Below are 55229 nucleotides of genomic sequence, written 5' to 3' on the forward strand. Positions count from 1 at the left end.
CCAGGTAGAGCGCCGCGGCCTCCGGCTGGCGTGGGCCGGTGGTCAGGTACAGCCGCTCGTAGCCGGCCTCGACGGCGCGGGTCTCGAGCTCCGCGAGCACCCGGCGGGACAGACCGCGCCGGCGGTGCGCCGAGTGGGTCCAGATCCGCTTGTACTCGGCGGTCCGGACGGTCGGCAGCCCGTCGAAGTCCCGCGTCCCGGGCCGGGTCAGCCGCGCGGCGTCCCCCAGCTCGGGTTCGGCGCGCAGGCGGAAGGCACCGCCGGCGACCGCCACGTCGTCCTCGAGCAGCAGGATCAGCGCGCCGTCCGGCGCCGCGAACTGGTGGGCCGGGTAGCGCTCGAGCTCCTCGCGCAGCGCGTCGACGCCGAACCGGTCGCCGTACCGCGACGAGTACTCGTGCGCGAGCTCGTCGAGCATCGGGCGCACGGCCTCGTCGAGCAGGCCGAACGAGGCGACGGTGAGCTGCGCGCTGGTCGTGGTCGTCGTCATGTCAGGCCGTCGCGGCGTAGCGGGCGGCGGCGATCGGGAGGCCCAGCGTGTCGCGCAGCGAGCTGCCGGGGTAGCCGGCGCGGAACCGGTCGGCGGCGCGGAGCAGCGGGACGATGCCGTCGACGAGGGCGGGCAGGTCCGTGTGCACCGACGCGGGCCGCACGACGAACCCGTCGGCGATCTCGTCGTCCACCCAGGTGGAGACGAGCTCGGCGAAGCCGGCTGTGGTGCCGACGAACGACAGGGTGCCGGTGTCGACGCCCTCGAGCTCGGCAAGCATCTCGTGCCGGGCCACAGCGCTCGCCCGGTCCGGTCCGGCGACGAGGTGCACGTCGACCAGGACTCGCACGTCGCGGGGGTCGCGACCCGCCGCCGCGACCGCGGCCAGCACGCGGAGCCGGGCTCGCGCGGCGTCGTCCGGACCCGTCGCCCGGACGCGCACGACGTCGGCGTGGCGTCCCGCGAGGTCGAGGGCGGCGGCGGAGTCGGCGCGCACGACGACCGGCGGCCGGCCCTGCGGGGGGCGTCCGGCGGCGGTCGACGGCTTCGACGCGAAGTGCACGCCGTCGTGCGCAACGAACCGGGGACGGACCGGCGCGCTGTCGTCCCACCGGTCCCAGTGGCGCTCGACGACCCCGACGGCCTCCGCCGCGCTCGCCACGGCCGCCTGCTCGACCGACGTCGAGCGCGGGCCGGCCGTCGGCACGTCGTCGATCCGGGTGTCCCAGCCGACCTGCCAGCCGGCGCGGCCGTGGCTCGCGTGGTCGATGGTCGCGATGGCCTTGGCGACGTGCGCCGGCGCGGTGTGCGTGGTGCCGACGGTCGAGACGAGCCCGATCCCCGAGGTGCGCGGGGCCAGCCGGGCGGCGACGAGGGCGGCGTCGAGCCGGCCCTGCAGGGCGGTGTTCCGGCTCGGGTGCAGCGCGAAGCCGTCGTCGAAGACCACGAAGTCGAGGGCGCCGCGCTGCGCGACGGCGACCAGCTCGAGCAGGCGGGCGGCGTCGAACAGCCGCTGGCCCTGGGAACCGTGGTCGCGCCAGGCGGCGGCGTGAGCGCCGGTGTCGCTGAGATCGATGCCGAGGTGGGCGTGGCGGGGCGAGGCAGGCACGGGTGTTCCGTTCGTCCAGGCGGGAAGAGGGCGCGCGCTCCTCGCCGAGCGCAGCGGCGCTTCGGGGGTACGCGTCGCACGCCCCGGTCGCGGGGCGTGCGGAGGGTGGGTCAGCGCGTCAGCGGCGACAGAGGGCCGGACAGGAACGCGTCAGCATCGAACGGGTGGTGGCCCCGGTCGCGTCCATGGTCCGTCCCTTCGTCCCGGCGGTTGCCGGGGCTCGCATGTTGTCGACGGCGGACAGATCCCGCCGTGACCAGGTCCTCACCCGGGGCACCCCACCATGCGGAGGGTTGCCATCCAGCTAGCCGGGGCTTCGCACTGGAAATCTTGACCTTATTGGTAGGGAATTTAGACAGGGACCGCGAGGGCGTCAAACACCCGACCACATCGTGAGATGGAATGTCCGACAGTCGGTCGCTTTGCCGGATCGTGCGTGGCAGGCGCACGATGACTTCTCGGGACGTCGTCGGCTGTCCTCGGGCGGAGGTGGGGCGTGGCACGCACGAAGGTCGGCGCCCTCGTCGCGACCGCGGTTCTCGTGCTGACCGGGGCGTGCTCGGGCCAGACAGACGTGGCGCCACCGGCACCCGTGGTGGTCGCCGCCCCGGTCGCCGTGGCCAAGGCCGTCGCTCCTGCGGTCCCAACGCCGCCGCCGGCCGACCTCGCCGCGCTGCCGGTCACCGACCCCCTGCACGTCGTCGCCGGCCTGCCCGGCACGGACGGGCTCACGCAGCGCGCCAACGACGACCCGGCGCTGGGCCGCTGGCAGACCGTCGTCGTCGTGCGCGACACCGCCGCACGCGTGGCACCCGCGGGCGCCGCCGTCGGCGTCGTGCCCGCGCTGACGCTCCAGGTCCGCACCACGCTGCCGGTGATCGACCAGCGCGGCCGGTGGCTGCGCGTCATGCTCGCCACCCGCGGCGCGCTTCCCAGCCAGGACACCACCCAGGTCAACGACCGCAGCGCGTGGATCGACGCCGCCGACACCGAGGCGGCCGGCACCAGCTGGACCGTCCAGGTCGACACCGCCGCGCAGACGATCACGGTCGACGACGGCGCGGCCGCGCGCGTCTTCCCCGTCAAGGCGACCGGCAGCCCGGACAAGCCGACCCCGCACGTGCCCGGGTTCCTCGTCGGCACCCGATGGCTGGAGCCCGGCACCACCACGCCGCGCGTCCTGCTGCTCTCGACGCAGAGCGAGACGATGGACGACTACGACAAGGTGACGGGCACCTCGGCGACCGCGATCCACACGACCACGCTGCGCGGCACGGGGGCAGTCTCCAACGGCTGTGTCCGGGTGGCGGACGACGTGCTCGACCTGCTGTGGCAGGCACCCGCCGGGACGGTCGTCACCATCGTCGGCTGAGCGGCTCGCCGCGCGCGGCGACGCCGACGCACTTACCGTTCCGGCATGCGTCCCCTGCCGCTCCGTCGCCGCGCGCTGCTGCGCGCCGGGGCCTTCGCGATCGCGTTCACGGTGCCCGTCGCCGTGCTCGCCTACGTCGTGCGGGCCGAGGTGGAGGACGTCCTGCGCCTGGACCGCCAGGCCATCGAGGGCGCCACGTCGTTCACGCGCGCGCACCCGGACCTCGAGCAGGCGCTGGTCGTGTGGCAGCAGCTCTTCCAGGCGAAGTGGGTGAACCTCGCGGCCACCCTGGTCTGCGTCTGGGTGTGGCGCCGCCACGGCCTGACCACCCGGGCGCTATGGGCGTTCCTCACCATCATGGCCGCGTGGGCCGTGCAGCTCGGCGCCAAGGGCGTGGTGCAGCGGGCGCGACCGGTGGTGCAGGACGCCCTCGAGCACGCACCCGGCTCCAGCTTCCCGTCGGGCCATGCGACGAACACGGCCGCGGTGGCGCTGACCCTGACCCTGCTGCTCTGGCCGCTGCTCGGGCGCCGCGGACGGATCATCGTCCCGGTCGTCGCGGCCACCGTCACCCTGCTCACCGGGCTCGACCGCGTGCTGCTCGGCGTGCACTACCCCTCCGACGTCGTCGCGGGGTTCGCGCTCGGCACCGCCCTCGTGGGCGCGTCCTACCTGGGCTACAGCGGCTGGTCCGCGACTGCTCCCGAAACGGAGGAATGATGCACACCTTCCTGCACCGCTATGAGCTCGACACGACGGCGCCCACGCGCAAGGAGGCCTGGAGGGACTTCGCGGTCCGGATGCTCGTGCCCGCCGTCGGGCTGTGGGTCGTCGTCGTCGGGGTCGGGTTCCTCATCACCGGACCGCTCGGCGGCCTGCCGGGGGAGGCGGCGGTCAACCGGTGGTTCGTCTCCGTGCGGACGCCGGCCCTGAACTCCGTCACGGCCGCCCTGTCGGCGATCGGCACCACCGAGTTCATCATCGGCGCCTGCCTGCTGTTCGTCGGGTTGTTCTGGTGGCGCACCAAGCAGTGGTGGCTCGCGATCGTGCCCGCGATGGCGATCGCCGTGCAGGCGGCCGTCTTCATGACCGCGGCCCTGGTGGTGGGCCGCGAGCGCCCCGACGTCGAGCACCTGGACGACTCCCCGCCCACCTCCGCGTACCCGAGCGGGCACACCGGCGCCTCGACCGCGTTCTACGTCACGCTCGCGATGGTCGCCCAGCGGATCGGCAACCCGGTCGCCCGGGTGGTCGTCACCATCCTGTGCCTGCTGGTGCCCGTCGGCGTGGGCACCGCCCGGCTCTACCGCGGGATGCACAGCCCGTCCGACGTGCTCATGGGCGCCCTGAACGGGCTGGTCTGCGCGTTCCTCGCCTGGAACTACCTGCGCCGCGACGTCTCCGGCGCGACCACCGGAACCGCGAAGGAGCGCGTCGGCGTCAGCCGCTGAGGCCCGTGGCATCATCGCGAGGTGCTCCAGAACCCGAAGTTCGCCACCCAGGACGCGGCCGCGCTGCGCGCACTCGTGGACGGCTACCCGTGGGCGACGCTCGTCTCCGCGACGGACGACGGGCTGGCTGCCAGCCACTACCCGATGCTCTGGGAGGAGCGTGCCGACGACGCGATGTCGCTGGTCACGCATCTCGGCCGCCCCGACGAGCTGAACCACCGGCTCGACGGGTCCGACGTCTTGGTCGTCGTGCAGGGGCCGCACGCCTACATCTCGACCAGCTGGTACCCCGAGGGTCAGTTCGTGCCCACCTGGAACCACGTCAGCGCCCACCTCACCTGCCGGCCCGAGGTGCTGTCGGCCGAGGAGAACTACGCCGTGCTCGGCCGCCTCGTCGAGCACTTCGAGGGGACCGGTGCGGGTGCGCGGCTCCTGCCGGCGTACGACGGTCCCGCCCGCGCGATGGCTCGCGGGACGGTCGGCGTGCGGCTGCACGTCCGGAGCTTCCGCATGGTCGAGAAGCTGAGCCAGAACAAGCCGCCGGAGGTCGTCGAGAAGGTGGTCGAGGAGCTCGAGCGGAGACCGTACGACCTGCACGCCGCGCTCGCGGCCGAGATGCGCCGGGCGAACCTGACCTGACCGGGCCGCCGTCCGTATCTCCCTCCCCGGCCTCCGCTCCTCCTCGGTGAGCGACCCCACCGGGGCCGCCGGGCCCGGCGCCGACCGGCGCGGGCAACCTGGGAGGGGTAACCATGGGGTTCTACGTGAAAGACCTGTACGTCCAGCGCGTGCCGAAGTTCCCGTGGCACGACAAGCTGACCAACCCGCCGACGGTCCCCGAGACGTCGCCGATCATCCGCGTCGCGGCACTGTCGCCGCAGATCGCCCAGGTGCAGGCACGCGGCGGCGGCAGCGTCTTCCTGCCTGCCGACGACACCACGCTCTACACGATCCCGACGTCGATCACCCCGATCGTCACGCCGGTCGGTCGGCTCCAGGAGGCCGACCTGCAGCAGGTGCGCGAGACGCTCACGGTGACGCTGAAGGCCGTCGAGCAGCAGATCGAGGCCATGAAGCCGTCCGCGGAGGACCTCTCCTACGCGACGTCCGTCCTCAAGGGCTGACCGATGTCGACCCCGCCCGGCGGGCGCCTCGCCCGGATGACCCGCACCGCGGTCGTCCGGGCGGCGGCGCTCGCCGGGTGGGTCGGTCCGGACGAGCTCACCGCCGTCCTCTACCGGTCCGGCGGCACGGCGCTCGACCCGCGCGAGGACCCCCGGCTGCCGCGCTTCCTCGTCGACCGCGCCGAGCGGTCCGTGGGGGGCGCGCTGGAGCACTACGACAGGTCCCGGACCGAGCACTGGAACGGGTGGACCGCGCCRGGCACCGACACGTCGACGCAGGTGCACAAGGTCTACGTCAGCCCCGCGCTCCCCTGCCTGCCCGCGGCGTTGCCCGTCCTCTTCGCCACCGCCGTCGCGCTCGGGGTGCCGTCGTGGAAGGTCGGCGCCGACGCCGCCGGGCTGCACCGAGCGGACAAGATCGTGCTCTACCTCCCGTCGGCGCGGCGGGCCGACGAGTGCGCCGCCGTCCTCGCGGGCGCGCTCGACGGGCTCGAGGCGCAGGGCGTGCCGTTCACGGGCCAGGTCGGCGCCACCGGCATCGTCTCCCGCGGCCGCGACCAGGGCCGGCAGAGCTGGCGCGCGGTCGTGTGCCGCACCGTCGCCGAGTCGCTGGTCGACCGGCGCGCGGCCCTCGGACCCGACGCCCCGCATGCCCAGGTCGCCGACGACGCGCTGGCTTCGCTCGCCGACTCCGTCGACGTCGCGACCTGGCAGCCCGACAACCGGGTGCCGGCATGACCGCCGCCGAGCTCCGTTACGTCCTGCACGGCGACGTCGAGTCCGTGCCGATGCCCGACCAGGGCGAGGTGCTCGTCGCCCGGCGCGGCAGCCGCGTCCCGCCGCAGCTCCTGTCCGGCGACGCGATGGCCCTGCTCGAGCACTTCCGGCAGCCGTCGACGCTGGTCGAGGCCGTCCTCGCGTACGCCGCCGAGGTGGGCGGGGACCCGATGAGCACGCTGGACGAGTCGTTCGGCGTCCTCGTCGCGCTCACCCGCAGCGACATCCTCGTGGCCGACGGCACGGCGCCCGCCGAGTTCCTGCACGACCGGCACCGGGTCGGCGAGCGGGTCGGACCGGCCACGATCACGTCCCGCATCCGCGTGCTGCGCGACAGCGAGATCTGGCGGGCCGCGCTGGCGGACGGCACGCGGGTGGTGGTCAAGGTCGTCGACGACGAGGTGCACGGACCCGGCCTCGTCAGCCGCGAGCTCGAGGCGCTCGGCGTGCTCGGCGGCTCGGTCGCCCCTCGGCTCGTGTGGCACGCGCTCTCGCCCACGGGCGGCACGCTGGTGCTCGACGAGATCGACGGCGACGCGGCGGACCTGGCGGTCCTGATGGCCGACGACGAGGGACGCCGACGGGTCGCCACCGCGGTGCTCGACGCCTACGTCGACCTGCACGAGCGCGGCGTCCTGCACGGCGACGTCCACCCCGGCAACGTGCTGGTCGGTCCCGACGGCCGCGTGACGCTGGTCGACTTCGGGCTCGCGGGCACGGGCGTCGCGCCCCCGCCCCGGCCGGGCGGCGGCGAGTATCTCGACCCGGCGGCCGCTGCCGCTCTTCGCGCCGGCACCCCGACGCCCCCGCTCGACGCCGCCGCCGAGCAGTACGCGGTGGCGGCTATGGTCTTCCGCCTGGTGGCCGGCGCCGCGGCGCTCGACCTCGCGTGCGAGCGGGACGAGGCCCTGCGCCGGCTCGTGGAGGACCGGCCGCGCCCGTTCGTCGCGGTCGGTGCTCTGCCCCAGCCCGCGCTCGAGCGCGTGCTGCGCCGGGCGCTGTCGACCGATCCGACACGCCGGTACGCCTCGCTGCGGACGTTCCGCGACGCGTTCGTCGCGGCGCGGACCGCGCCGGCCCCTCGGCTGCCCGACCTCCGCACCGTCCTGATCACGCTCGACGTCGACGGCCCGGCGTGGTCGTCGGCCGACGACGCCCGCGCCGCCCACGTCGCCTGGTTCCTCGACCGCGTGGCCACGCTCACCGGCGACCCGCTCGCCTTCGACCTCGCGCTGCTCTGGTCGGCCCGCAGCGGCCACGCCTTCCCGCCCATCCCGTCGGCGCGCAGCCCGCTGGGACGAGCACACCGGGCGCTCGCCGCCCACGCCCGGACCGGTCGGAGATCGTCGTTGGCAGCCGCCCGCGGTGTCGCCGCGCGGCTGGGGTCCGACGTGGCGCAGCCTGTCGACGTGCTGACCGGCGGCTGGGCCGGGCTGCTGCTCACGCTCGAGTGCGACCGCCCGGGGCTGGCCCTAGCGCCTGGGACTTCCGAGTGAGCGCGTCGTCCCCGGACATGCGAAACCCCTGTCGGGTCAGGACCCGACAGGGGTTTCGATCGGCGGTAGCGGTGGGATTTGAACCCACGGTGGACTTTCACCCACACACGCTTTCGAGGCGTGCTCCTTAGGCCGCTCGGACACGCTACCTCGGCGAGAAGGGTACCTGGTCGAGGGCCCTGCCTCCGAATCGGCGTCGTACGGTGGACCGGTGAGCACCACCCCGGACGCCGTCCCGATGACCGCCGGCTCCCTCGCCGACGTCGTCGAGGTGCTCGCCGGCCACCGCCTGGCTGCGCTCACGGGCGCGGGGGTCTCGACGGACTCCGGCATCCCCGACTACCGCGGCCCGGACTCCCCGCCGCGCACGCCGATGACGTTCCAGCAGTTCACGGGCGACGAGGCCTTCCGCCGGCACTACTGGGCCCGCAACCACGTCGGGTGGCGGCACGTGCACCGGACGATGCCGAATGCGGGCCACCGGGCGCTCGCAGCCCTGGAGGCCCGAGGTGTCGTGACGGGCCTGATCACGCAGAACGTCGACCTGCTGCACGAGGCCGCGGGATCCCGTCACGTGATCGACCTGCACGGCCGGTACGACCGGGTCCGCTGCCTGGCCTGCGGCACGGCGATCTCCCGCGCCGAGCTGGCCACCCGGCTCGACACGCTCAACCCCGGCCTCGCCGCGGCGGTCGCGGACATCGAGATCGCGCCCGACGCCGACGCCGTCATCGAGCAGACCAGCGGCTTCGTCGTCGCCGCCTGCAGCGCGTGCGGCGGGATGCTCAAGCCCGACATCGTGTACTTCGGCGAGAACGTCCCGCGCGAGCGGGTGGAGCGGGCGTACGCGATGGTCGACGCCGCCGACGCGCTGCTGGTCGCCGGCTCGTCGTTGACCGTGCAGTCCGGCCTGCGGTTCGTGCGGCACGCCGCGCAGACGGGCAAGCCCGTGGTGGTCGTGAACCGGGGCGCCACCCGCGGAGACAAGTACGCGGCCGTGACGCTCGACGCGGGGACGTCGGAGACCCTGACGGACCTGGCCGAGACGCTGCCGACGCCGCGCTGAGTCAGGGCCGGTGGGCCTCGAAGAACCGCTGCAGCAGCAGCCCGCACTCCTGCGCCCGCACCCCGCCCACCACCTCGACCCGATGGTTGAGCCGCCGGTCGCGCACCACGTCCCACTGCGACCCGCACGCTCCGGCCTTCGGGTCCCACGCGCCGAGCACCAGCCGAGGGATCCGGGCCAGCACCGTGGCACCCGCGCACATGAGGCACGGCTCCAGGGTCACGACGAGGGTGCAGTCGTCCAGCCGCCAGCGACCGAGGGTGTCCGCGGCGGAGCGCAGCGCGAGGATCTCCGCGTGCCCGGTCGGGTCGGCGTGCGCCTCGCGCGTGTTGCGGCCTCGTCCGACGACCTGACCCTGGGGTCCGACGACGACCGCGCCGACGGGGACGTCGTCCGTGAGCACGGCACGACGGGCCTCGTCGAGCGCGAGCCCCATCGCCCACGCGTCGGCCGGCTGCTCCGGACGGCGCGGCTCGGTCACGGGCGAGGTCATGGGGGCATCATCGCGCAGGCCGCAGCCCAGCGGCGGGAGGCCGGTAGGTTGAGCACATGCGCCTGCACGTCGCGGACCACCCCCTGGTCGCCCACAAGCTCACCGTCCTGCGCGACGTCAACACGGCGTCCCCCACCTTCCGGCTCCTGGTCGACGAGCTGGTCACCCTGCTCGCCTACGAGGCGACGCGCGAGGTGCACGTCGAGGCCGTCGACATCGTCACGCCGGTCACCGCGACCACGGGCGTCAAGCTGGCCGACCCGCGCCCGATCGTGGTGCCCATCCTGCGCGCCGGGCTCGGCATGCTCGACGGGATGACCCGCCTGCTGCCCACCGCCGAGGTGGGCTTCCTCGGCATGCAGCGCGACGAGGAGACGCTCGAGGCCATCACGTACGCGAACCGGCTCCCGGACGACCTCTCGGGTCGCCAGTGCTTCCTCCTCGACCCCATGCTCGCCACCGGCGGCACGCTCGTCGCCGCGATCGACTACCTGCTGAAGCGCGGCGCGCGCGACGTGACGGCCGTCTGCCTCCTCGCCGCGCCCGAGGGGCTCGCGGTCGTCGAGAAGTTCGTGGGCGACCGGGCCGACGTGTCCGTCGTCGTCGCGGCCGTGGACGAGCGGCTCAACGACAAGGCGTACATCGTGCCGGGCCTCGGTGACGCGGGCGACCGGCTGTACGGGGTCGTCTAGCTCGTCCCACCCCCTGGGACACCGACGAATCTCCCTTGGTGTCGGCGAGCGATCGTGCGACAGTCCGGTCATGACCACGTCTGCGCAGCGCCCCGTCGCCGCGTATCCGTGCGCGTGTCATCGGTCCTGATCCACCAGGCCCTCGACCACACCGCCGCCCGTCCACGGGCCCGCGGACCGCGCACCCCGGAGACACCCCATGGCACTGCCAGCCTCGCTGCCCACCCCGTTGCCCCGCCCGCAACCAGGGCTCGTCCTGTACGTGAGCCTGCCGCCTGGCACCGCCCACGCGCCGGGTGACCTGGCCGAGGTGGCCGAGGTGCTGCGCGAGTTCGCGACCGAGATGATCCCCGGCGCGGACACGTACACCGCGCTGTCGTTGGCCCCGGCCGGGTCCGACGACGTGCACCGCCTGGGCGACCGACTGAGCCACCTGCGGCTCCTCGACGTCCTCGCCGACCCGGGGGATGTCGGCTGAGGACCAGCGTTGCCGGGCCCGTTGGGGGCTGCGGAGCCCGGCAGCGCGCCCCCGGTCGCCGGTCCCCGTCCGCATCCCTACCGTGGAGCACATGCGCATCGCGATCGCGGGGGGCCACGGGCAGGTCGCCCGCCACCTGTCCCGTGCCCTGAGCGCGCGGGGGGACGTTCCCGTCGCACTCGTGCGTCAGCTCGGTCACGTCGACGACGTCGTCGCGGACGGCGCAGAGGCGGTCGTGCTCGATCTCGAACGGGCCAACGCGCGGGACGTCGCCGAGGCGATCGCAGGTGCCGATGCCGTCGTGTTCGCCGCCGGGGCAGGGCCGGGCAGCGGCATCGCCCGCAAGGACTCCGTCGACCGCGCCGCAGCGGCCCTGCTGGCCGACGGCGCCCAGCAGGCGGGCGTCCGCCGCTACGTGCTCGTCTCGTCGATGGGCGCCGGTGCGCCGCCGCCGCCGGGCACCGACGAGGTGTTCGCCGCGTACCTCGTCGCCAAGCGGGCGGCCGAGCAGGACCTGCAAGCGCGCGAGCTCGCCTGGACGATCCTGCGGCCCGGGGCCCTCACCGACGAGCCCGCCGCCGGGACCGTGGCGCTCGAGCCGTCGGTCCCGCGCGGCTCGGTGCCACGCGCCGACGTCGCGGCCGTGCTGGAGGCGCTGCTCCACGAGCCGCGGTCCGCGCAGCTGGTGCTCGAGCTGGTCGGCGGGGACGTGCCGGTGACCGAGGCGGTCACCGCCGCCCTCGTCTGATCAGCCGGCCGCGGGCGCCCCGACGTCGCCGGCCGGCGTCGACCGGAGCCCCGACGAGGTACCGGTCGCCGGCGGTCGTCGCGGTCAGCGAGCCCGCGTCGCACGCGAGCGTGACCTGCTGGAACGCCTTGGCGTCCGTGCCCAGGGAGTTGCCCGCCCGCCACCCGGTCGCGGGGAGTCGAAGGCGGCCTCGCCGTCTTCCCGGTCGTACGACTCGTCGATCGAGACCCGCAGCAGCCGCCACACACCGTCCAGCGTCACGCCAGCGGGCAGCGACGAGATCGGTCGCCACGGCCTGGCCGCTGTTGTGCCGGCCGAACGACAGCTCCCGGGCAGCGGCCCCGCCTGGAGCGACGGCCCGCCCGGGAGAGCTCGACCGTCACGGCCTGCGGGGTACGTCGGGTCTTCCGGTTCCGTCGGGTCGACCGGGCGGGTCGCCTCGACCGGGTGGGTCGGGGCGACCGGGTTGGTCGGGGCGACCGGGTCGGTCGGGTCTACCGGGTCGGTCGGGTGTAACAGGGGTCGTCGGGACGACCGGGTCCGTCGGGACGACCGGGTCCGTCGGGACGACCGCGTCCGTCGGCGCGACCGGGGTCGTCGGGGCGGCCGGGTCCGTCGGCGCGACCGGGTCCGTCGGGACCACCGCGTCCGTCGGCGCGACCGGGTCCGTCGTCTGCGTGATCGGCGGGTCGGCGGTCACGGTTTCGGCGGGTGCGTCGTCCAGCGCGGTGCCGTCGGCGTTCTCGAGATCCGTCGGCTCCGGGATGGGCACGATGGCGGTCGAGTCCATGGTCGGGATGTCGGTGGGCTGCGGGCCCACGAGCGCCCCCGCGGCCGACGACGGGTCGGGAGCGTCCGAGCTCGGCGTCTCGCTCGAGGACGGCGTCGGAGTGGCATCGGCCGAGTCGCCGGGGGCGCCGAGCAGCTGGACCACGCTGACCGCGGCGACCGCTGCCAGCGCGACGCTGCCCACGGCGACCGCGGCCGCGCCCGTGGGGATCGCCGCGAGGAACGCCGCCGCGCCGCTAGCCGCGGCTACACCACCAGCCGCCCCGGCGCCGACGACAACCCCGATCGTCCCGGTACCGGCCGCTCCGGCGCTCGCAGCGGCGACACCGGTGGCAGCAGCCGCCCCGGCGCTCGCCGCGCCGACAGGGGTGGCAGCAGCCGCTCCGGCGCTCGCCGCGGCGACAGGGGTGGCAGCAGCCGCTCCGGCGCTCCCAGCGGCGACAGGGGTGGCAGCAGCCGCTCCGGCACTCCCAGCGGCGACAGGGGTGGCAGCAGCCGCTCCGGCACTCCCAGCGGCGACAGGGGTGGCGGCCGCTCCGCCTGCGGCCGCCGCGCCACCGCCAGCCCCGACACCGCCCGTGCCCAYACCGCCGGCACCCGCGGCCGCGGCTCCCACCGCGGTCCCACCGCCGAACGGCAGCAGCACGCCCAGCGCAGCGAGCCCCGCGAACCCGAGCACCAGAGGCGCGATGACCGCGCGCATGCCGTGGTTGACGTCCCCGAGCTCGAGCACCAGGCCACGGCATATCCCGCAGGTCTCCAGATGCGCGTCGACCTGGGCCGTCTCGCGCGTGCCCAGCCCACCGCGCACGTATGCCCCGAGCTTGCCCGCGACCGACCGGCAGCCCTCGGTGAGCGGATCCTGCAGGTGCTCCTGGAGGTACGCCTGTCGCAGGCCCTCCCGCGCGCGATACGCCAGGGCAGCCACACCGTTGGCGGTCAGCCCCAGGGTCGGGGCGATCTCCGCCGGGCTGAGTCCCTCGACTTCCGTGTGCCACAGCACGGCCTGCCACCGTTCGGGCAGCGAATGGAAGGCGCGCGCGACGACCCCCCGCTCGAAGCCCGCGAGCGCCGGCTCCTCGGCCGTCCCGGCGAGCGCCGTCCCGGCCTCCAGGACGGCGATATCGTCCGTCGGCTGGACGCGACGTGCCTTCTCGCGCCGCAGCCCCGCCACCCGGCGCACGACCGTGAAGAGATAGGCGCGGAACGCGGACTCGGGCCCGCTGCCGCGCTGGAGCGCCCCGAACACGGCGGCGAACGAGTCGGCGACGACGTCGTCGGCGTCGGCCGGGGAGTCGGTGTACTGCCGTGCGACCACCCACGCGGCCCCGGAGTGTCGTTCGTAGAGCGCGCCAAGCGCGGCGGCGTCGCCGGAACGGGCAGACGCGATGAGCTCCGCATCGCCCACGACCCCGCTGTCGAGCTCCGCGCTTGCTGACACGAACACTCCCGTCGACTTCCCTGTACGGATGCACAGCCTGCCATATGCGGCGTTTCGACATAAGCAGGGTGAAATTCACCGGGTGAAAAGAGGCAGACCGGCGTCATGGCCGACATCTGTCGGCCTCTCATCCGGCGTGACGATGAACCCAGGGTCGAAAAACGCTGCCCTGCCCGCGCTGCCGGGCCCGGACGGGGTGCTGCCAGCAGCGCTGCGGGACCGCTGGCGCCACGAGAGCGTCGGCTCCGTCTGGCTGCGCCCGGCCGACTGGTACCACCCCGCCGTGGACGCACTCGCGACCGCGCTGCTCGCCGCCGGCGATCCCGACCTCGCGGCCGCCGAGCTCGGCCGGGCGCGCGGGTACGACGGCGTCGGCATCGGCGAGACCATGGACGACCTCTCCTGCCTGTACCGCACCCTCGGCGCCGCGGAGCCGCCGATGACCGTCCTGCGCTCCCTCTGCGAGGGCTGGGCGGACGCCCAGGCCGGCACGATGGCGTTCGGCACCGCGCTCGACCCCGAGTCGGGACTGCCCACCCGGCAGTACCTCGCCATCCGCCTCGCGGAGACCTACCGCGACGCCTCGCTCCCGACGCAACGCGCGCGGACGGTCGCGGATCTCGGCCACCACCTCGTGCTCGTCGACGTGGCCGTCGGCACCGTCGACCCCTTCACGCGCGCCGCGCGGTCCGCCGCGGTGGGCGCCGCGTTGACCCACACCTACGGCGAGGGTCACCCGATGGCGACCCTGGGCGGCGGGGTGTTTGCGATCCTGGCGCGCGCCGACGAGGACCCGCACCCGCCCCTCGAGAAGCTCCACCTCGAGATCGCCCGGCGGTGCGAGCTGCTGGAGGTCCGGGCCTCCGCACGCCAGCCGGTCCGCGTCTGGGTCGAGCCGCTCCCGGCCACCCACGAGCAGGCGCTGCAGACGCTCGAGCGGGTCTCCCGGCCCTGATCCACCGCATGGCCGACAGGTGTCCGGGAGGTCAAGCGCAGGTCAGGGACTTCTTGGTAGTCGATGGGGGACATCTCGGGCGAATGCGTCTACCGTCGATCCATGAACTCCGCCGGACTTGCTCCGAGCGATCCCGCGACGCCTTCGGAACAGAGGGCGGCCGGGGCCGCTGAGAACCACCCGCACGACGTGGCACCCGACCTCCCGACGCAGCCGGACCGTCGCTCGACCGTCCCCGTCGACCACCCCCTCCCGACCGTCGATGCCGCGCTGGCCGCGTCCGACGAGCCCGGCCCGCTGATCGCCTCCGGCGAGACCGCCGACGTCTTCGCGCTCGACGAGCAGCACGTCCTGCGCCGCTACCGCTCGGGGCGCGACGCCTCGCCCGAGGTGGAGCTTCTGCGCCACGTCGTCGCGCACGGCTTCCCCGCTCCCGCCGTCCACCAGGCGAGCGGACCCGACCTCGTCATGGAGCGCCTGCACGGACCGACCCTGCTCCAGGCGCTCGCGGCCGGTGAGGTCTCGATCCCCGACGCTGCCGCGATCCTCACGGACCTGCATGCCCGCCTGCACGCCATCGCCCCGCCCCACAACTGGGGGCCGGACGAGCCCGACTCGTGGCCACTCGTCAGCTCCGGGCCGGCGATCATGCACCTCGACCTGCACCCCGGGAACGTGATCCTCACCGAGAGCCACGGCCCCGCGCTGGTCGACTGGGCGAACGCACGCACCGGAACCGCCGAGCTCGACGTCTCGCTCACCGCGCTGATCGTCGCCGAGGTGGCCGTCGACGCCGGCGGCGTCTACTCGCAGGCGGCCCGCGCCCTGCTCGCCGCGTTCCTGCAGGCGACGGACGTCGACCCGCTGGTGGCGCTGGACGACGCAGCCGCGCTGCGGGCCAAGGACCCGTCCCTGGTGCCCGGCGAGCGCGAGCTGGTGCCCGCGGCCGCCGTGCTCATCCGCGACCTCGTCGAGGTCGCGTCGCACCCCTGACGCCGGGCACGACGACGGCCGCCCCGGACCTTCGGGGCGGCCGTCGTGACGCTCGGGGGATCAGCGCGGAGCGAAGGTGAGGCAGTCGGCCTCTTCGTGGCCCGCCCCGACGCGGATGGACTCGGCGGCGCACTCGAGCGCCGAGTTGTGCACGCACTCGGCGCGCTGGCAGGCGCCCACGTGGGTGATGACCTTGTCGAGGCCGCCCTTGGTGCTGAGCGGGAAGAACGTGGTGCACTGCGCGTCCCCGCCGACGCCGCCGATGTTCACGGCGGCCGCGTGGCAGTGCGAGTGGTCGTTGTACGAACAACCGGCGACCGAACACTCGGCAACGGCGGGCATGTCCATCAGGGTGCTCATGACGACCTCCGTGGGGGACGGCGTGCGTGTTCTTCTCGACGCTAGACCCGTCGCACCCACCCTGCATAGCCAGGAAGGGCTGGCTTACCCGCAGGTCAGAGGCCTATTCAGGTGAGGCTTGCCTCATCTGGCCAACACGACCCCGCCACAGGGATCAGCCCTGAACGCCCGCCATCGACGTCGCGGAGCTTGTGTCGGGCGTTCTCCCGTCGAACCTCTCAGGCGTCGCCTCGCGAGAGCGATCGATGACCGCGGCCGCCCGGGCGCGCGCGAGGTCCTGGCACGTGAGGACTGCATCGGTGAGCATCGCGACGAGCGCATCGTCAGCGTCGGATGCCGCCGAGACGATCGTGATCGAGGCGTCGACCATCCCGCGCGTCAGGCCGCGGACGTGCCGCGGCGCGCCCATCGCCCGCGTGAACTCCTCGGCCCACGCGGCGGCCGTCGGGACGGTCGCGAGCGCCTCGGTGGTCGTCGCGCGCATCTCGGCCGGTGCCCGCCCGTCCGTCGCCGCGAGCAGCCGGTCGAGCGTCAACAGGGCGACAGCGAGCTCGCGCCCGTCCTGCGCGCCCGCCCGCCGGAGGGCGTGCCGCACGGTGACCGCGGCGATCTCCAGGGACCACGACCGGTCGTCGCTGCGAGCACCGGTGAGCATCGGCAGCAGGTGCATGAGCGCCGGCCGGGACGCGTCGCTCACGCGGTCGTTGACCGAGCGAGCGAGGTGGGCCAGCAGGGGATGGGTGCACGCGGGGTGGTCGCTCCAGCGCTCGCCCGCGAGCAGGCTCACCCACTCCATGAGACAGCCCCCGTCGACAGGGTCCCGATGGTGCCCGGCGGCAAGCACCGGAAGAGCATCGGGGAACGTGGAGTCGTTGCGCACGTCGAACACCTCCGACCGGAAGGGTCCGCTCAGTGTCCGTCGCCCGGCCGTCCGTGGCAAGAGTGGGAGTGCGCAACCAGGTCGTCGTGCGGCATCGGCCTGCTGGTGCGGAGCACGGCGCTGGCGCCGTTCATCGGGCAGACGATCGTCGTGCTCCGGACGGAGCCGGGCGCCGTGCACCTCGACGCGCTGCGGGAGCTCGCGGAGGCGCCAGGTCGGGGCCGCCTCAGCGAGGCCGCGCTCAACCTTCACAGTCGAAATGCAAGGCCGAGAGTCGGCCTACAGCCGAGAAGGCCGAACGGCCGACCCCCGAGAGGGTCGGCCGTTCGTGTGTTGCTGAGCGACGGGGTCAGAAGTCMCAGTCGTCGTCCTCGGTGTTGACGGCCTTGCCGATGACGTACGACGAGCCGGACCCGGAGAAGAAGTCGTGGTTCTCGTCGGCGTTCGGGGACAGGGCCGACAGGATCGCCGGGTTCACGTCGGTCTCGTCGCGCGGGAACAGCGACTCGTAGCCGAGGTTCATCAGCGCCTTGTTGGCGTTGTAGCGCAGGAACTTCTTGACGTCCTCGGTCAGGCCGACGCCGTCGTAGAGGTCCTGCGTGTACTCGACCTCGTTGTCGTACAGCTCGAAGAGGAGCTCGAACGTGTAGTCCTTGAGCTCGGCCTTCTCGGCCGCCGACAGCTTCTCCAGGCCCTTCTGGTACTTGTAGCCGATGTAGTACCCGTGCACGGCCTCGTCGCGGATGATCAGGCGGATGAGGTCGGCCGTGTTGGTGAGCTTGGCGCGGCTGGACCAGTACATCGGCAGGTAGAAGCCCGAGTAGAACAGGAACGACTCGAGCAGCGTGCTGGCCACCTTGCGCTTGAGGGGCGAGTCGCCGCGGTAGTACTCCATGACGATCTCGGCCTTGCGCTGCAGGTTCGGGTTCTCCTCCGACCAGCGGAACGCCTCGTCGATCTCCTTGGTGGAGCACAGCGTCGAGAAGATCGAGCTGTACGACTTGGCGTGCACCGACTCCATGAACGCGATGTTCGTGTAGACGGCCTCCTCGTGCGGCGTGATCGCGTCCGGGATGAGCGAGACGGCGCCGACCGTGCCCTGGATGGTGTCCAGGAGCGTGAGGCCGGTGAAGACGCGCATGGTGAGCGTCTTCTCCTGCTCCGTCAGCGTGGCCCACGACTGCACGTCGTTGGACACCGGGACCTTCTCCGGCAGCCAGAAGTTGCCGACCAGGCGGTCCCAGACGTCGGCGTCCTTGTCGTCGTCGAGCCGGTTCCAGTTGATCGCCGAGACGCGGCTGACGAGCTTGAGCTTCTCGCTCATCGGGTTGCTTCCTTCGTGTCGAACAGATCGGGGGTCAGAGCATGCACGAGACGCAGCCCTCGACCTCGGTGCCCTCCAGCGCGAGCTGGCGCAGGCGGATGTAGTAGATCGTCTTGATGCCCTTGCGCCAGGCGTAGATCTGCGCCTTGTTCAGGTCACGGGTGGTCGCCGTGTCCTTGAAGAAGAGGGTCAGCGACAGGCCCTGGTCGACGTGCTGCGTCGCCTCGGCGTAGGTGTCGATGACCTTCTCGTAGCCGATCTCGTACGCGTCCTGGTAGTACTCCAGGTTGTCGTTCGTCATGAACGGCGCCGGGTAGTAGACGCGGCCGATCTTGCCTTCCTTGCGGATCTCGATCTTCGACGCGATCGGGTGGATCGAGCTCGTCGAGTGGTTGATGTACGAGATCGACCCGGTGGGCGGGACGGCCTGGAGGTTCTGGTTGTAGATGCCGTGCTCCTTGACGAGCTCGGCCAGCGCGCGCCAGTCGTCCTGCGTCGGGATGTGCACGCCGGCCTCGGCGAACAGCGCCTCGATGCGGGCCGTCTTCGGCTTCCACTCCTTCTCGATGTACTTCTCGAAGTATTCGCCGGTCGCGTACTTGGAGTCCTCGAAGCCGTAGAACTTCTGCTTCCGCTCCTGCGCGAGCAGGTTCGAGGCGCGGATCGCGTGGTACGCCACCGTGTAGAAGTAGATGTTCGTGAAGTCGAGGCCCTCGTCCGACCCGTAGAAGATGCGCTCGCGGGCCAGGTAGCCGTGCAGGTTCATCTGGCCGAGGCCGATGGCGTGGCCGCCGGCGTTCGCCTTCTTGATGGACGGGACCGACTCGATGTCTGTCTGGTCGGAGACGCCGGTGAGGGCGCGGATGGCCACCTCGACCGACTTGCCGAAGTCGGGCGAGTCCATCGACAGCGCGATGTTCATCGAGCCGAGGTTGCAGGAGATGTCGCGGCCGACCGTCTTGTACGAGAGGTCCTCGTTGTACTCCGAGGGGGTCGAGACCTGCAGGATCTCCGAGCACAGGTTGGAGTGCGTGATCTTGCCGGCGATCGGGTTGGCCCGGTTCACCGTGTCCTCGAACATCACGTACGGGTAGCCGGACTCGAACTGCAGCTCCGCCAGCGTCTGGAAGAACTCGCGGGCGCTGATCTTGGTCTTCTTGATCCGCGCGTCGTCGACCATCTCGTAGTACTTCTCGGTGACGTTGATGTCCGCGAACGGCACCCCGTACACACGCTCGACGTCGTACGGCGAGAAGAGGTACATCGGCTCGTTCTTCTTGGCCAGCTCGAACGTGATGTCCGGGATGACGACGCCGAGCGAGAGCGTCTTGATGCGAATCTTCTCGTCGGCGTTCTCGCGCTTGGTGTCGAGGAACCGGTAGATGTCCGGGTGGTGCGCGTGCAGGTACACGGCACCGGCGCCCTGGCGGGCACCCAGCTGGTTGGCGTACGAGAACGAGTCCTCGAGCAGCTTCATCACGGGGATGACGCCGGAGCTCTGGTTCTCGATGTGCTTGATGGGCGCGCCGTGCTCGCGGATGTTGCTGAGCAGGAGGGCCACGCCGCCGCCGCGCTTGGACAGCTGCAGGGCGGAGTTGATGCCGCGCGCGATCGACTCCATGTTGTCCTCGATGCGCAGCAGGAAGCAGGAGACGGGCTCGCCGCGCTGCGCCTTGCCGAGGTTGAGGAACGTGGGCGTCGCCGGCTGGAAGCGGCCGGAGACGATCTCGTCGACCAGGGAGATCGCGAAGTCCTGGTTTCCCTCCGCCAGCGCGAGGGCGACCATGCAGACCCGGTCCTCGAAGCGCTCGAGGTACCGCTTCCCGTCGAACGTCTTCAGCGTGTACGACGTGTAGTACTTGAACGCGCCGAGGAACGTCTGGAAGCGGAACTTCTTGGAGTAGGCGTACTCGAACAAGGTCTTGATGAACGCGCGGTCGTACTGCGCGAGGACCTCGGGGTCGTAGTACTTGTTCTCCACGAGATAGTCGAGCTTCTCGTTGAGGTCGTGGAAGAAGACCGTGTTCTGGTTGACGTGCTGCAGGAAGTACGCCCGCGCCGCCTCACGGTCCTTGTCGAACTGGATCTCGCCGTTCGCGCCATACAGGTTCAGCATGGCGTTGAGGGCGTGGTAATCCAGTCCCGACGTCTCTACGCGGGTATCTGCGACTGTCGCTGCCAAAATCTTCCCAATCCCTCACGGACGGCTGTGACGTCCTCGTTCGTTCCCATGAGCTCGAACCCGTACAGGTAGGGGACGCGGCACTTGGCCGCGATGATGTCCCCTGCGATGCAGTAGGCCTCGCCGAAGTTCGTGTTGCCGGCCGCGATGACTCCGCGGATCAGCGCACGGTTGTCCTCGTCGTTGAGGAACTTGATGACCTGCTTGGGTACTGCGCCACCTTCGTTGCCTCCGCCGTACGTCGGCAGGATCAGCACGTACGGCTCGGAGGCGTGCAGGAACGGGTCTGTCGGCCGCAACGGGATGCGCTGGGCTGCCAGACCGAGCTTCTGCACGAATCGGTGGGTGTTGTCCGAGGCGGAGGAGAAGTAGACCAGGGAGCTCATCGGTCGGATCCCCTCGCTCGGGTCGTGCTGTCGCTGCGGCGAGCCCGCCGAGCCGGCGCGGCATTCACCAGCGCCGGCCCGGGGAGTCTGTGCAGGGCGATCGCCCTGCGACGTCAGGCGACCGCGGTGGCCAGGCGGTCGGCGAGCGCCTTGATGCGGTCCGGGCGGTAGCCCGACCAGTGCTCGCCGTCGACGATCACGACGGGAGCCTGCAGGTGACCGAGCGACATGACGTAGTCACGCGCGTCGGCGTCCTCGCTGATGTCCACGACCGTGTACTCGGCGTCGAGCTTGTCGAGCGCGCGGTAGGTCGCGTTGCACTGCACGCACGCCGGCTTGCTGTAGACCGTGATCGTCATCGTGGGCTCCCCATGTCCTGTCCGCTCGTCCTGCCTGCGGAAGCTCCCCCGGAGCGTTCGCGAAGCGTTCTTCCTGATGCTGGTGGGCCCGTCTCCGGGCCGGATGCGAGGGATGAACCGAGCCCGAATCGGACATAAAGCCTAGGAGCCGGTTCCMCCACTGCGTCGTGACTAGACACTACACCTAGGGGTCCCACACGCAATGGACCACTAGGGGTTGTAGTGACAAGCGTGTCATTCTTCACCCTGTGGAGAAGTTCCAGGCTACCGCCGACCACTGACACGGCCCCCCGACCAGCGTCGACGCGGGGCCGTGCACAGGCATCCACAGGCGCTCGCAGTAATCCACGGGTTGCCCACAGGCCACTCCACATCGCAGTCCACACCCGCGGCGCCCGGTTCGTCCGGAACGCCCCGCCGCGACACGCCGGAGAGCCGCCGCACGAGCGTCGGGACATGCACCCGAACGGTCCAGAGGCCGACGTGCGCACCCCGGGCGCACCCCGTGTCGTCCCCGTGCGCGATGCTGTCCCCGTGCAGATCACGACGCTCGGGGCGCTCGCCGTCGACGGCCGCCCCGTCCGCGGCGACCGCCTGGTCGCGCTGGTCGGGGCACTCCTCGACGCCCGCGGCCGGGCCGTGTCCTCCGCGGCGCTCGTCGAGGACGTCTGGGAGGGCGTCCCGCCCGACGACGCCGCCGGCGCGGTGCAGGCGCTCGTCTCGCGCTCCCGGCGCCTCGGGTTCGCCGTCGAGGCGGCGCCGGGCGGCTACCGGCTGCCGACCGAGGGCCTGCGCATCGACGTCGTCGACGCCGAGGAGCTGCTCGCCCGCGGCCGGGACGCCCTCCGCCACGGCGACGCGGCACGCGCCCGGGACCTCGGCCGGGAAGCCCGCGACCTCGTGCCGGCGGTCCCGGACCTGGATGACTTTGCCACGGCACACCTGCTCGCCGACGTCGTGACGCTGCGGGCGCAGGCGGGCCTGGCGCTCGGCCAGGTCGACGACATGGTCGAGGACCTGCGCCGGTGCGCGTTGCGGACCCCGCCCGACGAGCCGCTCGTCGCCCTCCTGGTGCGCGTGCTGGCGGCGCAGGGGCGCGACGCCGAGGCCCTCGCCGTGGTCGAGCAGGTGCGGGACGAGCTCGCCGACCGCTACGGCACCGACCCGTCGCCCGTCGTCGCGCAGGCGCACCTCGCCCTGCTGCGTGGAGAGCTCGCGCCGGGACCCGCGCGACCGCCGGCGCCGGCCCGCCGACGCGCGGTCCTCGCGCTGCCGGCCGCCTGGCGACGCCCCGCGACGGCGCTGGTCGGCCGCGACGACGACGTCGCGCAGGTCGAGGCCGCGCTCGGGTCGTCGGCGCTGGTCACGGTCGTCGCGACCGGCGGGGCTGGCAAGACCCGGCTGGCGGGCGAGGTCGCGCGGCGCGCCGTCGCCGCGGGCGGGTCCGTCCGCGTGATCGAGCTCGCCGGCCTGCGCGCGGCGGCCGAGGTGCTGCCGACGGTGCTCGCTGCGCTCGGCGGGTCCGACACGACCGCGGCACGCGCGGACCTGACCATCGACCGGCGCCTGCTGACCCCCGAGGACCGCCTGCGGCTGGCCGCCCAGGACCTCGACGGGTTGGTGGTGCTGGACAACTGCGAGCACGTGCTCGACGCGGCCGCGGTGGTCGTCGGCGACCTGCTCGCCGTCGCCTCCCCCGACGTGGTGGTGCTGGCGACGAGCCGGGCACCGCTGGGCCTCGTCGGCGAGTCCGTGCATCGGCTGCGGATGCTGCCCGACGCCGACGCGCTCGAGCTGCTGGAGACGCGCGCGCGGGCCGGTCGAGAGAGCGTCGGGTGGGACCCCGAGCGCGCGCTCCAGCTGTGCCACCGCCTGGACAACCTGCCGCTCGCGCTCGAGCTGGCCGCGGCCCGGCTGCGGTCGATGACCGTCGACGACGTGCTGGAGGCGCTGACCGACCGGTTCGCGCTGCTGGACGACGCCCTGCGCGGTCTGCCGGAGCGGCACGCGAGCCTGTGGGCGATGGTCGACTGGAGCCGCGAGCTGCTGGACCCGCCCGACCGGGAGCTGTTCCAGCGGCTCGCCGTCATCCCCGCGCCGTTCACGGCAGAGACCGCCGTCGCCGTCGACGGCACCGGAACGGCGCCCGCCGTCCGCCGCCGGTTGGCCACGCTGGTCGAGCAGTCGCTGCTCACTCTCGACGAGCAGGACGGCGGGCAGGCGCGCTACAGGATGCTGGAGACCGTCCGGGAGTACGGCGAGGCACGGCTCGACGCGGCCGGGCACCGGGTGGACGCCATGTTCGGCCTGGTCCGGTGGTCGGGGGCCGAGGCCGTCCGGCTGGCCGCGGGGTTTGTCGGCTCCGGGCAGGTGCAGTCCTTCGACCGGTGCGCGGCCGAGCAAGAGACGTTCCTCGCGGCGCTGCGCTGGGCCGTCGCGCACGGCGACACGGCCGGTGCGGTCGACATCACCGCGGCGCTGTTCCACCTGTGGAGCGTGCGGGGCATGCACGCCGAGGTGATCGACTGGGCCAAGCGCGTGCTCCTGGTCGACGACCACGCCGCACGCCGGGTGTCGCCGCTCTATGTCGGCGCGACGTCCGGCCGCCCCTTGCCCGACGCCGACCGCCTCGCCGCGACGTGCCTGTTCGCCGAGGTCAACGCCGGCGTCTCCGAGTCGATGCGGCTCGCGGCCCTGGCGTGGCGGGCGCTGCGGCTGGTGCTCGCCGACCGGCCCGGCGGCGTCTCGGCCCGGATCGCCGCCCTCGCCGCCGTGATGCCCGCGATCGGCTCCAACGACGTCGACACCAGCATCGTCGCGGCGTCCAGGCTCATCACCAGCGGCGATCCGTTCCTGCACGGGCTCGGCCTGTTCATGCGCGCCGCGGTCCAGGAGAACGCCGGCGACTCGACGCGCTCCAGCGGCGACGCGCGCGAGGCCTACCAGCAGTTCGAGTCGATCGGCGACCACTGGGGCATGGGGATGGCAGCTCAGGGCGTCGGCCAGTGGGAGAGCATGCACGGGGGTGCGGACGCGCAGGAGTGGCTGGTGCGCGGCCTGCGGCACCTCGAGGTGGTCGGGGCGATGCAGGACGTCCGGAGCATCCGCGTGATGCTCGACGTCCAGCGCGCGCTCGACGGCGACGACGACGCGTTCCGGCGACTCCGCGAGGTGACCTCGTCGTCGCAGGTCGACGACACCGACGCCGCGCAGGCCCTGCTCGGGCTGGCGCACGTCGCGTGGCGGGCCGGCCGCGTGGACGAGGCGCTGCAGGACGCCGAGGCCGCGTCCGCCCTGGTGGAGTCGATGTCGATCCAGCTCCCCCAGGCGCGGATCTCCTTCCGGGTCGCCGCCGCCGTCGTCCACCTGCGTGTCGCCGGCATGCAGGTCGGGCAGCGCACCGCGGCCATGGCGCGCGCCGTCGACCTGCTCTCCTCCGCCGCCCCCGAGGCGCTGGTCACCCAGGACATGCCCGTGCTCGGCGGGTTCGCCCTCGGCATCGCCGAGCTCGCGGCGCGCCGCGGGGACGACGACCTCGCCCGGAGCCTGTGGTCGCTCGGCGTGCGGCTGGGCGCCAACCTCGTGATGCTCTTCCAGCTCGGGATCGACGGACCGCTGGCCACCGTTCTCGGCGACGACGACGACCGGGAGCGCCTGCTCGCGGTGTGGCGGGACCAGCCCTCGACCGCAGCGGCCGCCCGGATCCGCGAGCTGACGGCGGACTTCGCCTGATCGTCAGGCGGCGGCCCGGCGGCCGGCGCTCGTCCGCGCGAGGTCACCGAGGAACCGGGCGACGGCGGCTGTGGCCGGCACGGCGACCTCCGCCTCGACGTCGGGGCTGTAGTTGGTGTTCGTGTTGACGTCGTAGGGCACCACGCGCCCGTCGATGGTCTCGAAGAACTCGACGCCCGCGATCTCGACGCCCTGGTCCGCGAGGAACCGGCCCAGCCGGACCACCAGCGGGTGGTCGGCCGCGACGTCCTCGCGGACGGAGAACAGCGGCGGCGGCACGGCACCGTCGACCGGCACGGCGCACGCCTCGGCCGGGCACAGCTCGAAGCCCGTGGAGGTGTCGACGCGCACCGCATAGTGGAAGACCCCGCCGACGAACTCCGCGCGCGTGATGAACGGCTCCGGCGCGACGAGCAGCTCCTGGAGCAGCGTGATGCCGTCGATCGGCTGCTCCAGCCCGCCGGCCGACACCGCCTGCGCGAGCTCGTCGACCGAGTCGAAACGCCGCACCCCGAGGCCCTTGCCGCCCCGGTTGTGCTTGGTGATGAACGGCCCGTCGAACACCCGCGCCGCCGCCACGAGCCGCTCCTCGCCGACGACCGCCACGGTCCGCGGCACGTCGAACCCCGCGGCCCGAAGCAGCGAGTACTGGCGCACCTTGCTCACCTCGAGAGCCGCGACCCGGCTGCCGTTGACCACGCGCCGGCCGGCCCCCTCGGCCCAGCTCAGGACAGCCGCCGCCGCGTCGTACGCGTGCGGCACGCCGCGCGTGTGCGCGGACGCGCTGAGCCGCGACCAGAACACGGCATCGTCGGGCGCCTCGCTCAGGTCGAGGGTCCGCGAGCCGAGGTGCCAGGGCTCGAGCCGCACGCCCTCGTCGGCGAAGGCGCGCTCGAAGGGCGGCAACCAGTCGGGGTTGTCGTGCAGGACGACGACGGTCGGGGTGCTCACAGACGGAGCCTACGAACCGCGGCCCCCCGGGAAAGGGGCAGAGGAAGACTTCTCATGCCATGAGACACGGTGACGCACGAAGGGGCGACCCGGCGCGGTGCCGGGTCGCCCCTCGGTCGTGACGGTCGGTCAGACCTTGCGGCGGTACGCCCGCAGGGCCAGCGGCATGAACACCGCGACGAGCCCGACGCACCAGGCGAGCGTGTAGTAGACGCTGTTGCCCATCGGAGCTCCGAGGAAGAACCCACGCATCGCGGCGACCAGGTGGGTCAGCGGGTTCCACTGCACGAAGGTCTGCATCCAGCTGGGCAGGGTCGCCGCCGGCACGAACACGTTCGACGCGAAGCTCAGCGGCATGATGATGAGGAACATGATCCCCTGCACGGCGCCGGAGGTCCGGACCTTCATGCCCACGAAGACGGAGACCCAGGACAGGGACAGGGCGAACACGATGGCCAGCAGGCAGCCGGCGATCGCGCTGAGCGGGTCCGTGAGGATCCGGAAGCCCATGAGGTAGCCGACGACGAACGTCGAGACGATGACGATGACGTACCGGACGACGTCGCCGATCACGGCGCCGACCAGGGGCGCCGGTCGCGGGATGGGCAGCGACTTGAAGCGGTCGAAGATGCCCTTCTCCAGGTCGGTGTTCAGGTTCACGCCGATGGCGATGGATCCCTGCGCGATCGTCTGGGCGAGGATGCCCGGGAGCAGGAACTGCAGGTACGTCGTCGTGTCACCCGCGACGGCCCCGCCGAAGATGTAGACGAAGATCACGAGGAAGATCGCCGGCTGCAGGGTGACGTCGATGAGCGCCTCGGGCGTCCGCCACGTCTTGATGAGGCTGCGCTTGGCCAGCGACAGCGAGTGCCGGACCAGCGGGAACGGCTTGCGCGCGACGGTGGCGGCCGACGTGGGCACGGCGCGCGGGGATCGGTGCTCGGTGACCGTGGTCATCAGGCCACCTCCTTCGTCTCGGTCGTGTCGGCCGTGTCGTCGTCGGACGCGGTCCTCCCCGTGAGGGTGAAGAACACCTCGTCCAGGCTGGGCAGGTGCAGGGAGAGCTCAGTCACGCCGATGCCGGCGCTCGCCAGCCGCGACACCGTGGCGGTCATCGCGGAGTCGTCCTGCACCGGCACGGCGAGGACGCCCTTGCGGATCTCCTCGGCGGGCGTGCCGGAGGACACCTGACCGAGGATGGTCGCGGCCTCCTCCATGCGGCCCAGGTCGGCCGGGCGGATCTCGAGGGTCTGGCCGCCGACGATGCGCTTCAGGCCCTCGGGGGTGTCGTGCGCGATGACGCGACCGTGGTCGATGACCGTGATCTCGTCAGCGAGCGCGTCCGCCTCCTCGAGGTACTGGGTGGTCAGCAGGACGGTCGAGCCGTCCGTGACCAGCGAGCGCACGACGTCCCACATGTCCTCGCGCTTGGAGGGGTCCAGGCCGGTGGTCGGCTCGTCGAGGAAGATGACGTCGGGGCGGCCGACGAGGCTCGCCGCGAGGTCGAGGCGGCGGCGCATGCCACCGGAGTAGGTCTTGGCGGGCCGGTCGGCCGCAGCGGTCAGGTCGAACCACTCCAGCAGCTCGGTGGCGCGGGCGCGGGCGCCGGCACGGCCGAGGTCGAGCAGCGTGCCGAAGAGCACGAGGTTCTGGCGCCCGGACAGGTCCTCGTCGACGGACGCGTACTGGCCCGTGAGGCCGATCGACTGGCGAACGCGCTCGGCGTCCTTGACCACGTCGTAGCCGGCGATGCGGGCGTGTCCCGCGTCGGGGACGAGGAGGGTGGACAGGATGCGGACGGCCGTCGTCTTGCCGGCGCCGTTGGGGCCGAGCACACCGAGGACGGTGCCGCGAGAGACGGCGAGGTCGACGCCCTGGAGCGCCTTCGTCTCGCCGAAATGCTTGACGAGGCCTTCGGCCTCGATCACCAGGTCAGCTGTTGTCATGGCGCCAGCGTGCCGGGCGTCGCTGACAGGCCACCGACACGTCGCTGACACGCGGATGTCGGCCGACCGACAGCGGCCGGGACGGCCCGGGGGATCGCTCCCCCGGGCGGCGGGGCTCAGCCGGCGGCCGGGAGGGCGATGCTCGGGTCGAGGAACTCGTTGGTGAACAGGTCCTTGGCCGTCAGACCCTCCGCCGGAGCGGTGCCGTCCTTGGTGAGGATCGGCGACGCGATGTCGAGGATCGTCTGCACCCGGGCCTCCTCGAAGCTGCCGAGCGTCCCGTCGGGGCCGTTGGCCACGATGCCGAGGTCGATCTGCTGCGTGGTGCCGTCGGCAGCCTGGCCGGCGTCGTAGACCCAGCCGGTGTTGAACTTCTCGACGGCCTCGACGACGAGCGCGTTCGCCGTCGTCGGGTCGGCGAAGTAGTCCACCGTCGCCTGCTGCACGACCGGGATGAGCTTCTTGAGGCAGTCGGCCTGCGCGGCGACGTCCTCCGTGCGGACGGAGAGGGCCACCGCGTACAGCGGGTAGCCGGTGTCGGCGATGAGCTGGTAGTCGACCGGCTTGCCCCAGGACGGGAGCTCGTTCTGGTAGACGTACGGCTCGTCGGTGGCGAAGCCCTGCTGCGCGTCCTTGCCCTGGGCGGCGACGAAGTTGGCCGGGGTGCCGTCGTACGACCCGTCGACCTGGTCCTCGCGCAGCTGGCCGGAGCCCGTGAGGTACTCCATCCAGGTCGCGCCGGCGAAGTAGCGGACGGTGGCGTCGGTGCTGCTCAGGTCCTTGATCGTCTGCACGTCCGGGTACGTCGCCGGGTCCCACATGATCATCCAGGGCGCCTTCTCGAACGTCGCGAGCACCGCGGTGGTCGGCATCGCGACCGAATTCTGCACCGCCTCGTCGGTGTTGACCCAGCCGAGCAGCACGTCCTTGTCGGAGTACATCTGCGACGGGACCGGCGTGAAGCCGATGGCGGGGCCGCCGGCCCGGACCTCCACGTCGACGCCCGTGTACTCGCCGCTCGCGTAGAGCGGCCCGCGGACCACCTTGGCGTCGGCGTCGATGGTCGGGTTCGGGCCGAGCAGCTGGTACAGCCCGCCCTGCTCGGCCTGCGGGTTCCAGTCCGTCTGGATCACGACGGTCGCGGGGCAGACGTCGCTGAGGTCGACGGCTCCGATCGCGGCGTCGGTGCTCGTCGCGCCCGATGCGGCGGGGGTGTCGCCCGCGCAGGACGCGACGGAGAGCGACAGGACGATGCCGGTCAGGGCGGCCGCGCCGAGGCGCAGTCGGGAGATGGCCATGAGTGATTCTCCTTCGGGGGATGTGAGGAGCAGGGCTAGAGCTGGTCGATGTCCGTCGTCGACACGGGTGTGCCGGCGGCGTCGGAGGCGAGCGAGAAGCGGTCGCCGGTGGTCACGTAGAAGCTCGCGCCGAAGCGCCCGACGGGGTGGAAGTCCTGGAGCATCACGCGCCAGCGGTCCGTGTCGATCAGGCCGGGCGCCGCGTGCAGATGGTGGATCTGGCCCAGGTAGACCTGTCGGCTGGTGGTGAGGATGCGCTCGTGGACCGTGCACTCGAAGGCCACGGGCGCCTCCGCGATCCGGGGCGGCCGCACCCGGTGGGCCGGGGTGGCGGTCAGGCCGACCATCGCGAGCTCGTCGACGTCGGCCGGGTAGGACTGCCCGCACTGGTGCATGCGCGCGGCCATGGCCTCGTCGGGGATGTGCACGACGAACTCGCCCGTGGCGTCCAGGTTGGCCGCCGTGTCCTTCTGCGCGCCGCCCTCCAGCCGGTTCACGCTGATCATCAGCAGCGGCGGGTCCTCGCCGACCATCCCGAACATGCTGAACGGCGCCGCGTTGACCACCCCGTCGGGGCTTGTCGTCGTCACCAGCGCGATGGGGCGGGGCACGATGAGGCTGGCCATGAGCTTGTAGCGCTCGTAGGCGCCGAGGGCGTCGAAGTCGATGTCGAGGCCCTCAGGCATGCGCCGCGCCCCACCAGGTGAGCAGGATGTCGCGCAGCGCGGCGCCGTCGTCGTCGGCGTAGCGGGTCTCGTCGCGAACCGCCGCCAGGTGCGCCGCATCGACCTCGTCAAGGTCCACCCCCACGCCGACCAGCCGGACCGGCGTGCGCGCGAACGCCGGCTCGTAGTCGGGGACCCGCTGCAGGGCACGCTCGGTGCGGATGGTCGGCTGCCGGAACGCGGCCGGCGTGCGCTGCGTGGCGTACTGCTGCAGCGGCGGGACCGCGTCGATCTCCGCCTGCGACGCGGCGAGCACCTGGACCTTCACCGGGTCGAGCGAGAAGTTGCTGGTGCCCAGGATGTCGTTGCCGCAGATGTTCGGGACCGCGAGCACGTCGACCAGGGCGAGGAGCTCGACGTGGTCGCCCGGGGCGGTGGACTGCCGCAGGATCTCGGGCATGCCGTCGACGACGCGGGTCGCCATGAACAGGTTGAACGAGTCGTGCACGTCGTCGGGGGTGAGCCCGTACTCACGCTGGGCCTCGGCCTGGATGTCCGCGCAGTTGGTGTGGTCCGCGAACCCGTGCATCGACTCGTACATGTTGGCGCTGCACCGTGGGAAGAGGGTGTCGTTGATGCCGGCGGTGTCGGTCTGCAGGTACATGAGCGCGCGCTCGCGCGGCGGTGCCGACCAGAGGAACGTGCCCGCGGTCGGGTTGGTCCCGTGCAGGGTGCGGGTACGGCCGACGTGCATGAACTCGCGGTAGTCGTGCAGGTTGAACACGTTGAGGTCGACGCACTGGTCGCCCGTCACCTGCTCGACCCGCAGCACCTGACCGGCCCGGACCTCGAGGGCCTTGCCGGTCCCGGGCTCGATCACCAGCTCGCGCACGACCTCGCGCTCGGCGGGCGCCTCGACGGTGTCCCACCAGCGCCACGGGGTACCGGTGGCCCGCGGGTGCGGCCGGCCGACCACCTGGGTGGCCGACTCGCGCAGGGCCAGGCGCACCAGGGCCGCGGCATCGTCGGCCTCGCGGGCGGCGAGGGAAGCGTCGACCAGCTCGAGCTGCTGCTCGGTCAGGTGGACCGTGATCTGAGGCATGAACCGTCCTTCCGTATACGGAACGACGGTAGTTGGTATACGGAACGGCTTGGTTTCGCATCCATGAAACTTGCGTTGCGGTCGCGTTTCGTCGGTACAGGGCCCGTATACGGTGGCGCCATGGACCGCCAGCCCGCCGGGTCGACCCGGCCCGCCGACCGTGCCGACTCCGCGTTCCTGAGCCTGCGGTCGGCGATCGTCGAGGCCGCCCTGCCTCCCGGGACGCGCCTGCCCGAGGACCTCCTGGCGCAGCAGTACGGCGTCAGCCGGACGCTCATCCGGGGCACGCTCGCGCGCCTGACGGCCGCCGGGCTGGTCGAGACCGGCAAGGCGAAGTCCGCGCTCGTCGCGGACCCGTCACTGACGGAGGCGAAGGAGACGTTCGAGGTGCGCCGGTGCCTCGAACGCGAGGCCGTCCGGCGCATCGCGGCCGCGTGGCAGCCGTCGATGGGCGAGACCCTGACCGCGCATGTCGATCGCGAGCTCGCAGCGACGGCGACGCCGCGGCCGCAGGTGTCCGGCCGGCTCGGGGCCGAGTTCCACATCCTGCTCGCCGAGCTCTGCGGCAACGCCCTCCTGCAGCGCTACCTCAGCGAAGTCATCTGGCGCTGCGCGCTGATCCTCGCCGTGCACGGGCGCGACCACGACCAGCGGGGGTCGGTGGGCGAGCACCAGCGGCTCGTCGAGCTGCTGTCGGCCGGCGACGCCGACGGGGCCGAGGCGCTCGTCGTGCAGCACATCGCGGCCGTCGAGGAGCGGACGCTGACGGACGTCGACGACGGCGCGCAGCTCGACCTGGCCGCCGTGCTGCGCCGCTACTGAGCCGGCGCTGCCGGGGCTTCTCCCCGCCGGACGTCCGCAGATTCGCGCGTCCCGACGACCGATCGTGCGGACATCCCGCCGTTCTCCTCGGGACGTCCGCAGATTCGCGCGCTCCGACGACCGATTGTGCGGACGTCAGCCGTTCCAGCTCCGTACGCGCTTCCCGACGACCGAAGGTGCCGACGTCGTGCGCGTCAGCGCAGCGCAGCCAGCAGTCGGTCCAGCTCGGCGTCGGACGTGTAGTAGTGCGGGGAGGCGCGGACGACCTCGGTCAGGCCGCGGGCACCGAAGTCGAGCTGCGCCGACGAGATGCGCGTGACGCTGACGTTCACGCCAGCGGCGGCGACGCGGGCGCGGACCTCGTCGGCGGACTGCCCGTCGACCGTGAAGGTGACGATGCCCGACCGCCGCACGCCCTTGTCGCGCACCGTCACGCCGGGGAGCTGCGCGAGATCCTCGCGGAGCCGGTCCGCGAGCGCCGTGACCCGCTGCTCGATCGCCGGGAGTCCGATGGCAAGCGCGTAGTCGACGGCCGCACCCAGACCCAGGTTGTCGGCGATGGACCGCTCCCAGGTCTCGAAGCGCAAGGCACCCGGGACGACCTCGTAGGTGGTCGGCGACGTCCACCGCGCCGCGCCCAGGCCGAGCACGGGCGGGACCAGCCGCGGGGTGATCGCACGGGACGCGTAGAGGAAGCCGGTGCCCCGCGGGCCGCGCAGGAACTTGCGACCGGTCGCGGCGAGCAGGTCGCAGCCGAGGTCCTCGACGTCGACGTCGAGCTGGCCGACCGACTGGCACGCGTCCAGCAGGAACGGCACCCCCGCCTTGCGCGTGAGGGCGCCGACCTCGGCCGCGGGGTTGACCACGCCGCCGCCCGTCGGGACGTGGGTCAGCGCCACGAGGGCGACCTCGTCGTCGAGCCGGTGCTCGAGCTGGTCGACGTCGACCTGGCCGTGCTCGTCGTCCTCGATCACCTCGAGGCTCGCGCCCGTCCGCTCGCACGCCTGGAGGAGGCCGATGGCGTTGCTGATGTACTCGGTTCGCGCGGTGAGGATGCGCTGGCCCGGCTTGATGCTCACGGAGGCGAACGCCACGTTCCACGCGGCGGTCGCGCTCTGCACCAGGGCGATCTCGTCGCGGTGGGCGCCGACGAGCGTCGCCACCGAGTCGTAGACCGCGGCGACCCGGTCCTCCGCCTCCTCCTCGGCCTCGTACGGCCCGATCTCCGCCTCGCGGCGCAGGTGCGCGACGACCGTGTCCGTCACGACGCTCGGGCGCAGGGCGCCGCCGGCGTTGTTGAGATGGGCGACGTGGTCGATGCCGGGCGTGTCGCGGCGGGCCCTGTCGAGGTCGATGCCAAGGTCGATCGTCACGGTCGCCGAGTCTAGGCAGCGCCCGTCGTCGACCCCATGGCCACCTGGGAGAAAGTGGCTGCCCCCGTCCTCCCGCGGACGTCCGCACATTCGAGCGCCCGGACGACCGAGAGCGCGGACGCAGCCGCACCACCGCGGGAACGTCCGCAGATTCGAGCGTCGGAACGACCGAATGTGCGGACGTCCGCGGAGTCTGAACGGGTGGATGCCTCGGGTCAGCGGGAGCTCGGGCGCCAGAGGACCATGGCGGCGCGGTCGGCCGTGGTGGTCGGGCGGCGGCTGCGGCTGGCCGTGCGATTGACCGCGACGACGTCGCCGCGGGGGTCGGCCGTGAAGATGCGGCGGCCCGGGTCGACGAAGGCGCGCAGGTACTCGACCTGCCGACGCAGGCCGTCGAGCTCCGCCTCGAGCTCGAGGATCCGCTTGATCCCGGCCAGGTTGACGCCCTCGTCCTGCGACAGCCGCTGCACCTCGCGGAGCGTCGCGATGTCGCGCAGGGAGTAGCGCCGCCCGCGTCCGCTCGCGCGGCTGGGGCTGACCAGGCCGAGCCGGTCGTACTGGCGCAGGGTCTGCGGGTGCATGCCGGCCAGCTCGGCGGCGACCGAGATCACGTAGACCTTGGCGTCCTCGGCGGGCATGGCTATGTCTTCGCCGCGTCGAGCAGGCCGGAGCGGACGTCCTCACCCGAGGTCGCGATGCCGAAGGCCTGGACCGCCTCGCGCGCCGCGGCGTTCAGCCGCTGCGGCACGACGACCTGGACCGTGATCAACAGGTCGCCCTTGGTGCCCGGGACCCCGCGACCCTTGACGCGCAGCGCGCGGCCGGACGGCGTGCCCTCGGGCACCCTGACGCGGACGGTGGACCCGTCGAGCGTCGGCACCTCGATGGTCGCGCCCAGCGCGGCCTCGTCGAACGCCACCGGGACGGTGATCCGCAGGTTGTCGCCGTCGAGCGCGAAGACCGGGTGCGGGGTGACGCGGACGGTGATGACGAGGTCCCCTGCAGGCCCACCACGGTCGCCGGGGCGGCCCTTGCCGCGCAGCCGGATCTTCTGACCGTCGCGGACGCCCGCGGGGATGCGGGCGTTGACCGTCCGGCCCTCGACGTTGAGCGAGACGGTCGAGCCCTCGACCGCCTGGCGGAAGGGCAGGGTCGCGCTCGTCGCGAGGTCGGCACCCTGCTGCGGGCCGGGCGCGAACCCCGCGCCGCCACTGTTGCCGAACAGCCCGCCGAGGATGTCCTCGAAGCCGGCCGCGCCGCCGGGGGCGTTGGTGTACCGGACGCGACCGCCCTGCTGGCCGCCGCCGAACATGCCGCCGAAGACGTCGTCGAAACCCGCGCCGCCGCGCCCGCCGGACGTGAACCGGGGGCCGCCCGCCATGGCGCGCAGCTGGTCGTACTGGCCGCGCTGCTCGGCGTCGGAGAGGACCGCGTAGGCCTCGCCGACGTCCTTGAACTTCGCCTCCGCCTTAGCGTCGCCCGGGTTGTGGTCCGGGTGCATCTGCCGCGCGAGCTTGCGGTACGCCTTCTTGATCGTCGCGGCGTCGGCGTCCTTGGGGACGCCGAGGACCGAGTAGAAGTCCTTCTCGAGCCAGTCCTGTCCGGTCACGCCGCTCCTTCCTTGCAGTCTGTGTGCAGCGTCCGGGCAACGATCTGCTCGTTGCCCGGACGCTACTCGGGTTCTACGCCTCGGGGTCCACGACCGCGACGCGGGCGGCTCGGAGCACCCGGTCGGGGGTGCGGTAGCCGGGCTGCAGCACCATCTGGACCGTCGACTCGGTGACGTCCGCGGAGTGCGAGTGCATGAGCGCCTCGTGGATCGCGGGGTCGAACGCCTCGCCCGTCTCGCCGTATCGGACCACCCCGAAGCGGCCGAGGGTCGCCTCGAGCTTCTCCGCGATGGACACGAACGGTCCGGTGAGGTCGCCGTGCTGGCGGGCCAGCTCGATGTCGTCGAGCACCGGGATCAGCGCCTCGACGATCGCGTGCACCCCGCGGTCGTGGGCGGCGAGGGCGTCGGCCTTCGACCGCTTCACGAACCCGGAGTACTGCTGCTCGAGGTTGTAGTACGCCGCCTTGGAGCGCTGGAGCTCGTCCAGCCGCTCCGCCGCGAGCGCCTCGGCCGCCACGAGACCCTCGAGGACGACCTCCTCCTCGGCGCCGGCCGCGATCGACTCCGCGTCGGCGAGAACCTGCTCCTCGGGAGTCAGGTCGTCGCCTGCGTCGTCGGGTGTGGTGGTCACTTGACCGCCTCGTCCTCGTCGTCGACGATCTCGGCGTCCACGACGTCCTCGTCGGACGACGCGTCAGCCGCGGGCTGCTCGTCGGCCGGCGCGTTGGCCGCCATGTTGTCCGCCGAGTAGATCGCCTCGCCGATCTTCTGGCTCACCGCGAGCAGGGCCGAGTGCTTGGCCTTGACCTCGTCGACGTCGGTCCCCGCGAGCGCCGTCTTGAGCTCGGTGACCGCGGTCTGCACCTCGGTCTTCACGTCCTCGGGCAGCTTGTCGGCGTTGTCGACCAGCAGCTTCTCGGTCGAGTAGACCAGCTGCTCGGCCGTGTTGCGGGTCTCGGCCTCCTCGCGACGCGCCTTGTCCTCGGCTGCGTGCTCCTCGGCCTCGCGCACCATGCGCTCGATGTCCTCCTTGGGGAGGGCCGAGCCGCCGGTGATCGTCATCGACTGCTCCTTGTTGGTGCCGCGGTCCTTGGCGGACACGTGCACGATGCCGTTGGCGTCGATGTCGAACGTGACCTCGATCTGCGGCACGCCACGCGGCGCCGGCGCGATGCCGGTGAGCTCGAAGGTGCCGAGCGGCTTGTTGTCCCGCGCGAACTCACGCTCGCCCTGGAACACCTGGATCAGCACCGACGGCTGGTTGTCCTCGGCCGTCGAGAAGATCTCCGAGCGCTTGGTCGGGATGGCCGTGTTGCGCTCGATGAGCTTCGTCATCACGCCGCCCTTGGTCTCGATGCCGAGGCTCAGCGGGGTGACGTCGATGAGCAGGACGTCCTTGCGGTCGCCCTTCATGACGCCGGCCTGCAGCGCGGCACCGACGGCGACGACCTCGTCCGGGTTGACGCCCTTGTTGGGCTCCTTGCCGCCCGTGAGCTCCTTGACGACCTCGGTGACCGCGGGCATCCGGGTCGAGCCGCCGACGAGGACCACGTGGTCGATGTCCGCGAGCTTGATGCCCGCGTCACGGATGACCGAGCGGAACGGCTCCTTCGTACGGTCGAGCAGGTCCTGCGTCATCTGCTGGAACTGAGCGCGCGTGAGCTTGGTGTCCAGGTGGACCGGGCCGTTCTCGCTCATCGACAGGTACTGCAGCGAGATGTTGGTGCTCGTCGCGGACGAGAGCTCCTTCTTGGCCTGCTCCGCCGCTTCGCGCAGACGCTGCACGGCGATCTTGTCCTTGCCCAGGTCGACGCCCGTGGAGTTCTTCACCTCGGAGATGAGGAACTCGACGATGCGCTGGTCCCAGTCGTCGCCGCCGAGGCGGTTGTCACCCGAGGTGGCGCGGACCTCGATCGTCGAGAACCCGTCGTCGTCCTTGCCCACCTCGAGGAGGGACACGTCGAACGTGCCACCGCCGAGGTCGAAGACGAGGATGAGCTCGTCCTCCTTGCCGCGCTCCAGGCCGTAGGCGAGGGCGGCCGCGGTGGGCTCGTTGATGATGCGCAGGACGTTCAGGCCCGCGATCGCGCCGGCATCCTTGGTGGCCTGGCGCTCAGCGTCGTTGAAGTACGCCGGGACCGTGATGACGGCCTCGGTGACGGGCTCACCCAGGTAGGCCTCCGCGTCACGCTTGAGCTTGGAGAGCACCCGCGCGCTGATCTCCTGCGCGGTGTACTTCTTGTCGTCGATCGTCTGCGACCAGTCCGTGCCCATGTGGCGCTTGACCGACGTGATCGTGCGGTCGACGTTGGTGACGGCCTGGCGCTTGGCGATCTCGCCGACCAGCACCTCACCCGTCTTCGAGAACGCGACCACCGACGGCGTCGTGCGCGACCCCTCGGCGTTGGCGATGACCGTGGGCTCGCCGCCCTCGAGGACAGCGACCACCGAGTTGGTGGTACCGAGGTCGATGCCGACTGCTCGTGCCATGTGTGTGCCTTCTTTCGTGTGCTGCGTGGGTTGTACGTCTCGCTCTTGAGTCCGGCTCGCTCAAGTCTGCGTCTGGTTGGGGCCGCGCGCAAACTCGGGAGGATGAACTTGAGTCTGTTGGGCTCAACCTTGGTCCGGTCGGATGCATTCCCGGACACGTCGTCACTTTGAGCTGGTCCCGCCGTTGCCACAGGTGGGCCGATCCCCCTCCCGCGAGGAGCGGGGCAGCAGGGCCAGGCCCCTGCTGGAACACAGACAACGTGTCAGCTCCGATCGACCGGCAGCCAGAGCTCGACCGTCGCGGTGCTGAAGTCGTCGGTGCGGTCAATCACGGCGACCACCTCGGGACCAGGCCGGAGCCGCCACGGGTTGGACGGGAACCACTCGGTCGCTGTTGCGGACCACAGCGACTGCAACGTGTCCGGAGAGGCACCCGTTGCGCGGAAAACGGCCCACGAGCCGGCCGCAACCGGGATGACGTCGAGGTCGTCCGGGACCTCCACCGCGTCTGTGACGGCGACACCGTGCAGGTAAGTCAGTTCCGTACCCTCCCGCCGGTCCGGGTCGATGTCGGTGCTCACCGCGAGCAGTCCGTACGGCTCCGCGTCACCCAACGCCTTCAGGCGCGGGTGCTCGTTCGGGCTCAGGGAGGTGACGTGATCCTGGATGGCGGTGTTGACCCCGCGATGAACGAGCGGCACGCGTGTGGCGTGCCCGGCGAAGCGGAACGCGGGACGAGAGGCGATTCGGACGTCCATGGGAAGTGCTCCTTCTACAGTCAGGCGGAACCTGAGGCGCGGCTGGGTTCGGAAGGGGCCACCGTCTCGCCGGGCTCGACCAGGGCTGACGCCGTGCACGGACTGGAATGCCCGGCCGAAGGCTTCCGCCGAGCCGTATCCGTACCGCACGGCGATGCGCAGCAGGTCGCCCGACCCGGGGATGACCTCTCCTGCAGCGAGCGTCATGCGCCTGCGCCGCACATACTCCGACAGCGGCATTCCCGCCAACGACGAGAACATCCGACGCAGGTGGTACTCGGTGGTTCCGAGCTCAGCCGCAAGGCGCAGGACGTCGAGCCCCTCGGTGACGTCTACTTCCACGAGGTCCACGAGCCGGTTGAGCCAGGCGATCACGGTGGCCTCCTTCCACGACAACACTGGCGTCCAGACGCATCGCAGAACCCGATCATCGATGCCCGTCGTGATCAGGGCACGGCCAAAGCCGAGACATCGAGGTCGCGTGGACAGGACGTGTGCTGCCACCGGACCACCCTCGTCGACCTGCACCACACCTCGAACGTGGCCGACACCACGACTCTGAAGCCGCCTGGGTGCGCGGCGACCGCGGATTCGTACACGTAGGCGAGATAAGCGCGGCTGAAGCGTCAGGCGGGGGCTTTGTCGTGCCTGGGTCGAGTGGGCTCACCTGCTATCCGGGACGGGGGTTTGGCTCTGAGGTCCGCGCTGCGCGCGCGGCCGACGGTCACGACAAACGCACCGCCGTGGCGTCGGACCTGGACGACTGCGGCGATCGCCTTTCACTCGCTCGAACGGGTCATCCCAGTCACGGGTACCTAGGGGTTCAGAACGGACGCCCGACCGCTACGAGCGTCTAGCGCGTCGACCTTCGGCAGACGGGCGGTCGTAACCCCGGCGCGATGAGCTCAGCGCTGTCCACCCGAGACGAGGATGACGTCGCCTGTGATCCAGCGAGCTGCGTCCGAGGCGAGGAAGGCAGCGACGGGACCGTAGTCGTCAGGGCGGCCGGAGCGGCCGAGCGGCGTCGCGAGGACCGAGGCGGATTCCATGTCGGAGCCGACGAAGCCGCTGGTCCTGGTCCCTTCGGTGTCGGAGGGGCCGGGGGCGATGCCGTTGACGCGGATGCCGCGCGGGCCGAGTTCCTTGGCGGCGATGATCGTGAACGCTTCGACGGCGCTCTTGGTGGCGACGTACATGCTGCCGTAGGCGGGGTGCTGCAGGGTGCCGCCCGTCGAGACGTTGATGATGGATGCGCCGTCGATGTCCTCCTGGGCGGCGAGCGCCTGGGTGGTCTGGACCACGCTCCAGAAGTTGGTGTCCATCTGCCGGTGGTAGTCCTGCACCGTGATCGCCGTCAGGGGAGCGAAGGTGGCGATGCCGGCGTTGTTGACCAGGATGTCGACCGGCCCGAACTCGGTGCGCCCTGCGCGGAACAGCGAGTCGACGTCTGCGGCTACCGAGACGTCGCCGGCCACGGCGATCGCTCGGCCGCCGGCGGCGCGGATGTGCTCGACCACGCGCTGGGCGCCTGGTGCGTCAGAGCGGTAGTTCACCACGACGGCGGCGCCGGCCTCGGCGAGCGAGCGTGCGATGCCCGCTCCGATGCCTTTCGATGCTCCGGTGACGATCGCAGTCCGGTTGGGCGTGTTCATGGTTCTCTTTCCGACGAAGGTGTTTTCACGCTACGGATCCAATAGGAACCGTTTGGTACCTTTCGGGACATGAGTGCGGCGCCGGGAACGATCTTCATGGCCGACTGCCCGGCTCGGACCGCGATGGAAGTCATCGCGAACAAGTGGGCGGTCGTGACGTTGTATGCGCTCCAGGACGGGCCGAAGCGGTACGGGGACCTCGTGGAGATGTCCGGCGGGATCTCGCGGAAGGTCCTGACGCAGACACTGCGCCGGTTGCAGGGGAACGGGCTGGTGCTCAGAACTGCGTACGCGCAGGCGCCACCTCGCGTCGAGTACAGCCTGACCGGACTCGGGATGTCGCTGCAGGAACCCATCGCAGCCCTGACGAGGTGGGCGAATGAGCACGGTGAAGCGCTCGTCGCGTTCCAGGAGCGCGTCGAGCCGTCGGCCAACGGCGTGTCCTGAGCTGGCAGAGCAGGGGCGATCTGCTTCGTGCATTAGGCCCTGTGCGACGGTGACTTCCGCGCGCCGGCCGTCGTTGTCGGATCCCTGACGCCGACGACCTGTACGGGAGGTCTTGCTCACCGACCAGACGCAGGTCGATGCTTTCCGAGCTCGCTCCGGTTGGACGACGTGGCCGGCACCGGTCCGAGGGGTGCGACGATCCCGGTATGCGGCCCGACGATGACTTCGCGGTATCCCTTCCCGGCGGCGTGGGAAACGCGGGGAAGGTCGTACGGATCGGCGACACGGTGCGTCGTCCACCGACGGCGTGCTCGCCCATGGTCCGGCGCATCGTCCAGCACCTCGAGGCCGTGGGCTTCGACCGAGCACAGCATTTCCTCGGCGTCGACGAGCAGGGCCGCGACGTGTTCACGTTCGTCGAGGGAGACGTGCCGTTGCCCCCGTTCCCGAGATGGGCCCAGACGCGGACGTTCTGCGCGAGGTGGCGACTCTGCTCCGTGACTTCCACGCGGCGATGACGTCGTTCAACCCCGAGGACGGGTGGTCGAGCGAGCTTGCCGACCCTGCCGGTGGTCCGGTCCTGTGTCACAACGACGTGTGCCCCGAGAACGTCGTGTTCCGCGACGGACGGGCCGTGGCGCTGCTCGACTTCGACTTCGCGGCACCCGGCCGTCGCGCGTGGGACGTCGCCAGAACCGCGCGGATGTGGATTCCCGTGGGCGCTCCCGGTGATGGTCTTACGTGGCCGGGTGAGCTTGACGTCCATGAGCGGCTCGGGGTGTTCACCGCCGCCTATGGGCTCGATCGGGAAGAGCTGCAGACATTCGTCCCGACGCTACTGACCGCCATCCACCAGGGCCAGGACTGGGTCCGAGGGAAGGTGAAAGCCGGCGAGCCGAGTTTCGTCGCCATGTGGCAGACCCTGCGGCTGGAGGAGCGCTTCAGAGCCGACGCAGAGTGGCTCATCGACCATCAGCGGTCATTGGCCGAGTCGGTCAGCCTTCCCGCCATCGCCCCATCGACCCCGGACCGCCTGCGCCAGGGGTGAGCCGAGATCCCGTCCGCTGGGGACCGGCCCACGCTGATGCCCCTGCTATGGGCCGCAACGCGCAGGCTCACCACGAACGAAACTCGGCCACAAGTAACGATGGTCCACCTAGCGGCCGAGCCCTCAGAAGGGGCGCGGTCGGAAGGCGTCGAGAAGACGCTCAGTGAGTGCCTCGTACTGCGGGTCGATCGCCCGGCGCGTGGCGTCGGCATCGTGCCAGGCGACGATCTCGCGGGCGCCCTGCGCGAAGGGGATGCGGGGCGAGAACTGCGGGACCAGTCGTCGAATCTTCGTGTTGTCGAAGATCATCGTGTGCGCCTTGTCGCCGAGGATCCCTGCGCCGAGCTCGGGGTCGGCGGCGGCGATCGCCTCGGACGCGACATGCACGAGGCGCGGCTCGTGGACGCCGGCCGCCCGGGCCATCGCGAGGTAGATCTGGTCCCACGACGGCGCCTCATCGCCGGTGATGTGGAACGCCTCGCCGATCGCCTCCTCACGCCCCAGCAGGCCGACCAGCCMGACCGCGACGTCGGCGCTGTGCGTGATGGTCCACCGAGACGTCCCGTCCCCGGGGACGACAACCTCCAGGCCGCGGCGCATCCGGTCGATCACCGTCCAGCCTCCGTCCATCGGGATGAGCGTGGCGTCGTAGGTGTGTGAAGGGCGCACGATCGTCATCGGCAGGCCCGTGTCGCGGTACGTGCGGACCAGGAGGTCCTCGCACGCGATCTTGTTCCGGGAGTACTCCCAGAACGGGTTGCGCAGCGGCGTCGACTCGACGACGGGCAGGTGGGTCGGCGGCGTCTGGTAGGCCGAGGCGGAGCTGATGAACACGTACTGACCGGTGCGGCCGGTGAACAGGTCGAGGTCGGCCTGGACGTGCTCGGGGGTGAACGCCATGAACTCCACGACGGCGTCGAACTCGAGGTCACCCACCGCGGAGCGGACGGACCCCGGGTCGCGGACGTCGGCGTGAAGCACGCGGGCGCCGTCGGGCACCGCCCGCGTCGACGACCGCCCGCGGTTGAGCAAAGTAAGCTCGACGCCCTCCGCGACCGCCCGCCGGGCCGCCTCCGTGCTGATGATGCCGGTCCCGCCGATGAAGAGTGCGCGCAGTGCCATGCCTCGCAGGATACGAACAGCAGACGAACCCCGCCGATCAGGACGACAGGGATCTCGGTCGCGGGAGAGGCGGATGGCGCCGGCCGCGCGCGTTCTGGTTGAGGCCGCGGTCCGTTGCCGGCTGAGGCGCACGCCCTTGCGCGTCCCCATCGGGCCCGGTGGCCCGCCCGGCCGACGCCACGTCGAGTCGTGTCCTCAGCAGCAGCAACAGCAGCGCGCGCGCCCTGCGCCTGCGCCTGGGCGCACGGCGATGGCGACTCCGCCCTGCCGCTACAACCGGTCCACGGCGGCACGCCGAAATTCTGAGGATTCGGACAGGTAGATGAGACGAGCCGCGTCTCTCCTGCCTGTCCAGCCGCAGGTCAGGCGACCGCGTGTAGGACAAGTCGCGTGAGTTCCTACAAGCAGCGGCAGCAGCAGCAACGACTGTGGGTCTTCACGCTTGGTGGTGCCGCAGTTGCTTCCCAGGGTGTGGGAGTTGGTGATGGTCATTGTCGGTTCGCGTCGAGCCGGCAGGCACGCAGCAGCGTCGTCGGCGTGCCATGCCACGCCCTAGACCTCATCCAGCTTCGCGGCAGCATGGGGGCGTGGACCTCGAGATCGAACTGCGTGCTGGGAGCGAGCTCAGCGACCCTGAGCTCAACGGGCTGCACGCCACGGCGTTCGGCCATCCGCTCACGCAGGATCCCTGGCGACAGCGCCTGGCGAACCACAGCCTCACGTGGATCACCGCCCGCCTCGACGGTCGGCTGGTGGGCTTCGTCAACGTGATCGGGGATGGAGGCCGTCATGCGGTACTCCTGGACACCTGCGTCGCACCCGATCTCCGGGGACAGGGCATTGGAACAGCGCTGGTCGCGGCCGCGGCGGAGGAGGCGAGGCGTTCGGGCTGCCAGTGGTTGCACGCGGACTACGAGCCCCACCTGGTCGACTTCTATGAGGGCGCGTGCGGCATGCGGCACAGCGAGGCCGGTCTCCTACGCCTGGAGGGCAAAGGCTGAGACCGCCGATCACGTACCGACCTGGTCGCGTGGCTGAGGATTCGGACATCTGTCCGCCGAGGCAGTTCAGATCGGGGCACATGTGGATCCGGTTCGTCATCACCCGCTTGTTCACCGGCATGTAGCAGTCGGGGGACCTCCGGCCTCTGGGCTTCCCCACCAAGGGCGTCACATCAGCCTGTCGGCTCCAGCGGCCAGACCTCGACGACGCCGTGCGCGACGGCGCAGGGGTTCTGGGATGCGACGGCAACGGCCTGCTCGAGGGTGTCTGCCTCGATGACGGCGAAGCCCGCGAGCGGAAGCTCGGAACGCAGGAACGGTCCGTCGGCGGTCGCAACTCCGGCGCCGTCATGGTTACGCACCTGGGTCGGGGCGCCGGCGACGCCCATGACGACGCCGCGCTCGCGCAGGCGCGCATCAGACCGGTGGGCCTCGTCCCGCACGGCTGGATCGGTCCGGTCGTAGCCCGCACGGTCGCCGTATCCGATGGTGATGAAGGTGGTCATGGTCCTCTCCCGTTCCTTGTGCACTGATGCCGTATTCGTGCCGAGTCGGCGCTAGGTCGTTTCGGTCGCCAGCTCGTCGGCGAGTGCGGCGAGCTGACTGCGCGCTCCTTGCTGGCGCCATTCGGGCCGCTCATGGCCATCGAGATAGGCCGCGTGCTCGGTCAGCACCAGCGTGGTGCCGTCTCCGCGGGGTTCGAGCAGGACGGTGGTGAGCGAGATCGTGACCGGGGTGTCGTCGACCGACAGGGTGGACGAGTAGACGATTCGGTGGTCCGTCACGATGTCGTGATAGCGGGTCGCGAAGGTGAGGGTGCGGCCCTCCTTGTTGCGGCCACGCGTGATCTCGGAACCGCCCGCGCGGAAGTCGAGCTCGTGGTGCTCGGCCGCCTCGCCGCCGAACCAGCGGGCCTTCGTCGCCGGATCGGCCCACGCTGCGAATACCCGTGCCGGGCTGGTTGCGTAGTCGTGCTCGAGGGTGAACGTCGAGTTCACGACGGACGGGTCAGTCATGTCCTTCTCCTTCCGAGGGCGCACCGGTCAGGACCTGGCCGAGCCGGTCGAGCCGGTGCTCCCACTCCGTGCGCTGGAGACCGAGCCACGCCTCGGCGCGCCTGACGACCGCCGGTTCGATGGTGCAGGTGCGGACCCGACCGGTCTTCTGCGAGGTCACCAGTCCTGCATCGACGAGGACCTGGAGATGCTGCATGACCGCGGTGAGCGACATCTCGAACGGCTCGGCGAGCTGGCGCACCGAGGCCGGACCGCGGACCAGCCGTTCGACGAGCGCGCGACGTGTCGGATCAGCGAGGGCGTGGAAGACCCGGTCCAACGTCCGCTCGTGGTCCCTTGGCACACCCTCGACGCTAGGTCGGGGCGAGTCAATAGTCAAGTAAGTGCTTCACTATTGAGATGCCGTCCTGCTCGATGCTGATCGAGCGCACATCGCCGTCGCGCCCGACCGGAAGTCGGTTGAGGCGCCAACCTTCTTCCCGGCAACCGAGGACGAGATTTAGGCACGCAACCAGTTCCTGGTGCACTCAGTGGTGCGTCGGCACGGCAAAACGGGTTGGTTGGCTTCGCTGTCGTGAAACCGCTCGGGCGAGCTCCCGTCGCCGGCGTGACTCGGACACGGCTTCGGCAGACCGCACTGGTCCACGGTCCGAAGCTCGCTGGCCGAGTGGGGAAGGAATTAGAGAATGCGGACACGAAAGACGAGACGAACGGCGTCTCACTCAGTTGTCCGCCGGCAGGTCACCGGCACGCCGCGCGGGCAGTCCGATGAGTTCCTTTACCTGTCCGCCCCCCGGCCCCTGGCCGCTCCGGCTGTGGGTTCGACGACCTTCAAGACGCTCGGCTGCTGACGGTCCAGCTCGGTGGCCAGCACTCGTGCGTATCGGGCTCGCTCGTCGGTGGCGACCCATCGGGCCTCCAGGTCCCGCTCGTACAAACGGTCGCCGTCGTGGCGGGGGAAGACATGGACGTGGAAGTGCCAGACGTCCTGGGCGCCCGCCGGCTCGTTGTGCTGCCGGACGGAGATGCCGTCGCACGCATAGGCCGTGCGCATGGCGACCGCGACCTCCTGGACCAGGTCCCACACGGCGTGCCCGGTCGCTCGGGGAAGGTCGTAGAGGCTCTCATGGTGTTCCCGGGAGATCACCAGTGCCGCCCCTGGGTTGGCTGGCCACCACTTGGGTGAGATGAGGGCGAGCGCGAGGTCGGTGGTCGCGACGACGTCGCTCTGCTGGTTGTGCCCGCTCACGACGCCGCGTTGGAGCAGGCAGAAGGGGCAGAGGTAGTCGTCTGGTTCGTGGCTAGGTGTGGTCACGGGGTCCAGCCATCCCATGCTCTCCACCAGTGGGTGGCCGAATCGAGCTGGCCTACGACGTCGGCTGCGGCCGCCAGCACGAGGCCGACGGTGCCCTCATCGATGCGTCCGGTGACTCGCTGCCAGTGCAGGTCGGCCACGTCCTTCCACTCGCGCCGTCCGTCCGGGAAGACGATCAGGTCCAGGCCGTGATCGTCGGTCTCGAACCCCTCCTGTCCGCGCACGATGGGCGCTTCGAAGTTGATGTACCAGTGCAGGAAGGTCCCCGCGGGATCGAAGAACTTCCAGACCCCGTAGTGATCGCCGCCCCGATGGAGCTGGAGCACCACGGTGGACCCCCAGGCCGAGTGCGAGCTCCATGGGTGGGTACCGAACGGATGCGGAGGGAAGCTGAAGCGCGACCCGGGATCCACACGGACTGCCAAGATCGCGCCGTCGTCGGACACGACGGTCACCGGATGCTGCATCCACACGTGGTCGTGCAGCACCTCGAATCGCTGGATCGACGTGCCCGGCTCATAGATCCACACGGTCGATGACACTATCGGCGGGGTCTCCGCCGACCCTTGCGCGACCGCACCCGGGTACGGGAGCGATCGGCGGCGTCGCTGAGGAATCGGACAGGAAGATGAGACAAACGTCGTCTCAAGCAGATGTCCATCTGCAGGTCAGCCCTTCATTCGTGGGACAGGTCGGCTGAGTTCCTACACCGTGAGTGGGATCCCAGCCGCCCGGCACCGGCCCGTTGAGGGTGTTGCCACCCTGCGCGAGAATTGCCGCCATGGCGCTGACCACCCGGATGCTGACGCCGGACACGTGGGACGACTTCGCTGCGCTCGTCGAGTCGAACAACGGTGTGTGGGGTGGCTGCTGGTGCATGGGATTCCACCCAGGCGGTTCCACCGGGACACGCCAGGGCAACCATGACGCCAAGCAGCAGCTCGTGCAGCGCGGCGCGGTGCACCAGGTACTGGTCTACGACGAGGAGAGATGTGTCGGCTGGTGTCAGTTCGGCACGCCACCGGAGCTCCCCAACATCAAGAGCCGCCGAGCCTACGACGCTGAAGCGCTGGATCCGCCCGACTGGCGGATCGGCTGCATCTTTACGAACTCGAAGGACCGCGGCAAGGGGATCGCTGCGGCCGCCGTGCGAGGGGCCTTGGACGAGATCCAACGCGCCGGCGGAGGCGTCGTCGAGGCCTATCCGGAACAAACGGCGGATCGGCCCCCGCAGCGAGGCGCATATCTCCATACCGGACCCGAAGAGCTGTACGAGCGGCATGGATTTGTGAGGGACCGGCGCATCGCCAAGTGGCGGTGGGTCATGCGCGCCACCCTCTGACTCATGAGCAACCCGCCCGTCGGAGCTCGGCGTCTCACCTACTTGTTCACTCCCAGGTCGGAGCCTCGGGCTCCCGACAACTCGGATGAGTTCCTACACCGGCGGCGGAGCACCACTGACCCGCCGACGCACGCGTTCGGCGGCACACTCGGTGCATGACAGGTGACCAGGCAGAGTCCGAGACTCCGGGTCGGATGGGCGGCTCACCCGAACGACCTGCGCGCTTCTTCGACAGTCCCGAGGAGTTTGGTGCCTGGCTGGCACGGCACCACGACACGGAGACGGTGCTGTGGATGGGTCTGAAGAACAAGGGCTCCGCCGATCGCGGCCTGACCTGGGAGCAAGCGGTTGTCGAGGCGCTGTGCTGGGGATGGATCGACTCAGTGGCGCAACGCATCGACAACGAGTCCCGGCGGCAGCGCTGGACCCCTCGCAAGAAGACTTCCCACTGGAGCCGGGTCAATCTCGATCTTGTCGAGAAGCTGCGCGCCGAGGGGCGGATGCAGCCGAGCGGGTTAGCGATCTGGGAGCAGCGCACCCGCGAAGAGGCGCCTTACAGTCACGAGCAACCTTGGGCCGGACTGCCGGACTCGTATGCCGAGGAGCTGGCTGCGTCGCGGGCGGCGACCGCGTTCTGGGAGGCTTCGACTGCGACCTACCGCAAGGTCTGCGCCGTCTGGGTCACCTCAGCCAAGCAGGACGTGACCCGCGCCCGCCGGATGGCACAGCTGATCGAGTGCTGCGCCGAGGGCGAGCTCGTGCCGAACCAACGCTACGGAGACGTTCCGCGGTGGCTGGCGCGGGCCGCAGCTGCCGCGGCCGAAGCACGATGACGTAGTCAGGGAACGCGGCGAGCGCGTCCACGTGGAGCTGCCGCAGGTCTGCTTGCTTCGACTCCGACCCGACAGGTACGCCTCGACCTGCTCGACGACGTCCACCTCGTTCTCGGCCCCCTGAGGGTTGCTCGTCGCTCTCACCAGTCGATTCCCGCCTCCGGCGCTCGCACAAGCGAGCCGCAGCCGCCGGGCATGGATCATGGGCGCATGCCTCTCGAGCCCGCCATCGCCCTCATCCGACCTGAGCAGCTGACTCCGAAGGCGCCGTACGCCTACGCAGCAGTGGCCGGTCCCGGTGAGTTCGTCTTCACCGCCGGCGCCTGCCCTCTGGACGCCGACGGCAGGACGGTTGCCGTCGGCGATGTCGCCGGACAGGCGCGCCAGGTGGTGGCCAATCTCGCGACCGCACTGCATGCCGCCGGAGCGCAGCTGACCGACGTCGTCAAGACGACCGTCTACGTCGCCTCATCCCGGCAGTCGGACCTGGGGATCGCCTGGGACGTCATCCATGCGGCGTTCGGCGAGCACGAGGTGCCCAGCACGTTGCTCGGCGTCACCGTGCTCGGCTATGACGACCAACTGGTCGAGGTGGAGGCCATCGCGATCCGTCCACTGCCGACGGCACCTGCGGACTTCGACGCATAAGCGAGTTGGCAACCGCGGGCCTGACCTCCGCGCCCTCGTCTCGCGCCTCGGTCGAGACCTCGGGCCACATGGTGACGACGGGCCCCTGCCCTCGACGCACACTCCCGCCGCAACCACGGTTCGCCACCTCAGCTGAGGATTCGGACATCCGTGAGCGGCCGGACGGTGCGAACGCAGTGCGGCAGGACCTCCCCGCACTGCTGACCCGAATGCGCAGCTCTCAGCAGACGCGGAGCAACCCGATGCCGTCGACGACGACACCATGTGGGACGCGATCATCGTGACCCGTGGCAGGCGGTGCTCGTCGCAGAGCTCGAGCAGGACATCGTGGTCGGGACTGTGGACGTCTCGTTACGGTGGCGGGGTGGTTCCGGCACCCTCGACACAGCCGCACACGGCTCCCCGGTCGGCCGCGCGGGTCGCGGCGGCACTCGCAGCCCTGCTGGGGCTGGGTAGCGCAGCGGTCAGTGCCTACTGGGCGCTAGGAGGCAGCGCGCTGCTGGACACCGTCGGCGGCGAGATCGAGGAATGGGGACGCCGGCGCAGTACGAGTGTCCTTGTCGTCCTATGGCTCGTCGTCGTGGTCAAGACCGTCGTCGCGCTCGCCGCACCCGTCCTCGTCGCGGCCCCGGGTCGGTTCCCTGGCTGGATGGTCGGCCGACTTCCCCGAACGCTGGGGTGGATCGCCGGGATCTTTCTCCTCGGCTACGGCGGCGTCCTCACGGCGGCGGGCCTTCTCGTCCAGGGCGGCTTGATCCGCGCCAGTCAGGACAGCGACCCGCGGGCGCTGGCGTGGCACGCCTACCTGTGGGACCCGTGGTTCGCCCTCTGGGGTCTGGCCCTCCTGACTAGCCTCTGGCTCACCAGACCCGTCCACCGTCAGCAGACCCCCGCGGCGTAGCTTCGCCCCGCGTCGCCGGCTCAGCGTCGAGGACGCCGCCACCGAAGTCCGAGCCCGTCACCCGTCGGGCTGACCCGTGCGGCCTATGCGTCAGACCTTGGGGACCTACTTGATGACCCGGACCTCCTGGGGCCAGCCGCACCCCTCAGCGACCCTGCCCGCCCACATCTTGGCCGTCTCCAGGTCGGGCACGTCGATGATGGTGATCCCGCCCAGGTACTCAGTGGTCTCGGTGTAGGGACCGTCGGAGATCGACACCGTCCCGCTCGTTGCGTCGGCACTGAACGCGTCGGCCAGGTCCTCCTCGAGCCCGCCGGCGAAGACCAGGACCCCGGCCGCCTCCATGTCACGGACGACCGCCGTGCTGGGCTCCACGCGAGTCTGGAACCACTCGGCCGGGTGGTCTCCGACCCACTGCTGGTTGAAGTAGATGGCGTACTGCGTCATGGCGCTCCTCCTGTGCGGCCGCCCGGTGTGGCCTGTCACCACTGTGACGGACGAGCCTCGCCGGAATCGACAGGCCGAGTTCTTACGCCCGCCACTTCCTTTTTCCACCGCCCGGAGGATGGGGGCGCTGCGATGAGTTCCTCCAGCCACGAACGCCGACGTGTGGGATGTCATCGGCGTTGTCCACATCGCATGGAGCTGTCCACGGGGTGGATGGCACCATGGCGCGATGACAGCGTCAGCGGATCCCGTCGGCGTGCGGTTCGTGGGGGTGTCCCTGGACTGCGCCGACCCGGCCGAGCTGGCGGAGTTCTACCTCCGGCTGATGGGGGGACGGCTGCTCTGGAGCCGCCCGACCAGCGTGGGGGTGCAGGTCCCAGGACTGCTGCTCACCCCGCAGCGGGTGGAGAACTACCGCCCGCCTCAGTGGCCGGGAGCTTCGATCGTTCACCTCGACCTGACGGCCGGCGACGACCTGGACGGGCCGGTAAAGCGCGCGGTGGCTCTGGGAGCCAAGCTGGCCGATCCGCAGCCGGACCCGCGGTGGACGGTGCTCCTGGACCCCGCGGGCCACCCGTTCTGCATCACCACCGTGACACCGCCGCCCGAGCTCCCTGCGTCCACGGCCACCAGCTGACCCCGCAGAACGCCACCACTGACTGCTGCAGAACAACCACGAGCGTCTGAGCCAGCAGTGTGTGGGCCCCCGCCGCCTGCGCGACCAGCACCTGCTCGTCGTCGATCCCCGGACCCTTGTCCCGCGATCCTGAGGACTCGGAAAGAAGATGAGACGACGTGCGTGTCACGCACCTGTACGTCAGCGGGCCAGAGTCTCGGCTGCCGGACAACTAGCGTGAGTTCCTCCACCCAGCCAGCGCGAAGGGCTGAGGTGTGCACTCTCGGCGTCCCGCTGCGTGTCCGCCGTCGCGTGCCGAGCGGTCGGTCGGCGACACTCCGCCACCGGGGCGCGACCTACGACTCAGGGTTGACGAACGCCGGACCCACGACCATAGTTAGGCAAATGCCTAGGTATTACGACGATCTTGACGGCGTGCTCCGGGCTCTCGCGGATCCGACGCGCCGGGCGATGGTGGAGCGTCTCGCGAAGTCCCCGGCCGTCGTGTCCGAGCTCGCGGCACCATTTTCGATGGCGTTGCCGTCGCTGCTGCAGCACCTGCGTGTCCTCGAGGACGCGGGCGTGGTCACCTCGGAGAAGCACGGCCGTGTCCGCACCGTGAGCCTGCGCCCGGGCGCCCTCGACACCCTGCGTTTGTGGCTGGGCGAGCAACGGACGCCCGCAGAACGTCGAGCCGACCGGCTCGGCAGCTATCTGACCCGCACCACCGCGAAGGAAACCTGACATGACCCGCGTGCGCATGGACCTGTTCATCTCGCTGGACGGCTACACCCCCATCGCCGGCGACGACTCCGAGAATCCGATGGGCGAGGACTGGGGGCGCCTCACGGCCGCCTATGCCGCGACCCGGACGTTCCGCGAGCGCGTCTTCGGGGACACCAGCGGCGCCGGCACGAGCGGCGTCGACGACTCCTACGCCGCCGCCTTCTTCGAGGGCATCGGCGCCGAGATCATGGGCGCGAGCATGTTCGGCCTGCACTCGTTCCCCGACGATCCGCAGTGGAAGGGCTGGTGGGGGGACGAGCCACCCTTCGGCACCCCGGTCTACGTACTGACCCACACGGCGCCGCGTCCGCCCATCCCCATGCAGGGTGGAACGACGTTCCATTTCCGCGACGGCGCCATCGAGGACGTGCTCGCCGAGGCGAGCGCGGCTGCCGACGGCCGAGACGTGCGCGTCGGCGGCGGGTACAGCACCGCACGCGACTTCCTGCGTGCCGGCTTGGTCGACAATCTGCACCTCATGGTCGCTCCGATCGTCCTCGGCAAGGGCAATCGACTCTGGGACCACCTGCAAGGGTTCGAGCTCACCCACAAGGTGACGACGGAAGTGGCCGAGAGCGGCACGACCCACGTCAGGTTCACGCGATAGGACGTACCCAGACGATCGCTCGCCGACGAGGCGGTTCAGCCTGGCTCACACCCGTTCGACGCTGTCGGCCTGCGGTCCCCGATCACTCTGGCGCACCTTGTACCGGACCCGATCGCCCTCCTGCAGCCCTTCGGCGCCCCGTACGACCGACACGTGCACGAACAGGTCCGCACCCCCCGCATCCGGGGTGATGAAGCCGAATCCGCGCTCCGTGTCGTACCGGGCGACCACGCCCTCGCCGCCGCGCACGGAGCCGCCGGACTCGCTCGAGGGGGCCGCCGACCGACTGCGCTCTGGCGCGACGGGCGCTCCCCGGACGAGTCGGATGTTGCGCGCCTGCAGTCCCTTCTCGCTCGTGCCGACGTCGTAGGTCACGCGATCGCCCTCGGACAGCTCGGTCACGCCGCCGGGCAGCGCTCGGACGTGGACGAAAAGGTCCTCGCCGCCCGAGTCGGGTGTGACGAACCCGAAGCCCTTCTCGCCGTCGTACCAGGACACGGTGCCGTCCGCTCCGTCAGACGCCTGAGGTCGTCCGACGGCCTCGGGCCCGAGCGGCAGCAGGTGGTCGGCCTGCGGCCCTCGCTCCCCGTCGACGATGAGGAACGCCACCCGCTGCCCCTCCGAGATCACGCCGCCGCCCACGATGGCCGAGCTGTGCACGAAGATCTCCGCACCACCGCCGTCGGGCGTGATGAAGCCGTATCCCTTGCCGGGCTCGTACCAGGAGACCGTGCCGAGCACGCCCAGGGGTGCGTCGGGGGCGTGGTCGCCCGTCACCCGGACTCGGCGGGCCTGCGGTCCGCGGTCCCCCTCGCCCAGCTCGAACTCGACGACCTGCCCTTCTCGGAGCAGCCTCGGCCCGTCATCACCGATGATCTCGGACGCGTGCACGAACAGGTCCTCGGCGTCGTCCCCGAGGAAGAGGAAGCCGAACCCCCGCTCGGCGTCGAACCAGCGGACTGTTCCCTCAGGCACGGTTGACTCCTTGTCGACGCTCACGTTGCTGGCACCCAGTGTCCACGACAGAACCGCTCGCGGCCCTCGGCAGCCCGCTCCGACGACGCCGCGCCGGTCAGCCCACGGGCACCCCGGCCCGCCGTCGGGCGACGGCGTCCGCGAGCACGGCGGCGCTCGGCTTGGCCGTCCGGCGACCCGTCACCCGGTCCACAGTGTGCAGACCCAGCTGGAAGCGGTACCCGAAGATCCACTCGAAGTTGTCCAGCAATGTCCAGTGGTAGTACCCGAGCACCGGGACGCCGTCGGCCACCGCGGAATCGAGGCTCTCGAGCGCCGGTGGCAGGAACTCGGCACGCACCGTGTCGTCAGCGGTGGCGATGCCGTGCTCGGTGACGACGACGGGCAGCCCGCTCGCCCCGTGGACGTAGCGGACGGCGCCCCCCAGCGACTCGGGTACCACGGGTGTTCCCATCTGGTTCACCGCGGCTGCCCCAACCGGGTGCACCGGTCCGGTGCGGTCGTGCGCGACCTGCTCGTAGTTCTGCACGCCGATGAAGTCGTCGCCCGCGGCGAGCTCGAGCCACCGCTCGTAGCAGTCAGCTCGCTTGCGGGACACGAGGGTCGCGCCCTCGTCGTCGAGTGCCACGTCGTCGACGACGGCGATGGCCAGGCCGACCGGCACATCGGGCGCGGCCGCCCGGACCGCGGCCCGCGCTGCGACGTGCCCGAGCGCCAGGCCGTCCTCGATCGCCAGCCGCTCCTCGGGCACGACGACGTTGGCGGAGCGGAACCGCGGCACTCCGGCGGCGCGGGACGCGGCCTCGAGCGTCCGGCGTTGCAGGTCGACGACGCTGTCGGGCAGGCCGCCCCACAGCAGCGTCGCCGGCAGGTTCGGCTCGTTGAGCGTGACGACGAGAGCGACGCGGTCCCCCAGCCGCTCCATGACCCTGGTGCAGTGGTCGGCGAACCGGCTCGGCGCATCGGGTGAGAGCCAGCCGCCCGCTCGTGCGAACCACTGCGGCGACGTGAAGTGGTTGAGCGTGATCGCGGGGGCAAGGCCCAGGGCGAGGCAGCCGTCGACCATCGCGTCGTAGTGGTCGAGCCCGGCCGAGTCGGGACGCCCGTCCTCCGGCTCGGTGCGCGCCCACTCCACGGAGAAGCGGTACGACGTCAGGCCGGCCGCCGCCACGAGGTCGAGGTCCTGCGGCCACAGCTCCCAGCTGCGGCACGCGTCGCCGCTGGGCTCGACGAACACCGTGGGCTCGACCTGCTCGAGGAACGAGGTGTCGCTCATGATGTCGTTGCCGTCGACCTGGTGACCGGCGCTCGCGACGCCCCACAGGAACGTCTCGGGGTAGGTGGGGGGCATGGTTGCTCCTTGTGGGGTAGCGGGTGGACGAGGCGGCACGACCGGCTCGGGCGAGGTCAGCGCGCGCCGCGGATGGGCAGGACCGCGAGCGCGCCGAGCACGGCCGCGATCGCACCGAAGCCGAACAACGCCGTGAAGTTCTGCTGGCCCTCGGCAGCGCCGATCGCGAGCAGCGCGGGGGCGAGAGCGGGGACCATGGACGACGGCAGCGTGTTGGCGAGGTTCATGATCCCGAGGTCCTTGGCGGGGTTCTCGGGGTCGGGCAGGACCTGGGTGACCAGCGCGAAGTCGACCGCGAGGTAGACGCCCTGACCGGCGCCCATGACGGTGATCGCGACGAGGAACTGCTCGAACGAGGACGCCGTGGTGACGAGACCGAGGCCCACCGCGAAGACCACCGCCGCGACGAGGACGAACGGCTTGCGACGGCCGATCCGGTCCGAGATCCGCGCGGCGATCGGCGCGAGCAGGAGCGAGGCGCCGGTGAGCAGCAGGGTCGCGAGGAAGATCTTGCCGGCGACCTCGGAGGGGTCCACGTGCTGGACCATGATCAGGTAGAACGCCTGGTACGCGTTGACCGCGGCGACGCCGAGGAAGATGAGGATCCGGCTGACCCACGCCCACGCGAAGGCGGGCGCACGCCGCGGGCTGACCCAGAACGTGCCCGCGAGGTCGCGGAGCGCCAGTGGCGGGCGCAGCTCAGGCGACAGCGGTGCGTCCTTCACCCCGAGTGCCAGTGCGAGGCTGCCGATCACGCCGAGCCCGGCGGGCAGCGCGATCATCGCGGTGAGGTCGGGCTGCACCAGCTGCGCGACGAACAGACCGAGCAGCGCACCCACGGGCGTCCCGAGCCCGACGATCGTCGAGGAGAGACCGCGGTGCTCGGCGACGACCTGGTCCGGCACCAGGGCGGAGGCTGCGACCAGCGAGGTCACGTAGCCGATGCTGAGCAGCACGTGCGCGGCGACGAGGACGGGGGTGGTGGCCGCCGCGACCATCAGCAGCGCGCCGGCGCCGATGAGTGCCGCGCCCAGGACGAGGTAGGGGCGTCGTCTGCCGAACCTGCCGAGCGTCCGGTCGCTGAGCCGTCCCATGAGCGGGTAGCCGATGATCGTGAACACGGCACCGACGGCGGCCGCGACGGACAGGATCGAGGTGGCGTGCTCGGGGTCGATCTGCGTCGCCTTGAGCGACAGCGTGAGGATCGACGCCGTCAGCAGCGCGGCGTTCACCGTGAACACGCCGGCTGCGAGCAGCAGGTGGAACCGCGCACCGGGGCGTCGGCCGGCCGTCGGCACGCCGGACGGTGGGTTCTCGATCACGGGGTGGGGCTCGAGGTCGTGCATGGCGACTCCTTCGTCGATGCGGGGCATTCGGGCGACCTGCGGGAGGCGGTGCGCGCCGTGGTG

Annotated in this window: 58 protein-coding genes, 1 tRNA gene and 1 riboswitch (1 of these 60 only partly in view); of the genes, 25 read left to right on the forward strand and 34 right to left on the reverse strand. The window is 71.3% G+C overall.

Going from position 1 to position 55229, the window contains the following annotated elements:
- Both ACXJKA_RS10370 and ACXJKA_RS10375 read right to left on the reverse strand, forming a co-directional pair.
- Positions 1 to 490, reverse strand: the 5' portion of a protein-coding gene (locus tag ACXJKA_RS10370; protein ID WP_456825113.1) for a GNAT family N-acetyltransferase. 125 nt of this gene lie to the left of the window's left edge; the window shows 490 of its 615 coding nt (coding positions 1-490); its start codon is at positions 488 to 490; its stop codon lies beyond the left edge, outside the window.
- 1 nt (position 491) lies between these two features.
- Entirely contained in the window at positions 492 to 1598 is a 1107-nt protein-coding gene (locus ACXJKA_RS10375; protein WP_456825114.1) for an LLM class flavin-dependent oxidoreductase, read from the reverse strand.
- Between the two features lie 218 nt (positions 1599 to 1816).
- A riboswitch (SAM riboswitch) is annotated at positions 1817 to 1934 on the reverse strand.
- A gap of 160 nt (positions 1935 to 2094) precedes the next feature.
- Here ACXJKA_RS10375 and ACXJKA_RS10380 point away from each other — a divergent pair.
- The 7 genes from ACXJKA_RS10380 to ACXJKA_RS10410 all read left to right on the forward strand — a co-directional run bounded on the left by ACXJKA_RS10380 (position 2095) and on the right by ACXJKA_RS10410 (position 7818).
- Complete coding sequence (locus ACXJKA_RS10380; protein WP_456825115.1) at positions 2095 to 2970, forward strand: L,D-transpeptidase; 876 nt, start codon at positions 2095 to 2097, stop codon at positions 2968 to 2970.
- A gap of 45 nt (positions 2971 to 3015) precedes the next feature.
- On the forward strand, positions 3016 to 3690 hold the full coding sequence (locus ACXJKA_RS10385; protein ID WP_456825116.1) for a phosphatase PAP2 family protein: 675 nt from the start codon (positions 3016 to 3018) through the stop codon (positions 3688 to 3690).
- Positions 3690 to 4421: a phosphatase PAP2 family protein gene (locus tag ACXJKA_RS10390; protein ID WP_456825117.1), complete on the forward strand. Its 732-nt coding sequence runs from the start codon at positions 3690 to 3692 to the stop codon at positions 4419 to 4421. Before ACXJKA_RS10385 ends, ACXJKA_RS10390 begins: the two co-directional genes overlap by 1 nt.
- 21 nt (positions 4422 to 4442) lie before the next feature.
- Positions 4443 to 5060, forward strand: a complete 618-nt coding sequence (locus ACXJKA_RS10395; RefSeq protein WP_456825118.1) for an FMN-binding negative transcriptional regulator — start codon at positions 4443 to 4445, stop codon at positions 5058 to 5060.
- A 113-nt stretch (positions 5061 to 5173) separates the two neighbouring features.
- Entirely contained in the window at positions 5174 to 5545 is a 372-nt protein-coding gene (locus ACXJKA_RS10400; protein ID WP_456825119.1) for a hypothetical protein, read from the forward strand.
- 3 nt (positions 5546 to 5548) lie between these two features.
- Positions 5549 to 6283, forward strand: a complete 735-nt coding sequence (locus tag ACXJKA_RS10405; RefSeq protein WP_456825120.1) for a hypothetical protein — start codon at positions 5549 to 5551, stop codon at positions 6281 to 6283.
- Positions 6280 to 7818, forward strand: a complete 1539-nt coding sequence (locus ACXJKA_RS10410) for an AarF/UbiB family protein (protein WP_456825121.1) — start codon at positions 6280 to 6282, stop codon at positions 7816 to 7818. The genes ACXJKA_RS10405 and ACXJKA_RS10410 overlap by 4 nt, the downstream gene beginning before the upstream one ends.
- Before the next feature lie 63 nt (positions 7819 to 7881).
- On the opposite strand, the gene ACXJKA_RS10415 is transcribed toward ACXJKA_RS10410, so the two are convergent.
- Positions 7882 to 7968: transfer RNA gene (locus ACXJKA_RS10415), tRNA-Ser, on the reverse strand.
- An 88-nt stretch (positions 7969 to 8056) separates the two neighbouring features.
- Here ACXJKA_RS10415 and ACXJKA_RS10420 point away from each other — a divergent pair.
- Positions 8057 to 8884 (forward strand): NAD-dependent protein deacetylase, encoded by an 828-nt coding sequence (locus ACXJKA_RS10420; RefSeq protein WP_456825196.1) that lies wholly within the window; start codon positions 8057 to 8059, stop codon positions 8882 to 8884.
- Position 8885: 1 nt separating this feature from the next.
- Here the strand turns inward: ACXJKA_RS10420 and ACXJKA_RS10425 are convergent, their stop codons facing one another.
- Positions 8886 to 9377: a nucleoside deaminase gene (locus ACXJKA_RS10425; RefSeq protein WP_456825122.1), complete on the reverse strand. Its 492-nt coding sequence runs from the start codon at positions 9375 to 9377 to the stop codon at positions 8886 to 8888.
- 56 nt (positions 9378 to 9433) lie between these two features.
- On the opposite strand from ACXJKA_RS10425, the gene upp reads away from it, so the two are divergent.
- The 3 genes from upp to ACXJKA_RS10440 all read left to right on the forward strand — a co-directional run bounded on the left by upp (position 9434) and on the right by ACXJKA_RS10440 (position 11295).
- On the forward strand, positions 9434 to 10069 hold the full coding sequence (upp, locus tag ACXJKA_RS10430) for a uracil phosphoribosyltransferase (RefSeq protein ID WP_456825123.1): 636 nt from the start codon (positions 9434 to 9436) through the stop codon (positions 10067 to 10069).
- Between the two features lie 199 nt (positions 10070 to 10268).
- Positions 10269 to 10547 carry a hypothetical protein gene (locus ACXJKA_RS10435; RefSeq protein WP_456825124.1) on the forward strand — a complete coding sequence of 93 codons (279 nt, stop codon included), beginning with the start codon at positions 10269 to 10271 and terminating at the stop codon, positions 10545 to 10547.
- A gap of 91 nt (positions 10548 to 10638) precedes the next feature.
- Positions 10639 to 11295, forward strand: a complete 657-nt coding sequence (locus ACXJKA_RS10440; protein ID WP_456825125.1) for an SDR family oxidoreductase — start codon at positions 10639 to 10641, stop codon at positions 11293 to 11295.
- 379 nt (positions 11296 to 11674) lie between these two features.
- On the opposite strand, the gene ACXJKA_RS10445 is transcribed toward ACXJKA_RS10440, so the two are convergent.
- On the reverse strand, positions 11675 to 13525 hold the full coding sequence (locus ACXJKA_RS10445; RefSeq protein WP_456825126.1) for a sigma-70 family RNA polymerase sigma factor: 1851 nt from the start codon (positions 13523 to 13525) through the stop codon (positions 11675 to 11677).
- Between the two features lie 142 nt (positions 13526 to 13667).
- On the opposite strand from ACXJKA_RS10445, the gene ACXJKA_RS10450 reads away from it, so the two are divergent.
- Entirely contained in the window at positions 13668 to 14480 is an 813-nt protein-coding gene (locus ACXJKA_RS10450; protein WP_456825197.1) for a hypothetical protein, read from the forward strand.
- A gap of 189 nt (positions 14481 to 14669) precedes the next feature.
- A complete protein-coding gene (locus ACXJKA_RS10455; RefSeq protein ID WP_456825127.1) occupies positions 14670 to 15473 on the forward strand; it encodes a phosphotransferase in 804 nt (267 codons plus the stop codon).
- Between the two features lie 60 nt (positions 15474 to 15533).
- On the opposite strand, the gene ACXJKA_RS10460 is transcribed toward ACXJKA_RS10455, so the two are convergent.
- The 6 genes from ACXJKA_RS10460 to nrdH form a co-directional block, all read right to left on the reverse strand.
- A complete protein-coding gene (locus tag ACXJKA_RS10460; protein WP_456825128.1) occupies positions 15534 to 15833 on the reverse strand; it encodes a DUF1540 domain-containing protein in 300 nt (99 codons plus the stop codon).
- A gap of 154 nt (positions 15834 to 15987) precedes the next feature.
- The gene (locus ACXJKA_RS10465; protein ID WP_456825129.1) at positions 15988 to 16713 is read right to left on the reverse strand and encodes a hypothetical protein; all 726 of its coding nucleotides are present in this window, start codon (positions 16711 to 16713) and stop codon (positions 15988 to 15990) included.
- 349 nt (positions 16714 to 17062) lie between these two features.
- A complete protein-coding gene (gene nrdF, locus ACXJKA_RS10470) occupies positions 17063 to 18037 on the reverse strand; it encodes a class 1b ribonucleoside-diphosphate reductase subunit beta (protein WP_456825130.1) in 975 nt (324 codons plus the stop codon).
- A 34-nt stretch (positions 18038 to 18071) separates the two neighbouring features.
- The gene (gene nrdE, locus ACXJKA_RS10475; protein WP_456825131.1) at positions 18072 to 20219 is read right to left on the reverse strand and encodes a class 1b ribonucleoside-diphosphate reductase subunit alpha; all 2148 of its coding nucleotides are present in this window, start codon (positions 20217 to 20219) and stop codon (positions 18072 to 18074) included.
- On the reverse strand, positions 20189 to 20605 hold the full coding sequence (gene nrdI, locus ACXJKA_RS10480; RefSeq protein ID WP_456825132.1) for a class Ib ribonucleoside-diphosphate reductase assembly flavoprotein NrdI: 417 nt from the start codon (positions 20603 to 20605) through the stop codon (positions 20189 to 20191). Before nrdI ends, nrdE begins: the two co-directional genes overlap by 31 nt.
- 113 nt (positions 20606 to 20718) lie before the next feature.
- Positions 20719 to 20964 carry a glutaredoxin-like protein NrdH gene (nrdH, locus tag ACXJKA_RS10485; protein WP_370503192.1) on the reverse strand — a complete coding sequence of 82 codons (246 nt, stop codon included), beginning with the start codon at positions 20962 to 20964 and terminating at the stop codon, positions 20719 to 20721.
- Positions 20965 to 21498: 534 nt separating this feature from the next.
- On the opposite strand from nrdH, the gene ACXJKA_RS10490 reads away from it, so the two are divergent.
- Positions 21499 to 24696 carry a BTAD domain-containing putative transcriptional regulator gene (locus ACXJKA_RS10490; RefSeq protein ID WP_456825133.1) on the forward strand — a complete coding sequence of 1066 codons (3198 nt, stop codon included), beginning with the start codon at positions 21499 to 21501 and terminating at the stop codon, positions 24694 to 24696.
- A 3-nt stretch (positions 24697 to 24699) separates the two neighbouring features.
- Here ACXJKA_RS10490 and ACXJKA_RS10495 read toward each other — a convergent pair whose 3' ends face one another.
- From ACXJKA_RS10495 to ACXJKA_RS10520, 6 genes are all read right to left on the reverse strand, one after another.
- A complete protein-coding gene (locus ACXJKA_RS10495) occupies positions 24700 to 25647 on the reverse strand; it encodes an ATP-grasp domain-containing protein (RefSeq protein ID WP_456825134.1) in 948 nt (315 codons plus the stop codon).
- A gap of 129 nt (positions 25648 to 25776) precedes the next feature.
- The gene (locus tag ACXJKA_RS10500) at positions 25777 to 26604 is read right to left on the reverse strand and encodes an ABC transporter permease (protein WP_456825135.1); all 828 of its coding nucleotides are present in this window, start codon (positions 26602 to 26604) and stop codon (positions 25777 to 25779) included.
- The gene (locus ACXJKA_RS10505; protein WP_456825136.1) at positions 26604 to 27593 is read right to left on the reverse strand and encodes an ATP-binding cassette domain-containing protein; all 990 of its coding nucleotides are present in this window, start codon (positions 27591 to 27593) and stop codon (positions 26604 to 26606) included. Before ACXJKA_RS10505 ends, ACXJKA_RS10500 begins: the two co-directional genes overlap by 1 nt.
- A 116-nt stretch (positions 27594 to 27709) precedes the next feature.
- Positions 27710 to 28891, reverse strand: a complete 1182-nt coding sequence (locus ACXJKA_RS10510; protein WP_456825137.1) for an ABC transporter substrate-binding protein — start codon at positions 28889 to 28891, stop codon at positions 27710 to 27712.
- A 35-nt stretch (positions 28892 to 28926) separates the two neighbouring features.
- Entirely contained in the window at positions 28927 to 29577 is a 651-nt protein-coding gene (locus ACXJKA_RS10515) for a flavin reductase family protein (protein ID WP_456825138.1), read from the reverse strand.
- The gene (locus ACXJKA_RS10520) at positions 29570 to 30658 is read right to left on the reverse strand and encodes a DUF1989 domain-containing protein (RefSeq protein WP_456825139.1); all 1089 of its coding nucleotides are present in this window, start codon (positions 30656 to 30658) and stop codon (positions 29570 to 29572) included. The genes ACXJKA_RS10515 and ACXJKA_RS10520 overlap by 8 nt, the downstream gene beginning before the upstream one ends.
- 120 nt (positions 30659 to 30778) lie before the next feature.
- On the opposite strand from ACXJKA_RS10520, the gene ACXJKA_RS10525 reads away from it, so the two are divergent.
- Entirely contained in the window at positions 30779 to 31480 is a 702-nt protein-coding gene (locus ACXJKA_RS10525; RefSeq protein WP_456825140.1) for a GntR family transcriptional regulator, read from the forward strand.
- Between the two features lie 194 nt (positions 31481 to 31674).
- Here ACXJKA_RS10525 and ACXJKA_RS10530 read toward each other — a convergent pair whose 3' ends face one another.
- The 7 genes from ACXJKA_RS10530 to ACXJKA_RS10560 all read right to left on the reverse strand — a co-directional run bounded on the left by ACXJKA_RS10530 (position 31675) and on the right by ACXJKA_RS10560 (position 39365).
- Positions 31675 to 32853, reverse strand: a complete 1179-nt coding sequence (locus tag ACXJKA_RS10530; protein WP_456825141.1) for an aminotransferase class V-fold PLP-dependent enzyme — start codon at positions 32851 to 32853, stop codon at positions 31675 to 31677.
- A 215-nt stretch (positions 32854 to 33068) separates the two neighbouring features.
- Complete coding sequence (locus ACXJKA_RS10535; RefSeq protein ID WP_456825142.1) at positions 33069 to 33491, reverse strand: heat shock protein transcriptional repressor HspR; 423 nt, start codon at positions 33489 to 33491, stop codon at positions 33069 to 33071.
- 2 nt (positions 33492 to 33493) lie between these two features.
- Positions 33494 to 34462 carry a DnaJ C-terminal domain-containing protein gene (locus ACXJKA_RS10540; RefSeq protein ID WP_456825143.1) on the reverse strand — a complete coding sequence of 323 codons (969 nt, stop codon included), beginning with the start codon at positions 34460 to 34462 and terminating at the stop codon, positions 33494 to 33496.
- Positions 34463 to 34535: 73 nt separating this feature from the next.
- A complete protein-coding gene (gene grpE, locus ACXJKA_RS10545) occupies positions 34536 to 35096 on the reverse strand; it encodes a nucleotide exchange factor GrpE (protein WP_456825144.1) in 561 nt (186 codons plus the stop codon).
- Positions 35093 to 36955 (reverse strand): molecular chaperone DnaK, encoded by a 1863-nt coding sequence (dnaK, locus tag ACXJKA_RS10550; RefSeq protein ID WP_456825145.1) that lies wholly within the window; start codon positions 36953 to 36955, stop codon positions 35093 to 35095. The genes grpE and dnaK overlap by 4 nt, the downstream gene beginning before the upstream one ends.
- A gap of 263 nt (positions 36956 to 37218) precedes the next feature.
- A complete protein-coding gene (locus tag ACXJKA_RS10555; RefSeq protein ID WP_456825198.1) occupies positions 37219 to 38088 on the reverse strand; it encodes an AraC family transcriptional regulator in 870 nt (289 codons plus the stop codon).
- Between the two features lie 530 nt (positions 38089 to 38618).
- Positions 38619 to 39365, reverse strand: coding sequence for an SDR family NAD(P)-dependent oxidoreductase (locus ACXJKA_RS10560; RefSeq protein ID WP_456825146.1), 747 nt, complete (start codon positions 39363 to 39365; stop codon positions 38619 to 38621).
- 69 nt (positions 39366 to 39434) lie between these two features.
- Between ACXJKA_RS10560 and ACXJKA_RS10565 the strand changes: the two genes are divergently transcribed.
- Both ACXJKA_RS10565 and ACXJKA_RS10570 read left to right on the forward strand, forming a co-directional pair.
- Positions 39435 to 39812 carry a winged helix-turn-helix transcriptional regulator gene (locus ACXJKA_RS10565; protein ID WP_456825147.1) on the forward strand — a complete coding sequence of 126 codons (378 nt, stop codon included), beginning with the start codon at positions 39435 to 39437 and terminating at the stop codon, positions 39810 to 39812.
- A 481-nt stretch (positions 39813 to 40293) separates the two neighbouring features.
- On the forward strand, positions 40294 to 40860 hold the full coding sequence (locus ACXJKA_RS10570; RefSeq protein ID WP_456825148.1) for a phosphotransferase: 567 nt from the start codon (positions 40294 to 40296) through the stop codon (positions 40858 to 40860).
- Between the two features lie 123 nt (positions 40861 to 40983).
- Here the strand turns inward: ACXJKA_RS10570 and ACXJKA_RS10575 are convergent, their stop codons facing one another.
- Positions 40984 to 41982, reverse strand: coding sequence for an NAD-dependent epimerase/dehydratase family protein (locus ACXJKA_RS10575; protein ID WP_456825149.1), 999 nt, complete (start codon positions 41980 to 41982; stop codon positions 40984 to 40986).
- 587 nt (positions 41983 to 42569) lie between these two features.
- Between ACXJKA_RS10575 and ACXJKA_RS10580 the strand changes: the two genes are divergently transcribed.
- Positions 42570 to 42983 carry a GNAT family N-acetyltransferase gene (locus ACXJKA_RS10580; protein ID WP_456825150.1) on the forward strand — a complete coding sequence of 138 codons (414 nt, stop codon included), beginning with the start codon at positions 42570 to 42572 and terminating at the stop codon, positions 42981 to 42983.
- Positions 42984 to 43156: 173 nt separating this feature from the next.
- Here ACXJKA_RS10580 and ACXJKA_RS10585 read toward each other — a convergent pair whose 3' ends face one another.
- From ACXJKA_RS10585 to ACXJKA_RS10605, 5 genes are all read right to left on the reverse strand, one after another.
- Positions 43157 to 43489 (reverse strand): YciI family protein, encoded by a 333-nt coding sequence (locus ACXJKA_RS10585; RefSeq protein WP_456825151.1) that lies wholly within the window; start codon positions 43487 to 43489, stop codon positions 43157 to 43159.
- Between the two features lie 51 nt (positions 43490 to 43540).
- The gene (locus ACXJKA_RS10590; RefSeq protein WP_456825152.1) at positions 43541 to 43981 is read right to left on the reverse strand and encodes an SRPBCC family protein; all 441 of its coding nucleotides are present in this window, start codon (positions 43979 to 43981) and stop codon (positions 43541 to 43543) included.
- Between the two features lie 10 nt (positions 43982 to 43991).
- Positions 43992 to 44342: an ArsR/SmtB family transcription factor gene (locus ACXJKA_RS10595; protein ID WP_456825153.1), complete on the reverse strand. Its 351-nt coding sequence runs from the start codon at positions 44340 to 44342 to the stop codon at positions 43992 to 43994.
- Between the two features lie 435 nt (positions 44343 to 44777).
- Positions 44778 to 45332: an HIT family protein gene (locus tag ACXJKA_RS10600; RefSeq protein WP_456825154.1), complete on the reverse strand. Its 555-nt coding sequence runs from the start codon at positions 45330 to 45332 to the stop codon at positions 44778 to 44780.
- Positions 45311 to 45844 carry a DUF402 domain-containing protein gene (locus ACXJKA_RS10605; protein ID WP_456825155.1) on the reverse strand — a complete coding sequence of 178 codons (534 nt, stop codon included), beginning with the start codon at positions 45842 to 45844 and terminating at the stop codon, positions 45311 to 45313. Before ACXJKA_RS10605 ends, ACXJKA_RS10600 begins: the two co-directional genes overlap by 22 nt.
- Before the next feature lie 251 nt (positions 45845 to 46095).
- On the opposite strand from ACXJKA_RS10605, the gene ACXJKA_RS10610 reads away from it, so the two are divergent.
- The 4 genes from ACXJKA_RS10610 to ACXJKA_RS10625 all read left to right on the forward strand — a co-directional run bounded on the left by ACXJKA_RS10610 (position 46096) and on the right by ACXJKA_RS10625 (position 49038).
- On the forward strand, positions 46096 to 46656 hold the full coding sequence (locus ACXJKA_RS10610) for a GNAT family N-acetyltransferase (protein ID WP_456825156.1): 561 nt from the start codon (positions 46096 to 46098) through the stop codon (positions 46654 to 46656).
- Positions 46657 to 46811: 155 nt separating this feature from the next.
- Positions 46812 to 47489 carry a YdeI/OmpD-associated family protein gene (locus tag ACXJKA_RS10615; protein ID WP_456825157.1) on the forward strand — a complete coding sequence of 226 codons (678 nt, stop codon included), beginning with the start codon at positions 46812 to 46814 and terminating at the stop codon, positions 47487 to 47489.
- Between the two features lie 210 nt (positions 47490 to 47699).
- Positions 47700 to 48137, forward strand: coding sequence for a RidA family protein (locus ACXJKA_RS10620; RefSeq protein ID WP_456825158.1), 438 nt, complete (start codon positions 47700 to 47702; stop codon positions 48135 to 48137).
- 364 nt (positions 48138 to 48501) lie between these two features.
- Positions 48502 to 49038 carry a DUF3995 domain-containing protein gene (locus tag ACXJKA_RS10625; protein ID WP_456825159.1) on the forward strand — a complete coding sequence of 179 codons (537 nt, stop codon included), beginning with the start codon at positions 48502 to 48504 and terminating at the stop codon, positions 49036 to 49038.
- 105 nt (positions 49039 to 49143) lie between these two features.
- On the opposite strand, the gene ACXJKA_RS10630 is transcribed toward ACXJKA_RS10625, so the two are convergent.
- Positions 49144 to 49485 carry a YciI family protein gene (locus ACXJKA_RS10630; RefSeq protein ID WP_456825160.1) on the reverse strand — a complete coding sequence of 114 codons (342 nt, stop codon included), beginning with the start codon at positions 49483 to 49485 and terminating at the stop codon, positions 49144 to 49146.
- A 229-nt stretch (positions 49486 to 49714) separates the two neighbouring features.
- Here ACXJKA_RS10630 and ACXJKA_RS10635 point away from each other — a divergent pair, with 229 nt between their 5' ends.
- The 3 genes from ACXJKA_RS10635 (at position 49715) to ACXJKA_RS10645 (ending at position 51494) form a co-directional block, all read left to right on the forward strand.
- Positions 49715 to 50122 (forward strand): VOC family protein, encoded by a 408-nt coding sequence (locus ACXJKA_RS10635; RefSeq protein WP_456825161.1) that lies wholly within the window; start codon positions 49715 to 49717, stop codon positions 50120 to 50122.
- A 384-nt stretch (positions 50123 to 50506) separates the two neighbouring features.
- Positions 50507 to 50845, forward strand: coding sequence for an ArsR/SmtB family transcription factor (locus ACXJKA_RS10640; protein WP_456825162.1), 339 nt, complete (start codon positions 50507 to 50509; stop codon positions 50843 to 50845).
- 1 nt (position 50846) lies between these two features.
- The gene (locus tag ACXJKA_RS10645) at positions 50847 to 51494 is read left to right on the forward strand and encodes a dihydrofolate reductase family protein (RefSeq protein ID WP_456825163.1); all 648 of its coding nucleotides are present in this window, start codon (positions 50847 to 50849) and stop codon (positions 51492 to 51494) included.
- A 45-nt stretch (positions 51495 to 51539) separates the two neighbouring features.
- Here the strand turns inward: ACXJKA_RS10645 and ACXJKA_RS10650 are convergent, their stop codons facing one another.
- From ACXJKA_RS10650 to ACXJKA_RS10660, 3 genes are all read right to left on the reverse strand, one after another.
- The gene (locus ACXJKA_RS10650) at positions 51540 to 52469 is read right to left on the reverse strand and encodes a cold-shock protein (RefSeq protein ID WP_456825164.1); all 930 of its coding nucleotides are present in this window, start codon (positions 52467 to 52469) and stop codon (positions 51540 to 51542) included.
- Between the two features lie 97 nt (positions 52470 to 52566).
- Complete coding sequence (locus ACXJKA_RS10655; RefSeq protein WP_456825165.1) at positions 52567 to 53820, reverse strand: family 1 glycosylhydrolase; 1254 nt, start codon at positions 53818 to 53820, stop codon at positions 52567 to 52569.
- Positions 53821 to 53876: 56 nt separating this feature from the next.
- Positions 53877 to 55166 carry an MFS transporter gene (locus ACXJKA_RS10660; RefSeq protein ID WP_456825166.1) on the reverse strand — a complete coding sequence of 430 codons (1290 nt, stop codon included), beginning with the start codon at positions 55164 to 55166 and terminating at the stop codon, positions 53877 to 53879.
- Positions 55167 to 55229 lie beyond the last annotated feature (63 nt).

Source organism: Cellulomonas sp. P5_E12 (genome assembly GCF_054049315.1).

Excerpts from the sequence above, each read along its gene's own strand:
- ACXJKA_RS10620 (WP_456825158.1), top strand. The coding sequence starts at position 47,700 with ATGCCTCTCGAGCCCGCCATCGCCCTCATCCGACCTGAGCAGCTGACT.
- ACXJKA_RS10560 (WP_456825146.1), bottom strand. The coding sequence starts at position 39,365 with ATGAACACGCCCAACCGGACTGCGATCGTCACCGGAGCATCGAAAGGC.
- ACXJKA_RS10460 (WP_456825128.1), bottom strand. The coding sequence starts at position 15,833 with ATGAGCACCCTGATGGACATGCCCGCCGTTGCCGAGTGTTCGGTCGCC.
- nrdI (WP_456825132.1), bottom strand. The coding sequence starts at position 20,605 with ATGAGCTCCCTGGTCTACTTCTCCTCCGCCTCGGACAACACCCACCGA.
- ACXJKA_RS10505 (WP_456825136.1), bottom strand. The coding sequence starts at position 27,593 with ATGACAACAGCTGACCTGGTGATCGAGGCCGAAGGCCTCGTCAAGCAT.
- ACXJKA_RS10440 (WP_456825125.1), top strand. The coding sequence starts at position 10,639 with ATGCGCATCGCGATCGCGGGGGGCCACGGGCAGGTCGCCCGCCACCTG.
- ACXJKA_RS10640 (WP_456825162.1), top strand. The coding sequence starts at position 50,507 with ATGCCTAGGTATTACGACGATCTTGACGGCGTGCTCCGGGCTCTCGCG.
- ACXJKA_RS10520 (WP_456825139.1), bottom strand. The coding sequence starts at position 30,658 with ATGCCTCAGATCACGGTCCACCTGACCGAGCAGCAGCTCGAGCTGGTC.
- ACXJKA_RS10435 (WP_456825124.1), top strand. The coding sequence starts at position 10,269 with ATGGCACTGCCAGCCTCGCTGCCCACCCCGTTGCCCCGCCCGCAACCA.
- ACXJKA_RS10645 (WP_456825163.1), top strand. The coding sequence starts at position 50,847 with ATGACCCGCGTGCGCATGGACCTGTTCATCTCGCTGGACGGCTACACC.
- ACXJKA_RS10535 (WP_456825142.1), bottom strand. The coding sequence starts at position 33,491 with ATGCCCGCCGAGGACGCCAAGGTCTACGTGATCTCGGTCGCCGCCGAG.
- ACXJKA_RS10515 (WP_456825138.1), bottom strand. The coding sequence starts at position 29,577 with ATGCCTGAGGGCCTCGACATCGACTTCGACGCCCTCGGCGCCTACGAG.
- ACXJKA_RS10450 (WP_456825197.1), top strand. The coding sequence starts at position 13,668 with ATGAACCCAGGGTCGAAAAACGCTGCCCTGCCCGCGCTGCCGGGCCCG.
- ACXJKA_RS10500 (WP_456825135.1), bottom strand. The coding sequence starts at position 26,604 with ATGACCACGGTCACCGAGCACCGATCCCCGCGCGCCGTGCCCACGTCG.
- ACXJKA_RS10525 (WP_456825140.1), top strand. The coding sequence starts at position 30,779 with ATGGACCGCCAGCCCGCCGGGTCGACCCGGCCCGCCGACCGTGCCGAC.
- ACXJKA_RS10420 (WP_456825196.1), top strand. The coding sequence starts at position 8,057 with ATGACCGCCGGCTCCCTCGCCGACGTCGTCGAGGTGCTCGCCGGCCAC.
- ACXJKA_RS10390 (WP_456825117.1), top strand. The coding sequence starts at position 3,690 with ATGCACACCTTCCTGCACCGCTATGAGCTCGACACGACGGCGCCCACG.
- ACXJKA_RS10630 (WP_456825160.1), bottom strand. The coding sequence starts at position 49,485 with ATGACGCAGTACGCCATCTACTTCAACCAGCAGTGGGTCGGAGACCAC.
- upp (WP_456825123.1), top strand. The coding sequence starts at position 9,434 with ATGCGCCTGCACGTCGCGGACCACCCCCTGGTCGCCCACAAGCTCACC.
- ACXJKA_RS10635 (WP_456825161.1), top strand. The coding sequence starts at position 49,715 with ATGACAGCGTCAGCGGATCCCGTCGGCGTGCGGTTCGTGGGGGTGTCC.
- nrdH (WP_370503192.1), bottom strand. The coding sequence starts at position 20,964 with ATGACGATCACGGTCTACAGCAAGCCGGCGTGCGTGCAGTGCAACGCG.
- ACXJKA_RS10425 (WP_456825122.1), bottom strand. The coding sequence starts at position 9,377 with ATGACCTCGCCCGTGACCGAGCCGCGCCGTCCGGAGCAGCCGGCCGAC.
- dnaK (WP_456825145.1), bottom strand. The coding sequence starts at position 36,955 with ATGGCACGAGCAGTCGGCATCGACCTCGGTACCACCAACTCGGTGGTC.
- ACXJKA_RS10615 (WP_456825157.1), top strand. The coding sequence starts at position 46,812 with ATGACAGGTGACCAGGCAGAGTCCGAGACTCCGGGTCGGATGGGCGGC.
- ACXJKA_RS10655 (WP_456825165.1), bottom strand. The coding sequence starts at position 53,820 with ATGCCCCCCACCTACCCCGAGACGTTCCTGTGGGGCGTCGCGAGCGCC.
- ACXJKA_RS10385 (WP_456825116.1), top strand. The coding sequence starts at position 3,016 with ATGCGTCCCCTGCCGCTCCGTCGCCGCGCGCTGCTGCGCGCCGGGGCC.
- ACXJKA_RS10610 (WP_456825156.1), top strand. The coding sequence starts at position 46,096 with ATGGCGCTGACCACCCGGATGCTGACGCCGGACACGTGGGACGACTTC.
- ACXJKA_RS10410 (WP_456825121.1), top strand. The coding sequence starts at position 6,280 with ATGACCGCCGCCGAGCTCCGTTACGTCCTGCACGGCGACGTCGAGTCC.
- ACXJKA_RS10510 (WP_456825137.1), bottom strand. The coding sequence starts at position 28,891 with ATGGCCATCTCCCGACTGCGCCTCGGCGCGGCCGCCCTGACCGGCATC.
- ACXJKA_RS10565 (WP_456825147.1), top strand. The coding sequence starts at position 39,435 with ATGAGTGCGGCGCCGGGAACGATCTTCATGGCCGACTGCCCGGCTCGG.
- ACXJKA_RS10660 (WP_456825166.1), bottom strand. The coding sequence starts at position 55,166 with ATGCACGACCTCGAGCCCCACCCCGTGATCGAGAACCCACCGTCCGGC.
- ACXJKA_RS10400 (WP_456825119.1), top strand. The coding sequence starts at position 5,174 with ATGGGGTTCTACGTGAAAGACCTGTACGTCCAGCGCGTGCCGAAGTTC.
- ACXJKA_RS10585 (WP_456825151.1), bottom strand. The coding sequence starts at position 43,489 with ATGACCACCTTCATCACCATCGGATACGGCGACCGTGCGGGCTACGAC.
- ACXJKA_RS10600 (WP_456825154.1), bottom strand. The coding sequence starts at position 45,332 with ATGGGATGGCTGGACCCCGTGACCACACCTAGCCACGAACCAGACGAC.